General features: G+C 63.4%; 44 protein-coding genes, 2 tRNA genes and 1 pseudogene (2 of these 47 cut by a window edge). 8 read left to right on the forward strand and 39 right to left on the reverse strand.

Annotation, left to right across the window (positions count from 1 at the left end):
* From aroA to CRD60_RS00305, 14 genes are all read right to left on the reverse strand, one after another.
* Nucleotides 1–920, reverse strand: partial view of a 3-phosphoshikimate 1-carboxyvinyltransferase gene (gene aroA / locus CRD60_RS00240; protein ID WP_113859327.1) — the 5' portion only. 460 nt of this gene lie to the left of the window's left edge; 920 of the gene's 1,380 nt are visible here — the first part of the coding sequence; its start codon is at nucleotides 918–920; its stop codon lies beyond the left edge, outside the window.
* 123 nt (nucleotides 921–1,043) lie between these two features.
* A complete protein-coding gene (locus tag CRD60_RS00245) occupies nucleotides 1,044–2,450 on the reverse strand; it encodes a hypothetical protein (protein ID WP_113859328.1) in 1,407 nt (468 codons plus the stop codon).
* Nucleotides 2,451–2,758: 308 nt separating this feature from the next.
* Nucleotides 2,759–2,835 (reverse strand) — tRNA-Pro (locus CRD60_RS00250).
* 149 nt (nucleotides 2,836–2,984) lie between these two features.
* A complete protein-coding gene (locus CRD60_RS00255; RefSeq protein ID WP_113859329.1) occupies nucleotides 2,985–3,473 on the reverse strand; it encodes a hypothetical protein in 489 nt (162 codons plus the stop codon).
* 85 nt (nucleotides 3,474–3,558) lie between these two features.
* Nucleotides 3,559–4,449, reverse strand: a complete 891-nt coding sequence (locus CRD60_RS00260; RefSeq protein WP_113859330.1) for a Nif3-like dinuclear metal center hexameric protein — start codon at nucleotides 4,447–4,449, stop codon at nucleotides 3,559–3,561.
* A gap of 102 nt (nucleotides 4,450–4,551) precedes the next feature.
* Nucleotides 4,552–7,545 (reverse strand): DNA polymerase I, encoded by a 2,994-nt coding sequence (gene polA, locus CRD60_RS00265; protein WP_113859625.1) that lies wholly within the window; start codon nucleotides 7,543–7,545, stop codon nucleotides 4,552–4,554.
* Between the two features lie 7 nt (nucleotides 7,546–7,552).
* A complete protein-coding gene (locus CRD60_RS00270; RefSeq protein WP_113859331.1) occupies nucleotides 7,553–8,341 on the reverse strand; it encodes an ANTAR domain-containing response regulator in 789 nt (262 codons plus the stop codon).
* Nucleotides 8,342–8,442: 101 nt separating this feature from the next.
* A tRNA-Leu gene (locus CRD60_RS00275) sits at nucleotides 8,443–8,516 on the reverse strand.
* Nucleotides 8,517–8,768: 252 nt separating this feature from the next.
* A complete protein-coding gene (pyk, locus tag CRD60_RS00280; protein ID WP_113859332.1) occupies nucleotides 8,769–10,211 on the reverse strand; it encodes a pyruvate kinase in 1,443 nt (480 codons plus the stop codon).
* Nucleotides 10,212–10,383: 172 nt separating this feature from the next.
* Complete coding sequence (locus CRD60_RS00285; protein WP_113859626.1) at nucleotides 10,384–11,370, reverse strand: TerC family protein; 987 nt, start codon at nucleotides 11,368–11,370, stop codon at nucleotides 10,384–10,386.
* A gap of 57 nt (nucleotides 11,371–11,427) precedes the next feature.
* The gene (gene uvrB / locus CRD60_RS00290) at nucleotides 11,428–13,539 is read right to left on the reverse strand and encodes an excinuclease ABC subunit UvrB (protein WP_113859333.1); all 2,112 of its coding nucleotides are present in this window, start codon (nucleotides 13,537–13,539) and stop codon (nucleotides 11,428–11,430) included.
* A gap of 77 nt (nucleotides 13,540–13,616) precedes the next feature.
* A complete protein-coding gene (gene coaE, locus CRD60_RS00295) occupies nucleotides 13,617–14,276 on the reverse strand; it encodes a dephospho-CoA kinase (RefSeq protein WP_113859334.1) in 660 nt (219 codons plus the stop codon).
* 118 nt (nucleotides 14,277–14,394) lie between these two features.
* Nucleotides 14,395–15,900 carry a 30S ribosomal protein S1 gene (gene rpsA / locus CRD60_RS00300; protein ID WP_113859335.1) on the reverse strand — a complete coding sequence of 502 codons (1,506 nt, stop codon included), beginning with the start codon at nucleotides 15,898–15,900 and terminating at the stop codon, nucleotides 14,395–14,397.
* Between the two features lie 151 nt (nucleotides 15,901–16,051).
* Nucleotides 16,052–16,990: a bifunctional methylenetetrahydrofolate dehydrogenase/methenyltetrahydrofolate cyclohydrolase gene (locus CRD60_RS00305; protein ID WP_113859627.1), complete on the reverse strand. Its 939-nt coding sequence runs from the start codon at nucleotides 16,988–16,990 to the stop codon at nucleotides 16,052–16,054.
* A 144-nt stretch (nucleotides 16,991–17,134) separates the two neighbouring features.
* On the opposite strand from CRD60_RS00305, the gene CRD60_RS00310 reads away from it, so the two are divergent.
* The 3 genes from CRD60_RS00310 to CRD60_RS00320 all read left to right on the forward strand — a co-directional run bounded on the left by CRD60_RS00310 (nucleotide 17,135) and on the right by CRD60_RS00320 (nucleotide 20,164).
* Entirely contained in the window at nucleotides 17,135–18,208 is a 1,074-nt protein-coding gene (locus tag CRD60_RS00310; RefSeq protein ID WP_161522147.1) for a metal ABC transporter solute-binding protein, Zn/Mn family, read from the forward strand.
* 202 nt (nucleotides 18,209–18,410) lie between these two features.
* Nucleotides 18,411–19,334, forward strand: a complete 924-nt coding sequence (locus CRD60_RS00315) for an ABC transporter ATP-binding protein (RefSeq protein ID WP_113859337.1) — start codon at nucleotides 18,411–18,413, stop codon at nucleotides 19,332–19,334.
* Nucleotides 19,331–20,164 carry a metal ABC transporter permease gene (locus CRD60_RS00320; RefSeq protein ID WP_113859338.1) on the forward strand — a complete coding sequence of 278 codons (834 nt, stop codon included), beginning with the start codon at nucleotides 19,331–19,333 and terminating at the stop codon, nucleotides 20,162–20,164. The genes CRD60_RS00315 and CRD60_RS00320 overlap by 4 nt, the downstream gene beginning before the upstream one ends.
* Before the next feature lie 85 nt (nucleotides 20,165–20,249).
* On the opposite strand, the gene CRD60_RS00325 is transcribed toward CRD60_RS00320, so the two are convergent.
* The 23 genes and pseudogenes from CRD60_RS00325 to CRD60_RS00435 all read right to left on the reverse strand — a co-directional run bounded on the left by CRD60_RS00325 (nucleotide 20,250) and on the right by CRD60_RS00435 (nucleotide 50,316).
* Nucleotides 20,250–21,098, reverse strand: a complete 849-nt coding sequence (locus CRD60_RS00325; RefSeq protein ID WP_236630743.1) for a TlyA family RNA methyltransferase — start codon at nucleotides 21,096–21,098, stop codon at nucleotides 20,250–20,252.
* Nucleotides 21,082–21,438 carry a hypothetical protein gene (locus tag CRD60_RS00330; RefSeq protein WP_113859340.1) on the reverse strand — a complete coding sequence of 119 codons (357 nt, stop codon included), beginning with the start codon at nucleotides 21,436–21,438 and terminating at the stop codon, nucleotides 21,082–21,084. Before CRD60_RS00330 ends, CRD60_RS00325 begins: the two co-directional genes overlap by 17 nt.
* A gap of 88 nt (nucleotides 21,439–21,526) precedes the next feature.
* On the reverse strand, nucleotides 21,527–22,567 hold the full coding sequence (locus tag CRD60_RS00335; RefSeq protein ID WP_113859341.1) for an HAD-IIA family hydrolase: 1,041 nt from the start codon (nucleotides 22,565–22,567) through the stop codon (nucleotides 21,527–21,529).
* Between the two features lie 742 nt (nucleotides 22,568–23,309).
* Nucleotides 23,310–25,085 (reverse strand): annotated as a pseudogene (locus tag CRD60_RS08970) (helicase); the annotation flags it as partial.
* A gap of 481 nt (nucleotides 25,086–25,566) precedes the next feature.
* Nucleotides 25,567–26,892, reverse strand: a complete 1,326-nt coding sequence (gene tyrS / locus CRD60_RS00345; RefSeq protein WP_113859628.1) for a tyrosine--tRNA ligase — start codon at nucleotides 26,890–26,892, stop codon at nucleotides 25,567–25,569.
* A 116-nt stretch (nucleotides 26,893–27,008) separates the two neighbouring features.
* Nucleotides 27,009–27,788, reverse strand: coding sequence for a putative ABC transporter permease (locus tag CRD60_RS00350; RefSeq protein WP_113859342.1), 780 nt, complete (start codon nucleotides 27,786–27,788; stop codon nucleotides 27,009–27,011).
* Between the two features lie 13 nt (nucleotides 27,789–27,801).
* Nucleotides 27,802–28,329, reverse strand: coding sequence for an HD domain-containing protein (locus tag CRD60_RS00355; protein ID WP_113859343.1), 528 nt, complete (start codon nucleotides 28,327–28,329; stop codon nucleotides 27,802–27,804).
* A gap of 197 nt (nucleotides 28,330–28,526) precedes the next feature.
* Entirely contained in the window at nucleotides 28,527–29,300 is a 774-nt protein-coding gene (locus CRD60_RS00360; RefSeq protein ID WP_113859344.1) for an SGNH/GDSL hydrolase family protein, read from the reverse strand.
* A 169-nt stretch (nucleotides 29,301–29,469) separates the two neighbouring features.
* Nucleotides 29,470–30,975, reverse strand: a complete 1,506-nt coding sequence (argH, locus tag CRD60_RS00365) for an argininosuccinate lyase (protein WP_113859345.1) — start codon at nucleotides 30,973–30,975, stop codon at nucleotides 29,470–29,472.
* A 123-nt stretch (nucleotides 30,976–31,098) separates the two neighbouring features.
* On the reverse strand, nucleotides 31,099–32,337 hold the full coding sequence (locus CRD60_RS00370) for an argininosuccinate synthase (protein WP_113859346.1): 1,239 nt from the start codon (nucleotides 32,335–32,337) through the stop codon (nucleotides 31,099–31,101).
* Nucleotides 32,338–32,454: 117 nt separating this feature from the next.
* Nucleotides 32,455–33,063: an arginine repressor gene (gene argR / locus CRD60_RS00375; RefSeq protein ID WP_113859347.1), complete on the reverse strand. Its 609-nt coding sequence runs from the start codon at nucleotides 33,061–33,063 to the stop codon at nucleotides 32,455–32,457.
* Between the two features lie 203 nt (nucleotides 33,064–33,266).
* Nucleotides 33,267–34,232, reverse strand: a complete 966-nt coding sequence (gene argF / locus CRD60_RS00380; RefSeq protein WP_113859348.1) for an ornithine carbamoyltransferase — start codon at nucleotides 34,230–34,232, stop codon at nucleotides 33,267–33,269.
* A gap of 145 nt (nucleotides 34,233–34,377) precedes the next feature.
* Nucleotides 34,378–35,670, reverse strand: coding sequence for an acetylornithine transaminase (locus CRD60_RS00385; RefSeq protein WP_113859349.1), 1,293 nt, complete (start codon nucleotides 35,668–35,670; stop codon nucleotides 34,378–34,380).
* The gene (gene argB, locus CRD60_RS00390) at nucleotides 35,663–36,598 is read right to left on the reverse strand and encodes an acetylglutamate kinase (protein WP_236630745.1); all 936 of its coding nucleotides are present in this window, start codon (nucleotides 36,596–36,598) and stop codon (nucleotides 35,663–35,665) included. The genes CRD60_RS00385 and argB overlap by 8 nt, the downstream gene beginning before the upstream one ends.
* 79 nt (nucleotides 36,599–36,677) lie before the next feature.
* Nucleotides 36,678–37,847, reverse strand: a complete 1,170-nt coding sequence (argJ, locus tag CRD60_RS00395; RefSeq protein ID WP_113859351.1) for a bifunctional glutamate N-acetyltransferase/amino-acid acetyltransferase ArgJ — start codon at nucleotides 37,845–37,847, stop codon at nucleotides 36,678–36,680.
* Nucleotides 37,844–38,938, reverse strand: a complete 1,095-nt coding sequence (gene argC, locus CRD60_RS00400; protein WP_113859629.1) for an N-acetyl-gamma-glutamyl-phosphate reductase — start codon at nucleotides 38,936–38,938, stop codon at nucleotides 37,844–37,846. The genes argJ and argC overlap by 4 nt, the downstream gene beginning before the upstream one ends.
* Nucleotides 38,939–39,358: 420 nt before the next feature.
* Entirely contained in the window at nucleotides 39,359–40,195 is an 837-nt protein-coding gene (locus CRD60_RS00405) for a hypothetical protein (RefSeq protein WP_113859352.1), read from the reverse strand.
* A gap of 52 nt (nucleotides 40,196–40,247) precedes the next feature.
* On the reverse strand, nucleotides 40,248–42,842 hold the full coding sequence (pheT, locus tag CRD60_RS00410; RefSeq protein ID WP_113859353.1) for a phenylalanine--tRNA ligase subunit beta: 2,595 nt from the start codon (nucleotides 42,840–42,842) through the stop codon (nucleotides 40,248–40,250).
* Between the two features lie 6 nt (nucleotides 42,843–42,848).
* Entirely contained in the window at nucleotides 42,849–43,904 is a 1,056-nt protein-coding gene (gene pheS / locus CRD60_RS00415) for a phenylalanine--tRNA ligase subunit alpha (protein WP_407923152.1), read from the reverse strand.
* Between the two features lie 76 nt (nucleotides 43,905–43,980).
* Nucleotides 43,981–44,952 carry a TrmH family RNA methyltransferase gene (locus CRD60_RS00420; RefSeq protein ID WP_113859630.1) on the reverse strand — a complete coding sequence of 324 codons (972 nt, stop codon included), beginning with the start codon at nucleotides 44,950–44,952 and terminating at the stop codon, nucleotides 43,981–43,983.
* A gap of 71 nt (nucleotides 44,953–45,023) precedes the next feature.
* A complete protein-coding gene (locus CRD60_RS00425) occupies nucleotides 45,024–47,714 on the reverse strand; it encodes an ATP-binding cassette domain-containing protein (protein ID WP_236630746.1) in 2,691 nt (896 codons plus the stop codon).
* 304 nt (nucleotides 47,715–48,018) lie between these two features.
* Nucleotides 48,019–48,651, reverse strand: a complete 633-nt coding sequence (locus CRD60_RS00430; protein ID WP_113859355.1) for an ECF transporter S component — start codon at nucleotides 48,649–48,651, stop codon at nucleotides 48,019–48,021.
* A 300-nt stretch (nucleotides 48,652–48,951) separates the two neighbouring features.
* Nucleotides 48,952–50,316, reverse strand: a complete 1,365-nt coding sequence (locus tag CRD60_RS00435; protein WP_113859356.1) for a dipeptidase — start codon at nucleotides 50,314–50,316, stop codon at nucleotides 48,952–48,954.
* Nucleotides 50,317–50,519: 203 nt separating this feature from the next.
* Between CRD60_RS00435 and CRD60_RS00440 the strand changes: the two genes are divergently transcribed.
* From CRD60_RS00440 to CRD60_RS00460, 5 genes are all read left to right on the forward strand, one after another.
* Nucleotides 50,520–51,137 carry a DUF3043 domain-containing protein gene (locus CRD60_RS00440; RefSeq protein ID WP_113859357.1) on the forward strand — a complete coding sequence of 206 codons (618 nt, stop codon included), beginning with the start codon at nucleotides 50,520–50,522 and terminating at the stop codon, nucleotides 51,135–51,137.
* 131 nt (nucleotides 51,138–51,268) lie between these two features.
* On the forward strand, nucleotides 51,269–52,804 hold the full coding sequence (locus tag CRD60_RS00445; RefSeq protein ID WP_113859358.1) for an FAD-dependent oxidoreductase: 1,536 nt from the start codon (nucleotides 51,269–51,271) through the stop codon (nucleotides 52,802–52,804).
* A 124-nt stretch (nucleotides 52,805–52,928) separates the two neighbouring features.
* Nucleotides 52,929–53,714 (forward strand): DUF4191 domain-containing protein, encoded by a 786-nt coding sequence (locus CRD60_RS00450; RefSeq protein WP_113859359.1) that lies wholly within the window; start codon nucleotides 52,929–52,931, stop codon nucleotides 53,712–53,714.
* A 173-nt stretch (nucleotides 53,715–53,887) separates the two neighbouring features.
* The gene (glnA, locus tag CRD60_RS00455) at nucleotides 53,888–55,324 is read left to right on the forward strand and encodes a type I glutamate--ammonia ligase (RefSeq protein WP_113859360.1); all 1,437 of its coding nucleotides are present in this window, start codon (nucleotides 53,888–53,890) and stop codon (nucleotides 55,322–55,324) included.
* 159 nt (nucleotides 55,325–55,483) lie between these two features.
* Entirely contained in the window at nucleotides 55,484–55,951 is a 468-nt protein-coding gene (locus CRD60_RS00460) for a YbhB/YbcL family Raf kinase inhibitor-like protein (protein WP_201737178.1), read from the forward strand.
* Between the two features lie 90 nt (nucleotides 55,952–56,041).
* On the opposite strand, the gene CRD60_RS00465 is transcribed toward CRD60_RS00460, so the two are convergent.
* The gene (locus CRD60_RS00465) at nucleotides 56,042–57,220 is read right to left on the reverse strand and encodes an Mrp/NBP35 family ATP-binding protein (RefSeq protein ID WP_113859362.1); all 1,179 of its coding nucleotides are present in this window, start codon (nucleotides 57,218–57,220) and stop codon (nucleotides 56,042–56,044) included.
* 166 nt (nucleotides 57,221–57,386) lie between these two features.
* A protein-coding gene (gene ligA / locus CRD60_RS00470) for an NAD-dependent DNA ligase LigA (RefSeq protein WP_113859363.1) crosses the window boundary here: on the reverse strand, nucleotides 57,387–57,671 show its end. It continues 2,232 nt past the right edge of the window; 285 of the gene's 2,517 nt are visible here — the last part of the coding sequence; its start codon lies beyond the right edge, outside the window; its stop codon occupies nucleotides 57,387–57,389.

Raw genomic sequence — 57,671 nt, forward strand, 5'->3', positions numbered from 1 at the left:
ATGCCGGGCAGCAAGCCGCCTGGCTGGGTGGTCCGCTGGGGCCAGCGTGGCACCGAGACCGATCCCCCGGCGATCAGGGCCGCACCTAGGAAGGGCGCGGCATTCGACAAGTCGGGCTCCACCAGCACCCGGTCAGGCAGGTTGAGGGCGCTTGGTCGAACATCCCAGGAACCATGTTCACCCATGGTCACTAACCCTCCGGCAGCTTTGATGTCGGCCATGGTCATGCGGATGTGGGGCAGGGATGGCAGCCTGTCACCGCTATGGACCAGGTGAAGCCCACCGGGCAGACGGGACCCGATAAGGAGCAGGCCCGAGATGAACTGGGAGGAGCTTGAGGAGTCAATGCTGACCGATGCCGGCCCATCAGTCAGCCATGACCTGTCGTCTGGAGCCTCCAGGCGGAAGGGCAGGTGGCCTTCCCTCCCCTGGTAATCCACCCGAACCCCCAACTGGTCCAGCCCATCCAGCAGTGGCCGCATGGGGCGTTCATAGGCCTGGCGGTCACCGTCGAAGCTAACAGGCCCATCAGCGAACATGGCCAGACCTGGCAGGAAGCGCATGACCGTGCCGGCCAGCCCGCAGTCAATCGTGACCCCGCCAGTGAAGCGTCCACTCTTGGGCGGAAGGACCGTGACCAGGGTTGGGTCCTGCGGGTCCTCCTGAAATACCACACCCATGGTGCCCAGTGCGGCCATCATCAGCTCGGTATCCCTGGAGCGTAGGAGCCCCTCGAGCTGTACTGGCCTGGAACCCAGGGCGGCCAGCACCAGGTATCGGTTGGATAAGGACTTGCTCCCCGGTATCGCCACCCTGGCCTGAAGCGGCCCTGAGGCCAGAGGTGCAGGCCAGGGGTCACCCGTGGGGCTGGTGGCTTTCGGGGAAGATTGGGGGCAATCAGCAGGGCTTGTCTTGGTCATACCTGGTATGGTATCCGAAGATTCCTACATGAGTTGCCGGTCATCTGCTTCGCACCCTCCTCCCTGGGAGGGCAGGCTCACAGCCCAGGACTTACCACTCCAAGGATATGATGGGGCACATGCTCAATCCTGCAAGGACAGGTCGAGCAGATGATCGGAGAAGTCACTCAGCGACTTATAGGGATCAAGCTCGAATTGCCGGTCATCCAATGCGTTGAGAGGACTCGTGCTGACATCGAAGGGGCTGACCTTCGCCAGCTTGCTGGAGAGATCGCGCAGCTTGGTATAGGCCTCGCTCCCATAGCTGGTTGACTTAAAGGTCCCCAGGGCTTTCATCTGGTCGATCAAGCCATTCATCTTAGCGGTCACTTTACCCTGGTCCCTCACATATGCCTTGATTTCGGGAAGTTCAGAAGTTGACAGGGAATCAAGACCGGCCTGACAGGAGGACAGGTAGCTGTGGTAGTGGTCATAGTCCGAGGTCTCCTCAAAACTGGCCATCGGAGAGTCCAGACAGTTTCGCCTGATCTGGCCCAGGTTCAGTGGAATGTCAGCATATTGATCCATGAAGGTCATGTAGGCGTCCAGCTTGGACTCGACTGGTGCGAAGGCCTCGCTGATCATCTTGTTCCCATAGGCCTTCAGACCCTTGAAGGTCTGCACGGACTGACGGAGCTTGGCTACCGCGTCCTTGAGGTCGGCGGGGGTGGCCCTCTTGCCCTTCTTGGTGGTCTTGTTGCCGTATTGGATCTCCTGGAGGTCAGAGAAGGTGTTGCTGACATTGAATGACAGGTCAATCATATGGTTGACCTCCTTGTAGGCCTTGTTAACCTCGGGGATCCGCGATGGCTGCGAGCCGGTATGGGACTTGGCCGCCGACCGGCTGCTGGTCCCGAAAGGATGCCTGGCAGCGTCCTGAAAACTATCGTATAAGGGCATGACCACGGCAAGGACGAAGACCAGCACGGCAATCAGGAAGCCCCAGAGTAGACCCCTGCGATGCCCTGCGATGCCCCCTTGACCGGAGCTGGCGGCACCCTGCCTCGACCCTGGCGAATCCAAACTGCTTGAAACAGTGGTCTGACCTGCCACGTCGGCGGCATAAGCCCCCTGAGACCGCTCGATGTGGGCAGCCTTATCGTGCCATGGGTCGGGCTTTTGTTGAAGCTGCCCCGACTGCTGATTCCGGCTACCAAAGATGAGGTTCTCCTCCCCTGCCGCTGGATTGGCTCCAGCACACTGGGTTACCGAGGCTCCTTCATCATCAAAGTCGTCTTCGTCGTCGTCGAACTCATTGTCGCTGTCATAATCGCTGTTGTAGTCTCTGTCAGCAAACGCATCCGGGGTCTGCGCATGGACTGCATCATCATTATCCTTGTCGAAGCCACCCTGGGCGTCATTGCCATAGCCGAACCCATTGCTGGCATCATTGCCCATACCAAAGCCACCGATGCCACTATGGTCATCGTCTGACGGCCCATCCTGCGCACCAAGCTGGTCAGAGGATTCTACATCAAAGGGGACCTGCACCGGCCCTCCATTGAACCCATCTAGCTCTCCCCTACGCCGGAACAAACCCAATGTCCTACCCTCTCTTAGTGACACTGCCCACGAAATCCCAAGCCCTCACAGCACTGCTGGTCTCGGTTGCCTATTCCAAGCCCCCACCGCCAGGAACAAATGCCAGTCTACACTAGCCGCCACCCATGGCCGGAGCGTTTGGAAATGATCAAGGCCCTGAGTGTGCCAGAAGGTCTGCGGTAATCGTGTCCCTGGAGAGCACTCGTAGACCGACGCTGATTGATAACCGGCTAGAAATGGCTCGTTTCCTGAGCTTCTGGTCGGGATGACAGGATTTGAACCTGCGACATCCTGCTCCCAAAGCAGGCGCGCTACCAAGCTGCGCTACATCCCGAATGCCCTCGTCGTCTCTTCAAAGGCAGACCAGGCACAATATGTCATTATAACCTACGTATGGACTCAACCGACCCGATGCCACCTACCCCAACACCCAAACACCATCTGTTAAGAGAGCTGGCACGGCTAGAATACCAATCTATCGTCTTATGCCGGGTGACCGCTTTCAACCGTCGGCGCTGTCGGTTCCATATGAGAATTCCGCCATCGCTGAGATACGGCATTGAGGAGTGTATCAACAGCTCTGTTTACCGGCGCCACCACCAGCCCATGAAAGATGCAGCTGGCAACGAGCAGGAGCATGTACAGTGCTGCCAAAGTGGCCATGCACAGAACGTCCCTCGCCATAGGGCCGTCTGTTTGAGCACCCACGTAGAAGCTATTCCACAATACAGATTTGACCATGAGATTGTCATGAATCAGATAGATACCCAGGACCGAAGGCGACACGGCCAGTACCAGACGCTGTAGAAAGCTCCCGACCGCACCGCTTTCATGGGGCTTGGTCTGGACCACCCAGAGGAATATGCCGGTGGCCATGATCAGATCAGGAAAAGGAAGCGCACCTGGGCCACCTGTCAGCATATTGGGTGGATAACCGGTCAAGGTCCTCAGCCGGCTGTTGGAAAACAGCATGTATGTTCCACCTATGCAGAACAGGCAGGTCAACAGCAGCAGAAGCAGGGTTCTGACGACTTGCTCCCAAAGAAACCCTTACAGCCTATCCAATGCAGGGTATGGAGAGGTCCCAGGGATCAGTGTTCAGACCTAGGCGGATGACTTCGGGACCTTCTCCACAGGCCGCCGTAATCGCTTGGGGAACATCCTCCATGGCATAGGAGAGCCAAAGGCCTTCGATGGCGCTGTGGGGGGTGTTGATCAGGGCCGGGCGGGCCGGTGACCCTGCATCGTCTCCCCCTTCCCTGAGGCTGGCCTCATAGCGGGCCTGCTCGATGGCATCGGTGGCTGGATGATGGCGCAGGTCGCTGGTCACATACACATCGGCACCGCAGGACCTGACCTCATCGAAGAGGGAGTCTCCGGACCCTGGCAACACCACCACGGTGCTGACGGGGGCCTCCAGATCGCCGGCCACCTGCACACCCATATGATTGGCGGGAAGGGCCTGGGCAACCCTGGATGCGAAATCCGCAAGAGGCAAGGCCTGGGGCAACCGGCCCAGCCTGCCCAACCCGACAGGTTGGCCCTGCTGGCTAAGCCCCGGCAGGGGAACAAGGGGTCGTTGGTCCACCAGTCCAAAGGCGTCAGCGGCGGCCTGGCCCACACCACGATGGGATGCGTCGGCGTTGGTGTGACCCACCCATAGTCCGCAACCTCCACGATAGAGCTTGGAGACCATGGCTCCATGAACATCGAGACCTGACACGGCATGGACCGAACGGAAAAGCAGAGGGTGGTGGCAGATCAGCAGATCAGCCTGACAGGCCAGAGCCTGGTCGATGACCTCCATCGTGGGATCCACGGCAAAGGCGATGGTGGAGACCTGCCGGTCCAAGTCGCCGACAACCAAGCCTGGGTGGTCCCAGTCCTCGGCGTAGGACAAGGGATACAGCGTCTCCACCAGCTCGATGACCCTCTTCAATGCGGCCATGGTCTCTCCTTATCTGACTACATGGACTCACTGATTGCCTCAGAAGGAATCAGGCCCCTCTGACTTGCCCCACAGCATAATCAGATGGACCTGGCCAGGGCATCAGTGGGCTGCCGACTGCCAGTCCTTGCCGATGCCGATGGACACGTTCAGAGGCACCGCCAGATCCACGGCATGTTCCATGGCGTCCTTGACCAGCTTGCTGGCCTGCTCAGCCTCACCTGCCGCCACCTCTAGCACCAGTTCATCATGGATCTGGAGGATGATTCGGCTGTTGACCCCAGCATCCCGCAGGGCCTTGTCCGCCCTGATCATGGCCAGCTTCATGATGTCGGCGGCCGACCCCTGGATGGGTGCGTTTAGGGCGGCCCGTTCCGCAGCGTCCCTACGGTTGCGGTTCTGCGACCTGAGTTCTGGGAAGTAGCGGCGGCGGCCGAAGATGGTCTCCGTGTATCCGTCCTCCCTGGCCTTGGTGACCAAGGATTCCAGGTAGGTGTGGACCTTGCCGAAGGTGGCGAAATACTGGTCCTTGAGGACATCCGCCGCCGCCGGACTGATCTTCAGCTGCTGGGCCAGGCCGTATGTGCTCAACCCGTAGGCCAGGCCGTAGCTCATGGCCTTGACGTGGCTGCGCTGGTCGGAGCTGATCTCATCGATCGGGACCCCGTAGACCAGACTGGCCACGTACTTATGGAAGTCCGTACCCGACTTGAAGGCCTCAATCAGGGCCTCGTCACCGGACAGGTCGGCCATGATGCGCAATTCCACCTGAGAGTAGTCACAGGAGAGAAGGGCTTCATACCCATCTCCTGTGACGAAACCTGAGCGGATCTCCCTGCCGGCGGCATTGCGGTTGGGTATGTTCTGGAGGTTGGGGTCGACCGAGCTCAGACGCCCGGTGGCGGCCACCGTCTGCTCATAGGTGGTGTGGATCCGGCCATCGTCCTTATTGACCGTATCAATCAGAGATTGGACGATCTGCTTGAGCTTGTTTGTCTCCCGATGCCTCAGGAGGGCCCCCAGGAAGTTGCTGGCCTTCTCATTGTCGGTCGTCTTGAGATAGAGCTCTTGGAGAGCTGCGGAATTGGTCGTGTATGAGCCGGACTTGGTCTTCTTGGTCGGACGCAGCTGCATATCCTCGAAGAGCACCTTCTGCAGCTGCTTGGGGCTCTGCAGGTTGACCAGGTTCCCGGCGCTGTCCCAGGCGATCTGCTGGGCCTGGGCCGCCTCGGCGGCGAACTGGTCACGAAGGCCGGTCAACCGTTGCAGGTCCACGCAGGCGCCATGGTTCTCCATGGTGTACAGGATCCTAGACACCGGCAGCTCCATGTCATGTAGCAGGGAGAATTGGAACCGCTGGTCCAGGAGGGGTGCCAGCTTATGCGAGAGGGCCCGGACGATGACTGCGTGACGGATGGACTTGATCCGAATCTCAGTTTCGGGGTCCAGCTGCTCGTCACCGGTGCTGTCCAGGTCGAGCTGCCCCTGGGTGACGGCACCCTCCTCCTTCATGGCAATCTGCAGGAAGTGTTTGGCCGCCTGTTCCAGATTGTCAGCGTGGAAATCAGGGTGGACCAGGTAGCCTGCCAACTTGGTGTCGAAGAAGGGCTGGGACATCCTCAAACCGGCGGAGGCCATGAGGTGCAGATGTTCTTTGTAACCGTGGACCACCAGGGTCTCATGGTACTGGTCAAGGAGGGATTGCAGCTGTTCCAGGATGGTCTGGTCGAAGGGGGCTTCGAGGGTGACCACCTGGTCATTTGCCAGTAGGACCACGCGGTCCAGGTGGGCCTTGCCGGGTTTAGAGGAACCCTCGGCCTGTAGGACCCAGGAATGGTCCAGTGCCTTGCCACAGTACTTGCGGCGGTCGGCTGGGGCCTGCTGGTGGCCAGAGGATGCAGGATCGGCACCGTCCTTGCCCTTGTCCGCGTCTTTGTTGACCTGGTCGCCCTGGACTGGGGCTGCCTCAGCCCCGTCGGTTTCGGCTGATAGGCTGGCCTCCTCTTGGGCAGCGGCTTGGTCAGCCGCGTCGCGGGCCGCCTTGAGGGGCTTGATGGTCTGGTCGGCCCAGGATTGCATGGCCTTGACATCGGCTATGTCCACCTTGTCGGGATCGTTGAGGTAGACGGAGTTCTCCCCGCTCTCCTCCTCGTCATCCTCACCGGCCGGCAGGGAGCTCAGACCCAGGGTCTTGCCGAAGACGCGCATGATCCGCTGCTTGGTCCTGGTACCCAGTTCCAGCTGTTTGAAGAGGGTGGCCAGCTTGTCCTTGTGGAAGTCATGGAAGCTGAAGTCGTCGATGCCGCAACCCAGGTCCAGGTCCCTTACCAAGGCGTTGACCTTGCGGTTGAGCCTGACCTGGTCGATGTTGGCCCGTAGGGCCTCGCCCTTCTTGCCGGGGATCTCGTCGGCATGCTCAAGTATGGACTCAAGGGAGCCATACTGGTTGATCCACCGGGCGGCATAACCATCGCCCACACCCGGTACACCGGGAATGTTGTCGGAGGTCTCACCACGGATGGCAGCCAGGTCGGGGTACTGCCAGGGCTCCACCTTGTACTTGTCGATGATGGCCTGGGCATCCATGTGCTTGAGATCTTTGAAGTGGTGGCCGGGGTAGAGCACGGTCACATGGTCGTCAATGAGCTGGAAGGCGTCACGGTCGCCGGAGAGGACCAAGGTCTTGTAGCCGGCCTCCTGCCCCATGCTGGCCAGGGTGCCGATGATGTCGTCACCCTCGTAGCCGGGTTTCTCGATGTAGGTCACACCCATGGCTTCCAGGAGTTCCTGGATGATCGGCAGCTGGGCTAGAAGCTCCTCGGGTGCTGCGTCGCGGGTGCCCTTGTAGTCGGGCAGCATCTTGTTGCGGAAGGTGCCACCGGCCATGTCGAAGGCCACAGCCAGACGGTCCGGCTCCTCCTTCTCGACCACCTGGGCGAGCATGTTGGTGAAGCCCCAGATGGCATTGGTCGGCAGGCCCTTGGAGGTGGTGAAGTTGTCCACCGGCAGGGCGAAGAAGGCTCGGAAGGCCAGTGAGTGCCCATCTACGACAAGAAGCGTCCCTGGGGAACGCTTCTTGTCGGATACCGTGGCCATGAAATCCTCACTCACCGTCGACATCGCTACGCGATTCATCGTATTTGGCGATGATGGCCATAGCCAAGCGCTTCTTGGGAATCCTCTGGTCCATGGAGGTCTTCTGGATCCAACGGAAGGCTCCCTGTTCGGAGAAGTCGGCCTTGTCCATCAGCAGGCCCTTGGCCCGGTCGACCAGCTTGCGCTCCTCAAGGGTCTCCTCGGCCTTCTTGGCCTTCTCCTCGGCTTCCTTGAGCTTATCCTCGGTCACCTTGAGGCGGGTCTCGCCGGTCTCGACCGAATCGAGCAGGTCGTTGATCTCAGCGAAACGGCCCATGGCCACCTGGAGGGCGGGCAGCAGCTTGGATTCCTCATAGGGCTTGGTCACATAGGCCATGGCGCCGGCTCCGGTGGCCTGCTTGACCAGGTCCTCCTGGGAGTAGGCGGTCAGCATGACCACGGGGGCGATGTTCTCATCGCAGATGGTGCCGGCAGCGGTGATGCCATCCATACGGGGCATCTTGACATCCATGCAGACCACGTCGGGCTTGAGCTTGCGGGTCAGCTCCACAGCCTCCTCACCATTGGCGGCCTCACCGACCACCTCGTAGCCGTTGTCCTCCAGCATGGCCACCAGGTCCATGCGGTTGACCGACTCATCCTCTGCCACGACCACCGTGTGCTTGCGATCGGCCGCCGGTTCGGCCTGTCCCTTGGCAGCCTCATCCACTGCGGCGATGGCCTCATCAATCTTCTGCTCGCTCACTGCCGACTCCCCCAGTCCGTCCGGTTCCATGGTTTCCTTGTTAGCAACCATTTCATAGCCCTTTCACATTCATCAAGGTGTGCAACGTATAATAGTGACCACCCGTCAAGCCCAGAATAAACCAAGCGGTGGCCCATAGTCGATGGTTTAGGTGCCCTTGGTGGGACTCGAACCCACACTGCACAGATTTTGAGGCTGTTTCCTCTACCAATTGGGATACAAGGGCGTACATGTTCAATTATATCAGACGGCCCTTCTTACTCCTGGCCGCCTCAAGCAATCTACCATAATCCATACGGAGCGCAAGGCCGCCGGCCGTGTGTCGCAGGCCTCCACAGGTCCTCCCCCCCCCCCCCCGGGCAGGTATCGGACACACCTGAACAGGAGGAGGGCAGGATGCCAATGCTCGGCAAGCTGCCCTCCCTGCTGATCCACCTGGTCCGCCTTGAGCTGAATCAGAGGGTCATGCTCCTGTGGTTCAGTCGCAGGCACCCACGGTGTGAACGTAGATGGAGTCGGTGCGGCCGGGCTGGTGGTCTCCCTGGGCGGAGCTCAGGATGACGATCTTGTCGCCGTTGGAGACCTTGCCGGCGTCCCTGAGGGTCTTGTCGGTGAAGACCATCAGATCGTGGCGGTTCATGTCGTGGTAGTCGTTGGAGACCAGGAAGGCCTCGGTGCCCCAGCTCAGAGCCAGCCAGTGATAGGTGTGCTCGTTGGTGGTGAAGCCGTAGACGGGGGCGGAGGGACGCTCACGGGAGACGCGGTGGACGGTGCCGCCGGTCTGGGTGTATGCAATGATGGCCTTGGCGTTGACCTTGTCGGCCAGGTCCACGGCGGCCGAAGAGACCGCGCCGGTGGATGACATGTCCAGGTCCTCGAGCTCGGGGATGCGGCTGAAGCCATGCTCGGTGGCGTAGCCGGAGATACGTGCCATGGTGTCCACGGTCACTGCCGGGTAGTCGCCCACGGCGGTCTCGTTGGAGGTCATGGTGGCGTCGGCACCGTCAAGAACGGCGTTGGCGCAGTCGGAGGCCTCTGCACGGGAGGGAACCGGGGAGTGGACCATGGAACCCAGGACCTCGGTGGCCACGATGACGGGCTTGGCGTACTGACGGGCCAGCTCGATGCAGCGCTTGGTGACCAGGGGGACCTCTTCAAAGGGCATCTCCACAGCCATATCACCACGGGCGACCATGATGCCGTCGAAGGTCTTGACGATCTCCTCGAGGTTCTCGACAGCCTGGGGCTTCTCGATCTTGGCGACGACCGGGATGCGGCGGCCCTCCTCGTCCATAATCTCGTGGGCGCGGTCGATATCGGTGGCGAAACGCACGAAGGACATGGCGATGATGTCGGCGCCGGTCTGGATGCCCCAACGCAGGTCGGACTCATCCTTCTCAGTCAGGGCGGGCAGGCTCACGGCCACGCCGGGCAGGTTGATGCCCTTGTGGGAGGAGACCGGACCGGCCACGATGACCTTGGTATGGACGTTGTTGCCCTCAACCTTGGTGACCTCCAGGCGGACCTTGCCGTCGTCGATCAGGATGGGGTCGCCGGGGTGGCAATCGCCGGGCAGGCCCTTGAAGGTGGTGGAGGTGATGCGCTCGTCGCCCTCGACATCGTCGGTGGTGATGATGAACTCCTGGCCCTCGGTCAGCTGAACCTTGTCCTCGCCCTCGGCGTTCTTCTTGAACCAGCCGCAGCGGATCTTGGGGCCTTGCAGGTCGACCAGGACGGCGACATTGCGGCCAGTGGCCTTGGAGGCCTGGCGCACGTTGTTGTAGACCTTGAGATGGTCCTCAGGGGTGCCATGGGAACGGTTCAGGCGGGCCACATCCATGCCGGCCTCGACCAGCTTGGTCAGGTTCTCCAGGGACTCGGTTGCCGGCCCGATGGTATCTACAATCTTGGCTTTGCGCATATCTTATAGCCTCATTCTTCACTAGTTGTTGGGGATCAGTACAGACCCTCTTACCAACAGACAGTCTACTAGGGCAGCTTGACGGAAGGCCCGAAAATCGGGCGCGTGTTGTTAGCGCTCACATACCCTTCTGGAACCCGCTTAACCCAAGAGGCAAGCGGGATTGGAGTGACTAGGCCTGGGTTTCCTGCCCCTGCCGTCTTGCCAGCATGACAGAGACCAGGGCCGAGCCTCCGATCGCCACCACAATGACAGCCAGGGAGACCCAGGTGGGTATCTCAGGCACTTGCGCGAGGGGACTTCCGCCGTTGATGAAGGGCAGGCTGTTGGTGTGGAGGGCCTCCATGATGAGCTTGACGCCTATGAAGGCCAACACTATGGCCAGGCCATAGGAGAGATAGGCCAGCTTGTCCAGGAGGGAGCCCAGAAGGAAGTAGAGCTGCTGAAGACCCAGGAGGGCGAAGACGTTGGCCGTGAAGACGATGAAGGGGTCCTTGGTCAGGCCGAAGATGGCCGGTATCGAATCGAAGGCGAACATGAGGTCCGTGGTGCCCAGGGTCAGGAAAACGACCAGCATGGGTGTCCAGTAGCGCACCCCATCCTTGCTGGTCCGCAGGCTCTCCCCGTCATAGTCCTCGGTGATCCTGAGGAATTTACGCAGCAGGTGTATGAAGCCGTTCTCGTGGTATTGCTCGTCCCCGCTCTGCGGCCTTAGCAACTTGATGGCCGTGATGATCAGGAAGAGGCCGAAGATGAAGAAGACCCAGGTGAAACGCTCGATGATGGCCGAACCGATCAGGATGAAGATGCCGCGCAGGACCAGGGCTATGGTGATGCCGATGCTGAGGACGTACTTCTGCAGTTCCCTAGGGACGGCGAAGTTGCTCATGATGATGACGAACACGAAGAGGTTGTCGATGGACAGGGAGTATTCGGTCAACCAGCCGGAATAGAACTCGATGGCGGGCTGGGAACCGGCGAAAAACCAGACCAGAGCGCCGAATACCAGGGCCATGGCGACGAAGAAGATGATGCGCTCCAGGCATTCCTTGGTGGAAGGAACATGGGGGGTCTTGGCGTTGCTGTAGAGGTCCAAAACGAAGAAAGCAAGGAGCACAACAAGGGTGATGACCATAAATGCAGTGGGGGTTTCAGCCATAGCCATCACTATAGGGAAGGCCTGTGACCAGCCACCCTCATCTCCCCTGGAGACCCCCTATTTCTTGGCTTCGGTGATCTGCCGCAGCTCCTTCTTCAGATCCCGGATCTCGTCACGCAGGCGGGCCGCCAGCTCGAATTGGAGCTGCTCGGCGGCGGTGTGCATCTGGTCGCTGAGCTGCCGGATGAGGTCCGCCAGGTCCTGGGCCGGCAGGCCGGCCTTGAGGACCTCCTCGTGGCGCTTCTGCGATTCCTCCGGGTTGAAGGAGGGCAGGCCCAGGTGAGAGTTGCCCACCTTTCCGGCGTTCCGGTAGCCGCCCTCCAGGAGGGTCTGGGTATCCACGTCCTCCTTGGCCAGCATGTCGTTGACATCGGAGATCTTCTTGATGAGGGGCTGGGGGTCCACCCCATGCTCGGCGTTGTAGGCTATCTGCTTGTCCCGGCGGCGGTTGGTCTCGGAGATGGCCTTGTGCATGGCCTCCGTGACATGGTCGGCATACATGAGCACGGTGCCCGAGATGTTGCGGGCCGCACGACCGATGGTCTGGATCAGGGACCGGTAGGAGCGCAGGAAGCCCTCCTTGTCGGCGTCCAGGATGGCCACCAGGGAGACCTCAGGCAGGTCCAGGCCCTCACGCAGGAGGTTGATGCCGACGATCACGTCGATCCTGCCCTCCCGCAGCTCACGCAGGAGCTCGACCCGTCGCAGGGTGTCCACATCGGAATGCAGGTATTCGACCTTGATGCCCCGTTCCAGGAGGTAGTCGGTGAGGTCCTCGGCCATCTTCTTGGTCAGGGTGGTCACCAGGGCGCGCTCATGCTTGGCCACCCTGTCCTTGATCTCCGCCAGGAGGTCGTCGACCTGGCCCTCGACCGGTCGCACCTCGATCTTGGGGTCGACCAGACCGGTCGGGCGGATGATCTGCTCGACAACACCATCGGACAGATCCATCTCGTAATCGCCCGGTGTCGCCGACAGGTAGACGGTCTGCCCCACCTTGTCCAGGAACTCCGGCCATTTCAGGGGCCGGTTGTCCATGGCCGAAGGCAGGCGGAAGCCATAGTCCACCAGAGTGCGCTTACGGCTGGCATCCCCCTCATACATGGCGCCGATCTGGGGCACCGTGACGTGGGACTCATCAATGACCAGAAGGAAGTCATCCGGGAAGAAGTCGAGCAGGGTGTGGGGGGCGGTGCCGGGCGCACGGCCATCAAAGTGCCGAGAGTAGTTCTCAATGCCTGAGCAGGTGCCCACCTGGGTGATCATCTCCAGGTCGTAGGTGGTCCTCATGTTGAGCCGCTGGGCCTCCAGCTCCTTGCCTTGCTTGCGCAGTTCGGCCAAGCGCTCGTCCAGTTCGGCCTTGATGGAAGCGATGGCCCGTTCGGTCCGCTCCGGTCCGGCAATATAGTGGGAGGCCGGGAAGATATGGACCTGGGATTCATGGTCGATGACGTCACCGGTAAGGGGGTGGAGGGTGGATATGCGGTCGATCTGGTCGCCGAAGAACTCGATGCGGACGGCCAGTTCCTCATAGACGGGAATGATCTCGACCGTATCCCCCCTCACCCGGAAGGTGCCCCTGGTGAAGGCCAGATCGTTGCGCTTGTACTGCATCTGCACGAAAGTGCGCAGGAGCTCGTCGCGGCCTATCTCCTGGCCCTCCTTGAGCAGGAGCATCCGGCCCGCGTACTCCTCGGGGGTGCCCAGACCGTAGATGCAGGAGACCGTAGCCACCACGACGCAGTCCCGGCGGGTCAGCAGGTTGGCAGTGGCGGCATGGCGCAGGCGCTCCACGTCATCATTGATGTTGGAGTCCTTCTCGATGAAGGTGTCCGTCTGGGGAATGTAGGCCTCTGGCTGGTAGTAGTCATAGTAGGAGACGAAGTAGGAGACGGCGTTGTCCGGCATGAGCTCGCGGAACTCGGCACACAGCTGGGCGGCCAGGGTCTTGTTGGGTTCAATGATCAAGGTGGGCCGCTGGAGCTTCTCGATCATCCAGGCGGTGGTGGCCGTCTTGCCAGTGCCCGTCGCGCCCATAAGGACCACGTCGTTCTCACCGTTCTCGATGCGGGAGGCCAACTCGTCGATGGCCTGGGGCTGGTCGCCCGAAGGCTTGTAGGGGGACTTGACCACGAAGGGCTTGTCTGTTCGTTCGATGTTGTAACCCATGACTCTTCTCTGCTCCCTCTGTCCTCTCCAACTTGCTGCGATGCTCAACCACAGCTACAAGTCCACCGGCCCGTCCTTTATTCCCCGTTTTGCCAGCTGGCATACATGCTATCAAGACATTCGAACATCTGTTCTATTTTTTGGGTGGAATCCAGGGTCAGGTCGGCCAGGGCAAGTCGCTTCATATCAGCGGGCTGACTGGAGATCCGGGACAGGGCCTGCTCCCTGGTCATCCCCCGGTCCTCGACCATCCGCTGGACCCGCAGGTCCTCTGGAGCCTCAACCGTGAGGATATGGTCGAAGGAGAAGGGCAGGTCGTCGACCACTTCCGCCAGGAGCGGAACATCATGGACCAGCACCAGCCTTTGCCGGCCTTCGGCTGGCCCCGGCTGCGCTCCGGCTGCGGCGGCAGAGGCCAGATACTGGGCCTCCATGGCTTGTGCCAGGGCGTATATCCTTGGATGTTCGATGGCGTCCAGACGTTCCCTGGCCCCCGGCATCGCAAGGGAGCCAAACACATGGTCCGCCAGCCAGGACCGGTCCAGGCTTCCCTGGGCATCCAGGCACTGGGGGCCGAAGCTGCGCACGATCTCGCGCAGCCCCTCGCTTCCGGGTTCCACCACCTTGCGGGCCAGGACATCGTAGTCGACCAGCTTCGCTCCCAGTCCGACCAGATGGGCCGCGACGGTGCTCTTGCCCGCCGCTATGCCGCCGGTCAGCCCTATTCGTTCGATCACCAGTCCATGCTACGTCCAACCAGCCCCGAAGACGGGAAAACCCCGACCACAAAGGTCGGGGTTTCCGGCATGTGCTTTAGGCACACTCAGTCAGATGTCGACCATGGTCGACAGGGACTCAGTTCTTCTCCTTCAAGAGCTGCTCACGTAGGGCTGCCAGCTGGTCGGAATCGGCCAGGGTGCCCTCGGAAGCGGCCTGGGAGCTGTAGTTGGTGGAGTCACCAGCACCCTCGGACCGGGAAGCGGACTCGGTGCTTGCCTCGGCGGACTCGCGACGGTCCTCCGCAGCGGAAGCCGCGGCGTTCTCGTTCTCCTTGGCGACGAAGGCCTTGTGCTCCTCCCAGAGCTCGTGGGCCTTGGCGTACTGCTCCTCCCACTCCTCGCGCTGCTGCTCGTAGCCGGCAATCCACTCGTTGGTCTCGGGGTCGAAGCCCTCGGGGTACTTGTAGTTGCCTTCCTCGTCGTACTCAGCGGGCATGCCGTAAAGCGCCGGATCGAAGTCCTCGGAGGAGGGATCGACGGAGTCATTGGCCTGCTTGAGGGACAGGGAGATGCGGCGGCGGTCCAGATCGACGTCGATGACCTTGACGAAGACCTCTTCGCCGGACTTGACGACGGTCTCGGGGTTGTCGACGTGACGGTTGGCCAGCTCGGAGATGTGGACCAGGCCCTCGATGCCGTCCTCGACGGACACGAAGACACCGAACTGCACGATCTTGGTGATCTTGCCCTTGACGATCTGCCCCGGCACGTGGGTGCGGGCGAAGCGCTGCCAGGGATCCTCCTGGGTGGCCTTCAGGGACAGGGAGATGCGCTCACGGTCCAGATCGACGTCAAGGACCTCGACGGTGACCTTCTGACCGACCTTGACGACCTCGGAGGGGTGGTCGATGTGCTTCCAGGACAGCTCTGAGACGTGAATCAGGCCGTCAACACCACCCAGGTCGACGAAGGCGCCGAAGTTGACGATGGAGGAGACGGTGCCCTCACGGATCTGACCCTTCTTGAGCTGGGCCAGGAAGGTCTCACGGACCTCTGACTGGGTCTCCTCGAGGTACTGGCGGCGGGAGAGGACCACGTTGTTGCGGTTCTTATCCAGCTCCAGGACCTTGGCCTTGATGGTCTGGCCAATGTAGGGAGAAAGGTCGCGCACGCGACGCATCTCGACCAGGGAGGCAGGCAGGAAGCCACGCAGACCGATGTCGACGATGAGTCCACCCTTGACGGCCTCGATGACGGTGCCCTCGACGATGCCATCGGCATCCTTGATCTTCTCGATGTCTCCCCAGGCACGCTCGTACTGTGCGCGCTTCTTAGAGAGAATCAGACGGCCTTCCTTGTCCTCCTTGGTGACGACAAGGGCCTCAACCTGATCGCCGACCTCGACGACCTCGTCAGGATGGACATCCTTCTTGATGGAAAGTTCGCGGGAAGGAATGACACCTTCGGTCTTATAGCCAATGTCCAGCAAGACCTCATCGTGATCGACCTTGACGACGGTGCCCTCGACCAAATCACCATCATCGAAATTCTTGATGGTCGAATCGACTGCCTTCAGGAAGTCCTCTTCGCTGCCGATGTCGTTGATCGCGACCTTGCTGACTGCTGTGTTGTTCTCTGCCATTAATTAAGTGGTTTCTTATTGTGTGTAGGTGGATAATACCAATATTCAGTTATGGTGTGCCCACAAAGCCGGCACATACGGTTACATAGAATACCGGAGACCATGCCCAAAATGACTGGTCTCCCCCGGCGTGTCGTATGCCACTCCCCCCTCAGTGGCCTTCCGCCGCGGTAGCCGCCCGCTCGGCCATCGCCACGACATTGCTCAGAAGCATGGCCCGGGTCATGGGTCCCACTCCCCCGGGGTTGGGTGTATAGGCTCCGGCCTTCTGATGGGCGGCCTTGTCGACGTCCCCTACGACCCGCCAGCGCTGGGCCTCCTGGTCGAAAACCCGGCTGACACCGACGTCTACCAGCACGGCGCCTTCCCTGACATCCTCAGGGCGCACGAACCCGGCCTGGCCCATGGCTGCGATGATGACATCGGCCTGACGCATGTGCCTGCGCACGTCAACCGTGCCCGTATGGCACAGGGTCACGGTGGCGTTCACCGCCCTGGAGGTCAGCAGGAGCCCGATGGACCGGCCCACGGTGATCCCCCGTCCCAGCAGGCAGATCTCCTTGCTCTGCAGGTCTATTTGGTAGGCCTCCAGGAGGGCCAGGATGCCCTGGGGGGTACAGGGTAGGGGGAAGGATGCGGCAGCGGCTGCGGCACCAGGCCCAGCTTGTGCCGCAGCCAGGTTCTTCCCACTGGTGTCCAGGACCAATTGACCCAGATTGTAGGGGTGCATGCCGTCCGCGTCCTTGGCCGGGTCGACGGCCTCGATGACGGCTTGCTGGTCGATGCCGGCCGGCAGGGGAAGTTGGACGATAAATCCGGTGCAGTCTGGGTCCTCGTTGAGCTGGTTGACCGCCTGGAGGACCTGCTCCTGGCTGGCATCGGCCGGCAGCCGCAGTTGGACGGAGTGAATGCCCACCTCGGCGCAGTCGGCATGCTTGCCGGCCACGTACTTGACCGATCCAGGGTCATCGCCCACCAGAATCGTTCCCAGACCGGGTTGCCCGCCCCGGGCCGTAAGGTCGGCGACACGCTTGGCCAGGTCCGCCTTGACTGCGGCGGCGACCGCCTTGCCATCGAGCTTGATAGTCATGATGCTTTTGTGACCCTTCTCCCCAGCCCCAGCGTCCATGGGCTTTGCCTTGTAGGCTAGCCTATGGTGAACCCAACGGCATGGGGAGTCCACATTCTGCCCTTGGAACGGCAGGGGCGGAAGCGAGCGAGCAAGGAGTACAGCATGAGACGATTGACACGACATCTGGCGGCGGGGGCCGCCCTGGTCCTCCTGCTCTCCTGTGGCGCCTGCGCCGCCGTCGACAAGACCCAGCCCACAGATGGCCCCAAGAGTTCACAGCAGCAGCCTTCCGGCCCCATCAGCGTGGTCGCCTCGACCAACAGCTGGGGTTCCTTGGCCCAGCAGATAGGCGGCAAGCACGTATCCGTCACGTCGATTATGGATTCGCCCACGACCTCGGCGCATGGGTACCAGCCCAGCCAGGCCGATCAAACCAGTCTCTCCAAGGCCGAAGTCGTCGTCATCAACGGGAGTGGCTATGACGACTGGGCCGGCCAGGGCCTGGCCAAGGGTGCTCTGACCATCAGGGCCGACGAACTGGCCCAGGCCAACCAGGGCGGGGACCCCCACCTCTGGTTCTCCGCCCAGGCCCGCACAGCCATGGCCGACACACTGGCCTCCAGCTTCTCCCGGATCCGCCCGGACTGGAAGGACGACTTCGCCGGGGCTCTGAAGTCTTGGAATACCAAGGAGAAGGCCCTGGAAGACTCCATGCGGACCTTCGCCTCCCAGCAGCAGGGACGGACCTATGCGGCGACGGAATCCGTGGCGGACTATCTGATGCAGGAACTGGGTTTCACCGACAAGACCCCCCAGTCATACTCCCAGCTGGTCAAGGCCGGGCAGCCGGTGACCAGTGAGGCCCTGGGGGACTTCCAGATGCTCATGGACAGCCAGGAGTTGGAACTGCTGGTCGTCAACAGCCAGGAGACCGGCGATGCGGCCAATGTCATCAGCGGCAAGGCCGGACGGCATGGGATTGCCCTGGTCTCCGTAAGCGAGCAGATGCCCGGCGGTATCAACAGCCTGAATCAGTGGATCAGCACGCTGATGAAGAGCATTCAGGACGCGGCCAAGCAGGAGCCCCAAACCAACGGCGGCCCCTCCAACCAGGGCCAGCAGGACCCGCTGGCCCCATCAAACCAAGGCCAGCAGGACCCGCTGGCACCCTCAGGGCAACCGGGGCCGAATCCGACCGATGGGTCCAACCAGGGACAGCAGGATCCGGGGCGATGAACCCCGAGGTCGGCCATAAGCCAGAGAGCTCCGGGAGGCTGCCGGATCGGCTTGCCCACCAGCCCAGTCAGGCCTGACGACTCCCCTGCTGTGCCCTTCGCCATATTATTGAGAATCATTGTCAATACTAACGCCCATACTGGAAACAGGACCCGTCGGGGTCCAGCAAGAGACCACAGCTTGTGGAAATGAGGCAGCAGCAATGGCAGTCAACAAGGGCGGGGAACCGCAAGCAGCCATCGTCTTCCGTGACGCCTGCGTCAAGCGCGGGAGCACCATCATCTGGCGCCATGGCTCATTCAGCATCCCCCAAGGCTCGGTGACGGCCATAGTCGGCACCAATGGAGCCGGCAAAACCACCATGATGATGACCGAACTGGGGCTGCAACCCCTGGAGGAGGGGTCAATCGAGGTGCTGGGCCGACCGGCGGGGCAGAGCAATGCCGACATCGGCTACGTCCCCCAGAGCTACACCTCCGACATCGACTCAAACCTCACCGCGGAAGAGTCGATCCTCCTGGGCCTGACCGGCAGCAGGTTCGGCTTCCATCCCATCTCCCAGAAGGAGCGGGCCCGGACCCGCCAGGCCATGGAGTTCATGAACCTGACCGACAAGGCCCACTACCGGCTCTCCGAGCTCTCCGGCGGCCTGCGCCAACGGGTCGCCATAGCCCAGGCCCTGGTCTGCGATCCCAAGCTGCTCATGTTGGACGAGCCCCTGGCCAACCTGGACCTGGCCAACCAGCGCGATACCGTCCATGTGCTGGCCCGGCTCAAACGGGAGTTGGGCATGACCGTGCAGGTCGTAGCCCATGATCTGAACATGCTCCTGCCCATCCTCTCCGGCGCCGTCTACCTCCTGGACGGCCACCCCCACTACGCGGCCATGAACGAGGTGCTGGACGCCGGACTCCTCACCCATCTGTACGGCACCAGCGTCCAAGTGGTGACCACACCCCAGGGCGACATGTTCGTCACCCCCAGTACCGATGAAACCCAGGGAGCGCAGATCGACAGGCATGATCCGACCTACCTGGCCGAACTCCATCACCACCAGCACAGGCAGGACCAAACCGACCCAGAGCTTGGGCAGCGGACCGGCACCAACAAGGGAGGCCAGGCATGAGCACCGTCAACTTCTTCTACGATCCGGACTGGATGCGGACCCTATCGGCACCCTTCATGGCCAACGCCTTCCTCGCCGGCCTGTGCATAGCCCTGGCTGCAGGGGTCATGGGCTACTTCACCATCGCCCGTCATTCCACCTTCGCCGCCCACGCCCTGGCCCACATTGGCCTGCCTGGTGCAACCGGCGCAGTGCTGCTGGGCTTGCCGGTATCCCTGGGCCTGGGGGTCTTCGCCCTGGGAGGGGCTTTGGTGATCGGCGCCCTTGGCAAGAAGGCCTCGCAGCGGGAGATAGCCACGGGCACCGTCCTGGCCTTCGCCACCGGCTTGGGGCTCTTCTTCGCCCGGCTTTCCTCCTCGGCTTCACAGCAGATGCAATCCATACTCTTCGGCTCCATCCTGACCATCACCCGGGGCCAGGTCATCGGTTTCGCTGTCTTTGATGTCCTGCTGATCCTGGTCCTCATGGTGATCTACCGCCCCCTGCTCTTCAGTTCCCTGGACGAGCAGGTCGCCCAGGCCAAGGGCGTGCCCATCGGCTTCATGAACCTGGCCTTCATGGCCATCATGGCCGGTGTCATCACCATCGCCGTACCCGCGGTCGGCACCCTGCTCATCTTCGCCCTGGTCATCACCCCGGCCGCCACGGCCAATGTCATGACTGCCTCCCCCCTCAAGGCCATGGTCTTGGCCAGCCTGTTCTGCCTGCTGGCGGTATGGGGAGGATTGGTCCTCTCAGCCATGTTCCCGGCTCCCCCGAGCTTCATCATCGTGACCATCTCGACCCTCTTCTGGGCCCTGTCCAAGGCCATCGAGGCCCTGCGCAAGTAGGCTCCGGCAGTGCCATAGTGCATGGCTGAGGCGCACTGGGCCCCTGGCTATCAGTCCATCCTGACGGCCAGGGCCCCGCCCTTGCTCAGGCGGTCTGCAGATAGAGCAGGTATTCCTCGTTGCCGTGGGTCCCTGCTATGGGAGAAGGCACCTGCCCTTTAACCTCCATACCCTGTGCCCGGGCGCAGGACTTGACTTGCTCCAGGGCTTCAAGGCGCAGCTGTGGATCGCTCACGATGCCATGCCGGCCCAAGCGGTCCTTGCCCACCTCGAACTGGGGCTTGACCAGCAGCACAATCTGGGCCCGGACCGCCGCGATACGGGCGATGACGGGAATCACATAGGTCAGGGAGATGAAGGAGACATCGGAGACGATGAAAGCCGGCCGGAAGGGCAGGTCCTGCGGACCGATATCCCTGATGTTGACCCCGCTCATCTCTATGGTCGCCGGATGCCGGGCCACCAGCGGGTCCAGCTGCCCATGGCCCACGTCCAGTGCCAGGACCCGGCCCGCGCCGGCCTCCAGCAGGACTTGGCTGAAGCCGCCGGTCGAAGCGCCGATATCCAAACAGTCCAGACCTTTGGGACTGGGCAAGCCCAGAGGGCAGAAGGCCTCGAAGGCCCCCAGGAGTTTGTAGGCGCCACGGGAGACGTAGGTCTTGCTCTCCTCAAGACTGATGGAATCCTGGCTTCCCGACTTGGCTGAGGGTTTGACCACGGGTCGACCATTCACGCTGACCCTACCGGCCGTAATGAGTTTCTGGGCCTTGGCCCTACTGCCGGCAAGGCCACGGGAGACCAGTTCCAAGTCAAGCCTCCTCAGGCCACTGCCACCAGCGAGCTGTCTGACGGACTGCGCTTGACTACCCTGGCGCTGGTTGGCCAAGCTTGGAATCGTGCTTGTAGCGGCCATAAGACTATTGGCGACTTTCATTCAACCGCTTTTGCAGGTCATCAAGCACCGATTGGAATATGGGGACCTGCTCGACCACCTCCTTGCCCTTCAGCTGTGCCAGAAGGGGGAAACGCCCCAGGAGCTCGGCCTGGGCTGCGGGGCCCTCATGAGGGTCAGCGTCCGAAGTCATCTCGGGGGCCTTCTGCTGGGAGTCGTCCACAGGGGAGGCATGCTGCGGCTGGCTGCCTGTTTGCCCCAGGGCGCTTGTGCCGCCCAGCCCATCGGTGTCGGTCCGGTACCTGGCGGCATCCGCCAAGCCTGCCTGACCGGCCCCCTTGCCCGCGCCCATGGCCGCCGGTGTCGCTGCTGTCTCGCTCATGCTTCCCCTAGCTCTTCTCTCAGCCTATTCCTTGGACTGAACCTGTAGTTCACTCTCTTGACTATCCCCGACCATCCTGCGCCCAGCACTACAGGGCAAAGTCCGGCAGGACCAAGCCCTCCAAGCCATGCCCGGAGTCCCGCAGGCTCCAGGTCAGGCTGACGGCTGCCCGCAAGGCGTTGATGTCGCTGGCATCGCTGACGGTCACCCGGTCACCCTCCAGCCGGGCCCAGGCTCCAGCAGCAGTCCATTCCAGCTGAGGGTCACTGCCTGCTTGGGCTTGGGGCTGGGACTCGTTGAGACCACGGAGGTCCTTGACGATGTAGCTGGGGCGTTGCTTGGGGCTGGCCTCCATGAGCTGCCGGGAATCGCATACGCCGGTCAGGACCACGAGGGAGTCGTAGCCGCCCCGGTTGCCGGCCTCGATGTCGGTGTCCAGCCGGTCACCGACGGCCAGGCAGCGGCTCTTGGCAACCGGCTCGTCGCCTCCCTCGGCGGCCAGCAGCCGGGCCTCATCGTACATGGCGGACTCTGGTTTGCCCGCTGAGGCGACCGGTTCCTGGCCGGTGGCGTTGACCACGGCCTGGATCATGGACCCGCAGCCAGGAGCGATGCCCAGCTCCCGGGGGATGGTCAGGTCCTGGTTGGTCACCAGATAGACCGCCCCGGCCTCCACGGCATAGGAGACCTGGGCCAGCTCCTGCCAGCTCATGCCGGGGTACCAGCCCTGGATCACCGCGTCCGGCTTGCTGTCGGCCATGTCAACGACTTGGAATCCCTGTCCGCTTACCTCCTGGCGCAGGTGGTCGGCCCCCAGGACTAGAACCTTGCTCCCCGCAGGCAGCCTGTGGGCCACCATGCGGGCGGCCACCACGGAGGAGGTGATGACCTGCCAGGCCTCAACGTCCAGACCGAAGCCCTTGAGCTGGTCGGCCACCTGCTGTTGGAAGCGGGAGGAGTTGTTGGTGGTGTACTCCACCAACATGCCGGCCCGCTGGGCTTCGATGATGCTGGCCGCCGCGTGGTCCACCGGGTTCTTGCCCCGGTAGACCACGCCGTCCAGATCCAGCAGGGCCAGGCCGTAGGCCTTGCTGATGGCTTCACTGCTGCCTTTGAGACCAGTCGTCATGCCTCTTCCTCCGTCTGTTCGGTGTTCACTTGGCTCCAGTTGTAAGGGTGCTCCCTGTGCATCATAGGGAACCCCGACCCCAAACTCCCCACCTGCGCCAAAAGCCAGTGGGGCCCTGCCTGGTGGTCGTCACCACAGACCGGGCCCCACTCCCAAACTTCATCCTCAATGGTGGCTGTACGCCACTGCCCTAGGCCAGGCAGCAGGCACTGCCGGGACGCTAGGCAATCGAGGATTCCTCGCCATCAGCCGCAGCTGTGGCATCGAGCCGCTCCTGGACCTGGGCAGGGTCATTGCTCTCGTCCAAACCACCTTCGACCTCGGCAGCGGGCAGTTCGTTCTCGTCCTCAGCGCTGGCAACCGCGGTCGTTCCCAGGCCCTGTGCAGGCAAGGGCTGCGTCGTATCGGAGACCGTGTCAACGGCCTGATAGCCGTCGGCATCCTGCTCGACCGAGGCCTGGGCGGACTCGGCGGTTAGAAGGTCGCTGGGGTCCTGGCCGGAAGCCAGATCTGGGGTGTGGGGCAGGATGTCCTCGTTCTGATCGTCATGTTCGTTCATCTGACTCTCCTTCTGTGCCACAGTAGCTCCGCTGGACTCAAGCGGATCAGCCTCATTTGAAACCTGCATGGCGGATTCCTCGGCGACCCTGTCCTCGCCCAGGCCCTCACCAGGGCCAGCGGCTTCATCAGGCTCTGGGGAATCCGTGGCATCACCGGCCTCATCATCGGCAGCGCCACTGGTATCATCATGCCCATCTTCAGACTCGGGTGCGTAGGCTGCGTCCTCCTCGCTGACGCCGATTCGCTCCATCAACTCGTCGGGAAGCTCCTCCAGGTCATAGTCAATGACAATGTTGGCTGCTTCCTCATCGTCCTCGTCAATCTCGGCGTACTTGGCCTCCAGCTTGTCCAGCACGGGGTCCAGGTCTGCCGCCTCGGTGCCACGACCAGCCTCGTCCAGGAAGTTCTGCTCGGCCTGGAGGGCACGCATCCGGTAGGCTCCAGGCAGTCCCTTGGAGGTTCCCAGCTGATGGACGACCTCAATGGCCTTGTCCCATAGCCCCAGGTCACCCAAGGCACCGGCGTATACCAGGAACATCTCAGCCTTGGATTCACCGTCCAGGTACTTGGACTCCTCGGAGCTGGCGATCTCTATGGCCTTCTTGGGGTTGCCCAGGCCACGCTCGCAGTCGGCGATGAAGGGCATGTAGTCCTGGTAGCCGTTCATGCGTTGGGCCGTGCGGAACTCACGCAGGGCCAGCTTGTAGTCGCCCTGGCGGTAGGCCATGAAGGCCAGGGTCTCACGGCTGAAGTCGATGCGGGAGGCCTGCTTGGCCACCCACTTGGCATGGGCCAGGGCAGCCTCGGGGTCGCTCTCCTCCAGGTAGTAGGCGGCCAGGATATGCAGGCCGGTGTTCTCGGCATGTTCCTTGGACAGGCCCCGGAGACGTTCCTTCTCCTCCTTGGAGAGCATGGACCATTCCATGCCCTTGGGCATCTTGGGCTCACCGGGGCGCCGGTCCGTGTAGGGGTTCTGCGAGGGGAAGGACATGGTGCCGTCCGAGTTGAGACGTGGCTCATGCAGACGCTCGTGCGGCTGGTCCTCACGGCCTTGGCTGCGGCGGTCATCACGGTGGAAGTCACGACGTTCCCCACCACGGCCCTGGTAGCCGGAAGACTCGCCATCCCTGTGGTAGTCACGACGGGAGCCATCATGGCCCTGGTAGCCGCCTGAACGCTCACCATCACGACGGTCGTCCCTATGGAAGTCACGCCGGTCGCCGCCACGGCGATTATCGCGGCGGAAGTCTCCGCGGTCTCCATCACGGTGGAAGTCACGACGTTCCCCACCACGGCCCTGGTAGCCGGAAGACTCGCCATCCTTATGGAAGTCACGACGGGGACCGCCATGGCCCTGGTAGCCGCCTGAACGCTCACCATCACGACGGTCATCGCGGCGGAAGTAACGACGATCACCATCACGCCTGTCGTCCCTGTGGAAGTCACGGCGCTCACCGCCACGGTGGAAGCCACCACGCCCACCATCACGGCCCTGGTAGCCGCCTTCTCTGTGGTCGCCACGACCCTGGTAGCCGGAACGCTCGCCATCCTTATGGAAGTCATGGCGGGGGCCACGCCCCTGGTAGCCCGAACGCTGACCGTCCTTGTGGTATCCGCCATGCTCTCCGTCCTTGTGAAAGTCACGACGGGGACCGCCATGGCCCTGGTAACCGCCACGGCCGCCATCACGACGGTCATCACTGCGGAAGTCTCGACGTTCACCATCACGGTGGAAACCGCCGCCCTGACCCTCACGGCGCTGGTAGCCACCGCGACGATCGTCATGCCGGTCGGTACGCCCCTGGTAACCGGAAGACTCACCATCCCTGTGGAAGTCACGACGGGGGCCGCCATGGCCCTGGTAACCGCCACGCTCGCCGCCTTCACGACGGTCGGCACGGCCCTGGTAGCCGCCACGACGATCGTCATGCCGGTAACGGGGGTTGTCGCCGTGCACGCTATGGCCATCATGACCGTAGGAGGAACGCCTACCCTCGGCGGAGCCGCCGTCACGCGAGGACCCATGTCCCTCGCCGTCACGCCAGGAACCGCCCTTATGGTAGCCACCGCTACGGCCGCCGCCAAAGCTTGCGCCCGACTTGCCGCCGTATCCATGTCCGCCGCCATGACCGTATGACTTACCACCGCCTGATCGGGGCTTGAAACCCTTGCCCGAGCGAGACCCAGGTCCGTGGGAGCCGTAAGATTTGCCGCCTCGGGAGCCCTGCTGTTCGTCTGCCATCTACTACTGTCTTTCTCTTGTATTGCATCCAACCGTCAGCCTCTATGGCCGCCGTCGATCCAATGAATCATATGGGGTCCGCCACAACGGGCCCGCACAGGTAAATCTGTACCTTTGCATGCTTATTCTGTCTGCTCTGCGCCCTGCGCGTTCGTCCAGGCCGCAGTACCGATCGCAGGTCCGGGAGCCGGCGGGCTTACTGGCCTAGTTCGACCACTCCCAGGGCCTTTTTGCCACGCCGAATGATCGCGAAGCGTCCTTGAAGGAAGTCATCGGCACCCAGGGTCTGCTCCAGGTCCTCCACCCGCTGGTTATTGAGGCATACGCCGCCGGAGCTGATGGTCTTGCGAGCCTCGGAGAGGGACTTGAAGAGCCCGGCCCGGGCTGCGGCCTCAACCAGCCGAGTACCGCTTTGCGCCTTGGCGTAGGTCCACTCACCATTCTCACCGATGACCTTGAGGCCGTCAAGAGCAGCGTCAAGGGTATCGGCGCCGATGGAGGCCAGGTCGCCGCCACGCCCGAAGAGGGCCGCCGCCGCGTCGATGGCCTGCTGGGTAGCCTCCTCACCATGGACAAAGGAGGTGACCTCCCAGGCCAGGGTCTTTTGGGCCTGGCGGGCGCCGGGGTTGGTCTCGACCTCGGCGGCCAGGCGCTCGATCTCGGCCTTGGGCAGGAAGCTGAAGACCTTCAGGAGCTTGACGACCTCGCCGTCGGGCTGGTTGAACCAGAACTGGTAGAACTTGTAGGGGCTGAGCATGGCGGGGTCCAGCCACATGGCATTGCCCTCGGACTTGCCGAACTTCTTGCCCTGGTTGTCGGTGATGATGGGGCTGGTGAAGACGTTGACAGAGGCGCCACGAACCTTGCGGATCAGATCCAGGCCGGAGGTCAGGTTCCCCCACTGGTCGGAGCCGCCGATCTGCAGGCTGCAGCCGTACTCGTCATAGAGGTGAAGGAAGTCGTTGCCCTGGAGGACCTGGTAGCTGAACTCGGTGAAGGAGATGCCCTCCTCGGAGTTGAGCCGGCGGGCCACCACGTCCTTGGAGAGCATGGTGCCCAGGCGGAAGTTCTTGCCGACATCACGCAGGAAGTCGATGACGGACATCTTGGCGGTCCAGTCATAGTTGGAGACGAAACGGACAGGATTGGTGCCCTCGGTCTCCAGAATGCCGGCGATCTGGCCTTTCAGTCGGTCGGCCCAGGCAGCCACTGTCTCGGCCGGATTCAGGGTCCGCTCACCGCTCTGGCGAGGGTCACCAATAAGGCCGGTCGCACCGCCGACCAGGGCGATCGGGTGGTGGCCCGCCGCCTGCAGGTGCCGCATGGAGATGAGTTGGACCAGGTTGCCGATATGCAGGGAGGCGGCGGTGGGGTCGAAGCCGCAGTAATACGTGATGGGGCTTCCACTCAGGGCCTCGGCCAGCTGCTGCTCGTCGGTGGACTTGGAAATCAGCCCCCGCCATGTCAGCTCGTCGAAGAGGGAATCAAACCCGGCTTCCTTGAAATCATTGACCTGAGTCATATGACCACGCATCTCCCTATGTACTTGTGTTTCAACCGCCTGCATAGCCGCAGATCCACGTCTGCCTGCCCGCAGGTACTCTGCCCCTCAGTTTCTCAGGAGATGACGACAGACGACTAGTCACCCTTGAGCAGATTCCTGATCACCTCGAGAGCGCTGTCATAGCTCTTGCCACGCAGGCGAAAACGCGGGAAGGAGCGTAGTATACGTCGCTGTTGCGCGTTCAAACCACTACCTGTGGACTCCTTGAGCCGCAACAGGACATCCTGGGGAAACTGGGAGAGGGCCTTGACCGTATCCGAGACGGTTTCGCGCCCTGTCTGCATGGATTCGTCGGCCTTGAGGGCATAGGTCTGATAGAGTTCGGCCAACTTGGAGATGGTCTCCTCCAGATTGCCCAGGCCCACCAGGGTGACCGTCATATCAAGGACCAGGAGGAGCAGCAGCACCAGGGCCAGCCCCAGTAGCACAGGGACCGGCAGCAACGCCGTCCAGGTCCGCGCGAATGGCTGGAGGACCTCGTTGATCAGCAGACCGGCCAGGCCGAAGACCGTGGCACCCAAGAGACAGATGCGACCGTTGAGGTTGAAGCGTCGCTGTGAGTAATCCCACCAGCGGGCATGAAAAATCTGCTCCATGGCCCAGGAGGTCACATATTCGAGCAGGCTGGCCCCCAGGGCACTGGCCAGAAAGACCAGCAGAGGGTTGTGGACCCGATCAAGCAGGACCACGCATAGCACGGCACCCACCCCGTAGATGGGGCAAAGTGGCCCGTTGAGAAAGCCCCGGTTGACCAGCTGCCTCTGGCCGATGGACACGATGATGGACTCGTATGCCCAGCCCAGGCATGCGTAGAACATGAACCAGAGGAACAAGATGGCAGTACACAAGAGCATGGCAGGCTCCGTTCTAGGAGAGGTGACGGCGGCGGCCAGGGTTGCCCTCGGCAACACCCGCTCCGCCCCATCCGAAGCGCTGCGGCGACAGGGTCTCAGCGGTGGCCGAGATCTTATCGGCCATATTGACCAGATACCCCTCCATATACTTGGGCGGCACCGGTGTCAAGGGGAACATGTGGTGATGGATGCTGTCACGCTCAATAGGGTTGAGGCCAAAGTCCCGTTCCGCCTGCAGCATGGCCCGGCGACCATGGGTGAGGCCGTGGAGTCGGTGACTGCCATCGTCCCTGTCATGCCAGTCATAGAGAAAATAGTCATGGAGCAAGCCGGCACGTATCAAGGAGGGCAGGTCGACCCGGCCCATCAGATGCAGGCGGTCCGCCAGCCACACCGCCAGGCAGGCCACTCGAAGGGAATGGGCGAAGGTGCTCACCCTGCCGTGCTGGAGATGACCGCGCTCAATATACATGCCGGGTGACTCGATGATATCCGAACCATACTGCTGAACCAGCCCGCGTATGTCGTCCCGTGACAGCACTGACCACTCTCCCAACACTTGCGCCCGCCGTGCCATACAGCGACAACACCGGCCTGGGTATTAATCCCAACAGATTTCCTATCGTCAATGCACCAGCATAGCCGAGGACTCCGATAGTCAGCCAGCAACCCCTCCTGATGGTGAGGCCTTCGGCCCCTGGAACGCCCCGCCGCCTGAGATGATGAAGAATTCCGGGGCTAGTGCTCCTGGGCCAGCCAGGAGCGGTCTTGGGAGAGCTGGGCCAGGACGGCGTCGGCCATGCGCTGGTAGCCTGCCTTGCTGGGGTGGAAGTGGTCGGAGGCGTAAAAGTCGGGTTGATCGGCGCCCACGTATTCGTGCGTCAGGTCCAGATAGGGAACGCCGAGATGGGCGCAGACCTCCTTGCTGACGGCGGCCTGTTGGTTCATGGCTTGTTCAATCAGCCGTTTGAGGGCCGGGCCCAGCTTGGGCTCGTTCTGCATCTGGCCTGGGCTCAGTACGATGACCGAGGCGGCCAGGTCCAGGGCCTGCTGGATGGAGGCGGTCAAGTCCCCACGCCATTCATCCAGGCCCCGCTGGGCCATGATGTCGTTGGAGCCGGCGCAGAGAATCAGTAGGTCAGCGGACTCCTTGGCCTCGGCTGGCCCACTGGCCTCAAGCGCTTGCCTGGCTTCGGGCAGCAGCCGGTAGCGGACCCGTTTCATGGTGGCGCCCAGTCTGCCGTAGGCATGCCAGTCAACGGGTCGGTTGGTCAGCCTGCTGATACCCAGGGCCAGGTCGGGCACGAAACCGTCGGCCTGCCTGTCCACGCCGCAGCCGGCCACCATGGAGTCACCCACGGCCAGGACCAGCATGGTCTTGGCTCCCTCAGCTGCCTGGTCCGGCCTGAGACTGCCGAAACGGTCGCCCTCCGGCTCGGCGGCCAGGTGTATGTGACGCTTGGCCCACAGGGCCTCTATGGTCGCTAAAGGCTTGTCCAACACAGCAGGCATAATCCACCCCTTCTCAGGCCGGTGTGCTCCCAGAGGGACCACGGCTACGACTGTTCCCTTCATTCAATCTACAAAGCATGAGGACATTGTCTTCCAGTCTGGCGGCCAATACGAAGGTCTGCCTACCCAGAATAGAGGGTAGGCAGACCTGTGCTATGAGGCGTTCTGCTTAGTTGAGACTGCCGGTGGCCTTGTAGGCCGGACCATCGCTGGACGAACCGGCGAAGGAGGTCAGGCTCCTGACTTCATCAAGAGCCTGGGCGATCTGCTCTGTGACGCGCTCGGGGGCCGTGCCTCCCTGACCCTGACGGGCTTGGATGGAACCCTGGGTGGAGAGGACCTGACGAACCTGGGGTGCCAGGTCAGCAGCTAGGAAATCCTTAAAGGCCTCTTGGAAGTCCTGGTCGCTCAGGTCCCAGAGCTCGACACCTCGACCCTCGGCAATCTGGACGCAGGCTCCTGACAGCTCATGGGCGTGACGGAAGGGGACCCCCTGCTTGACCAGCCATTCAGCGATATCGGTGGCCAGAGCGAAGCCGGTGGGAGCCTGGGCCTCCAAACGGTCCTGGTCGAAGGTCAGGGTGCGGACCATGCCAGTGAAGGCAGGCAGGACGGTCAGCAGGGTGTCTACCTGGTCGAAGACGGCCTCCTTGTCCTCCTGGAGGTCACGGGCATAGGCGGTGGGCAGGCCTTTAAGGGTGGTGAGCAGGCCGGTCAGGTCTCCGATCAGTCGGCCGGACTTGCCACGGGCCAGCTCAGCGATGTCCGGGTTCTTCTTCTGGGGCATAATGGAGGAGCCGGTGGAGTAGGCGTCATCCAGGCGCACGAAGGCGAACTCCTGGGTGTTCCAGATGATGATCTCCTCGCTCAGGCGGCTCAGGTCCACGCCGGCCATGGCGGCGACGAAGGCGAACTCGGCGGCGGTGTCTCGGCTTGCGGTGCCGTCTATGGAGTTCTCGGTCACCCGGGAGAAGCCCAGCTCCTTGGCCACGGCGACAGGGTCCAGGCCCAGGGTGTTGCCGGCCAGGGCACCCGATCCATAGGGGCTGGAGTCGGCCCGCCTGTCCCAGTCCCACAGGCGTTCCACATCACGCAGGAGGGGCCAGACGTGGGCCATGAGCTGGTGGGCCAGGAGGACCGGCTGGGCATGCTGCATGTGGGTGCGGCCGGGCATGACCGTGTTGCCGGCGTCCTTGGCCTGGGTGATCAGGGCCTGGACCAGGCCCAGGAGCTCTGTGGCCAGGGTCCGGCTCTTCCGGCGCAGCCAGATGCGAATCAGGGCCGCTATCTGGTCGTTGCGGGAACGGCCGGCCCGAAGCTTGCCGCCCAGATCATCACCAGCGATGGCGATGAGGCCGCGTTCCAGGGCCGTGGCCTCGTCCTCGTCGGCGGCATCTGGGGTAAAGGCTCCCGAATCCACCTGGGCCTGGAGCTGGTCCAGGGCGTCCTCCATGCCCTGCAGTTCCTCAGGGCTCAGGAGTCCGGCCCGGCCCAGGGCGCGGGCGTGGGCGCGGGAGCCGGCGATGTCGTCGTCGGCCAGCCGCCAGTCGAACTGGGTGGACTTCGACAGGGCCTCCAGTTCCGGGGAGGGGCCGGACTTGAACCGTCCTCCCCAGAGGGCCAGGCGCCCCTCCTCACCCAGGTCACTCCCCTGCTGTTCCTGCCCTGTGCTCATTGCTGCTCCCTCGCGCTTTCACTTGCTGCCGCGTTCGCTTGTTCAGCGACTCGACTATCGGCTGCTCGCTTACTTGCCTATTGGTCTGTTCGATCAACTATCGCCATCTGCCGGTGGCCATGGTCACTTGACCATCTCGTCCGGTTCCTCGATCCCGTTGCCGAAGCGGACATCGCGAGCTGCGGCTACACGGGAGGGCAGGCCGTAGATGTCGATGAAGCCGTTGGATGACCCCTGGTCGAAGGAGTCGCCCGAATCGTAGGTGGCCAGGTTGTAGTCGTAGAGGGAGGAGTCGGACCGGCGGCCGGTCACCACGGCCCTGCCGCCGTGTAGGACCATGCGGATCTGCCCGGAGACGTACTGCTGGGTGTCCTCAATGAAGGCGTTGAGGGACTTGACGGCCGGCGAGAACCACTGGGCGTCGTAGACCAGCTCGCCCCAGCGCTTGTCGATGTCGCGCTTGATCCGGTGCTGTTCACGCTCCAGGCAGCAGTTCTCCAACTCCTGGTGGGCGGTGATCAGGGACATGGCGCCGGGTGCCTCGTAGAGCTCACGGGACTTGATGCCCACCAGCCGGTCCTCAATTATGTCGATGCGGCCGATGCCTTGGGCCCCGGCCCTGCGGTTCATCTCCTCGATGGCCTGGAGGGGGGTAACATCGCGGCCGTCGATCTTGACGGGGACGCCCTGCTTGAAGTCGATGACCACCTCGTCCTCGACCGGCGGGAAGGACGGGTCGTCGGTGTAGGTGTAACAATCCTTGGTGGGCCCATTCCAGGGATCCTCCAGGAAGCCGGTCTCGATGGCCCGGCCCCAGACGTTCTGGTCAATGGAGTAGGGGCTCTTCTCGGTCTGGGTGATGGGGAGCTTGTGGTCCTTGGCGAAGGCGATCTCGACATCACGGGTCAGGGAGAGATCGCGGATGGGGCTGATGGCCTTGAGTTCGGGGTCCATGGACTGGATGGAGACCTCGAAGCGAACCTGGTCGTTGCCCTTGCCGGTGCAGCCGTGGGAGATGGTGTCGGCACCGAACTGGTGGGCGGCCCGGACCAGGTGCTTGGAGATCAGGGGCCTGGAGATGGCGGAGACCAGCGGGTAGACACCCTCATAGAGGGCATTGGCCTTGAGGGCCAACATGCAGTATTCACTGGCGAACTCCTCGCGGGCGTCGACCACATAGGCCTCTACGGCTCCGCAGGCCAGGGCCCGCTCCTTGATGGTATCCAGGCTCTCGCCGCCCTGGCCGACATCAAGGGAGACGGCCACAACGTCCTTGCCGGTCCTCTCCTTGAGGTAAGGAATGGCCACCGAGGTGTCCAGTCCGCCGGAATACGCCAGAACAATTCGATTCTTCTCGCTCATCTCAACCCTTTCATGGAAAGCTGTACCAGTATAATATACAACATACTGAATACTTATGCGTTAAGAAACGCCGCAGTCACTCCGGGCGGCTTGCCCATAGGCCCGCCGCCAGACCCATCAGGAGGACTGACCCTTGGAGGCTATATCCAGCAACCATTGGGCCCTCACCTGAGCCTGCCCGTCATCAACACAGATCATCATCACCGTGTCGTCACCCGCTATGGTGCCCAGAATGCCCTCAAGGGGCTGCCGGTCGATCACTGACGCCACATATTGGGCGGCCCCGGCCGGCGTATGGATGACGACCAGATTACGGGCCGCCGCCGCGGACACCAACAGGCCGGTGAGGACCTTGCCCATCTGCTGCTCTACCCTCTTCGAGGACAGATCCTCCCCCAGGTCCGATTGGGGGTCGTCAGCCAGCCGGTAGGCGATGCTGCCGTCCTTGAGGCGGGTCTTGACCGCATGGATCTCATCCAGGTCCCGGCTCAGGGTGGCCTGGGTCACGGCGAAGCCCTCATCGTCCAGCAAGTCGGAAAGCTGGGACTGGGAGCCGATGATGTGGTCCATGAGTATGCGCTCGATGGTACTGAGCCGGGCCGCCCTGGTTGCCGGACGCTGGAGACTGGGCTGCGATGCCTGCCGATCGGACTTCCGCTCGTGCGATCCTTCAGCGGCCTGCCTGCCTGGGGCCTGTGGACTCTTGGCCTTCTTGCTGCTATCCATATCTGTCATTTCTGTAGACGTCGCGTTCCTATCGTTATCATCGTGCGTTCCACCGGCCTGCCGGGCGGAACCACCACCAGCTTAACCTGTCCTCTTCCACAAGTAACCATCGACAGCCGCCAGCGGTCCGTCCATGTCTGCCCCCTTGTCCAGGCCGGACCTGCTTGACCGGGCCCGGCTGAATCAGGGCAGGTCAGAGCGAGTCAGGCCAGGAGGGTCTGGTCATCGCTTTGCTGTCCAATCAGCCAGGTCAGGAGGGCCTTTTGGGCATGGAGTCGGTTCTCCGCCTCGTCCCAGACCACGGACTGGGGGCCGTCAATCACCGAGGCCGTGACCTCCTTGCCCCGGTAGGCGGGCAGGCAGTGCTGGAAGAGGGCGTCGTCCTTGGCCGCGGCCATGACCCGCTCATTGACCTGATAGTCCCAGAAGGGCTTGGAACGAATGGCGTACTCGGCCTCCTCGCCCATGGACACCCAGGTGTCCGTGAAGATGCAGTCGGCTCCACTGGCGGCCTCAAGCGGGTCGGTGGTGACCAGGATGGAGCCATCGTTGCGGTCGGCCAGGGCCTGGGCCTCCTCCACTATGCGGGCGTCAGGCAGGAAGCCTTGGGGTCCGGCCAGGCGCACATGCATGCCTGCCGTGGCCCCACCCATGAGGTAGGAGTTGGCCATGTTGTTGGCGCTGTCTCCCAGGTAGGCGATGGTCTTACCCGGCAGGGCGTCCACTCCCCCACGGAACTGGGCTATGGTCAGGAAGTCGGCCAGGATCTGGCAGGGGTGGAAGAGGTCGGTCAGGGCGTTGACCACGGGCACGCTGGCATTGGCGGCCATGGCCTCGATCCTGTCCTGGCCGAAGGTGCGCCAGACGATGGCTGAGGCCATACGGGTCAGGACGCGCGCCGTGTCGTCGACAGGCTCCCCACGGCCCAGCTGTGAGCCGGCCTGGTCGATGACCAGGGGGTAGCCGCCCAGCTCGGCCACACCTATCGAGAAGCTGGACCGGGTGCGGGTGCTGGGTTTGTCGAAGAGGACGGCCACGGCCTGTGGGCCCGCGAAGGGCGTGTGGTAGTGCCGGTCCTGGCGGAATTTCATGCCCAATTCCAGGACCTGCCGCTGCTCCTCATGGTTGAGGTCGTCGTCACGGAGAAAATGCCGTAGCTGTCCACTCATGTTGGCTCCTTGCCTGGGGCGGCGACCGCCCCCCCCCTATGCTGCCCTGGGCAGCTCTGTGTATCTTGATGGTGCACTGTCCGCGAGGAAAATGCAATGCTGTGGCCGCTCTTGGCTGGTCGCTTGGGCCAGGGGCCGGCCCGACCTAATCGTCAGGCAAATCGGTCGGCAGGTCAGCCAGGATCGCCAGACCCTGTTCAATGTCCTGAGCCGTGACGATGAGAGGAGGCGCGAACCTCAAGGCGTCCGGGGCCACCGCGTTGACTATGAGCCCACGGTCCAGGCACCATTCCATGGCCGCATGGGCGCAGGGATGGGCCAGTTGGACGGCATCCAGGAGGCCGCGGCCCCGGCTGCCGACGAAGAGGCGGTTCCCGCAAGCCTCCAGGCCCTGACGCAACTGCTGGCCCCGCTCCTCGGCATTGGCCAGCAGGCCCTCGGCCTCAATCGCATCAAGGGTGGCCAAGGCCGCCGCAGCGCCCAAGGGGTTGCCAGCGAAGGTGGACCCGTGGGAGCCCGGTGTGAAGAGGTCTGACAGCTCCTGGCCGAAGGCGATGATGCCTCCCATGGGGAAGCCACCGGCCACCCCCTTGGCGAAAGAGACAATGTCCGGCCTCACCCCGCCCGCCAGGTCCTCGCGCTGGAAGGCGAACCATTGGCCGGTGCGGCCGATGCCGGTCTGGACCTCGTCGATGATCAGCAGGGCCCGGTGGCGGTCGCACAGGTCCCTGACCTGCCGCACATAGTCGGCCCCCAGGGGCCTGACACCCGCCTCGCCTTGGATGAGCTCCAGGATCACAGCGGCCACCGGCCCCCGACGGTCTCCAGCGGCGAAGGCCTGCTCCATGGCTGCCGGGTCGCCGGCCGGTACGAAGTCGACGGCGGGCAGGAGAGGCTCGAAGGGCTCGCGTATGGCGGGTTTCCAGGTGGCGCTCAGGGCCCCCATGGTCCGGCCATGGAAACCCTGGGTCAGGGCCAGGATTCGCGCCGGCTCGCCCTCGGTGCCGTCGGCATCCGCCCCGGGTAGGGTCCGACCGTAGAGACGGGCCAGTTTGAGGGCTGCCTCGTTGGCCTCTGCCCCGGAATTGCCGAAGTAGACACGGGAGCCCGCCGGCGCACCGGACAGGTGGATGAGCCGGTCAGCCAGTTCGATCTGTGGCCTGCTGGCAAAGTAGTTGCTGGTGTGGGCGAGCCTGGCCGCCTGCTGGCTCACGGCCTTCACCCAGGCGGGGTGGGCGTAGCCTAGGGAGTTGACGGCTATGCCTGCCAGGAAGTCCATGTATTCCCTGCCGTCCACATCCCAGACGCGCGTGCCCTGACCATGGTCCATGACCCGCAGTGGCTTGCCGAAGACATGCATGTGCACGTCCTGGTAGCGGTCGATCAGCTGTGCGTCCTGGGGGCCCAAAGATTCCTTGGTAGCTGTCTGCTCAGTCATCGCTTCCCCTCATCTCCAGGCCGTCCTCTGACACGACCATGGTTCCTATGCCCTCGCGGGTGAATATCTCGTTGAGTATGGAATGGGGCTTGCGGCCGTCGATGATATGGGCCTGGCGCACACCACCATCCAGGGCCCGTACACAGGCCTCCATCTTGGGCCTCATGCCCGTCTCCAGATCAGGCAGCAGCTGCCGGAGGTTCTCCACACCGATATGGCTGATCAGGGACCCACGGTCCGGCCAGTTGGCATAGAGGCCGTCCACGTCGGTCAGGATCACCAGCTTGCGAGCGCCCAGGGCCGTGGCCAGGGCAGCGGCGGCCGAGTCAGCGTTGACGTTGAGGACCTGCAGGGCATCGTCCTCGTCCGGGGCCACGGAGGAGACCACAGGGATGCGTCCGGCCCCTATCAGGTCCTCAACGGCCGAGGCGTCGACGGCCACCACGTCTCCTACCTGGCCCACGTCGGTCTTCACCCCGTCGATCACGGGCATGCGCTTGCAGGCGGAGAAGAGGCCACCGTCCTCACCGGAGAGTCCCACCGCGTAGGGGCCATGGGCGTTGATCAGGCCCACCAGCTCCCTGGAGACCTTGCCGGTAAGCACCATACGGACCACGTCCATGGCTTCGGGCGTGGTGACCCTCAGGCCTCCTTTGAATTCGGACTTGATGCCCAAAGCCTTGAGCATGGTTGAGATCTGCGGACCGCCCCCATGGACCACGACCGGGTGGATGCCGACCTGGCGTAGGAAGACCATGTCCTGGGCGAAGCATGCCTGGAGCCGACGGTCCACCATGGCATTGCCGCCGTATTTGATGACGATGCATTGGCCGGCGAATTCCTCCAGCCAGGGCAGGGCCTCGATGAGGACCTCCGCCTTCCGGGCGTCCGCCAGATCGCTGAGCCCCGGCTGCCGCCTCTTGGGCATGGTCTCCTCCATGACGTATGTCCCTTCCTTTATCGCTTGTTTACCATTCCGGCCTGGGTTACCGTGGTTGCCGGACCGTTCAGCTCTCGTAGTCGGCGTTGATGTGCACGTAGTCCAGGGTCAGGTCGTCGGTCCAGATGGTGGCCTGGGATTGGCCGGCACACAGGTCGATGTCGATGCTGACCTGGCGCGGGCCCATGTCGACCTGTGACCGGTCGACCCCTGGCTTGCCGCCGTCGCAGACCCTGAGCCCGTTGATGTCCACCGTCACCTGCCCGGGGTCGTAGGGGGCCACCGAGGCGGGCACGGTGCCCAGGGAGGAGACCACACGCCCCCAGTTGGGGTCATTGCCGCTGATGGCGCATTTGAGCAGGTTTGAGGCCGCGACCGCCCGGGCACAGGCCAGGGCCGCCTCCTCGCTGCTGGCCCCGGTGACGGTAATGGCCACGTCGTGGCTGGAGCCTTCCCCATCGCCGATGATCTGCTGGCTCAGGCACTGACAGGCTTGGGCGACCAGGGCCTTGAACTCGGCCGGGTCGGGCGTCACACCACTGGCACCAGATGCCAGAAGCAGGACCGTATCGTTGGTGGACATGCAACCGTCCACGTCGATTCGGTTGAAGGTCTTGCCCACAGCGGCGGTCAGGGCCTCCTGGAGGTCAGCCGAGGTCACCACCGCGTCCGTGGTGATCAGGCAGATCATGGTGGCCAGCTGGGGGGCGATCATGCCGGAGCCCTTGACCATGCCGCCGACCCGGTAGCCGGTCCCGTCCAGGGTCACGGTCTTGGGCTTGCTGTCGGTGGTCATGATGGCCCATGCCGCGTCGATGCCGGCCTGGTCGCTCTCGGACACCTGCCCGACGGCCTGACGGGTGCCCTCCAGGACCTTGCCCAGGGGCAGCAGTTCACCTATCAATCCGGTTGAGCACACGGCGATGTCCTCGACCTGGCTTCCCAGCAGCCCAGCCAGCTCCTGGGCCGTCCGCTCGGTCTGCCTGTAGCCCTCGGCGCCGGTGCAGGCATTGGCTCCCCCGGAGTTGATGATGACGGCGTGGGCCTGGCCGTCGGCCAGTATCCGGCGGCTCCATTGGACAGGGGCCGCGCAGAAACGATTGGGGGTGAAGACCCCGGCGGCGGTTTGGAGGGGACCCTGGTTGACCACCAGGGCCAGGTCCTTCTTGCCCTCCACCGGGGAGATGCCGGCCCGCAGACCGCAGGCCGCGAATCCTTTGGCATAGGTGACGCTCATGGTGCTACTCCGATCTTGGTCAGGCCAGCCTCCTCGGGCAGGCCCAGGGCGATGTTCATGGATTGGACTGCCTGGCCGGCTGTTCCTCTACTGAGATTGTCGATGGCGGCGAAGGCCGAGATTCTGCCGGCGGAACGGTCCACCACCACTTGGATGTGGGCTGTATTGGACCCGAGCACGTTGGCGGTGGCCGGCAGCTGACCCTGGGGCAGCAGGACCATGAACGGCTCATCGGCGTAGGCCTGCTCCCAGGCGGCGCGAATCTCCCCGTCGCTCATGGCCATGGCCTGTGCTGTCAGTTTGGCGCTGACCGAGGCCAGGATGCCCCGGGCCATGGGCACCAGCATCGGCGTGAAGGAGATGCTGAAGGCGCAGGCAGCGCAGGCCTCCTGCCCGCTGGCATGGGCCAGGTTCTGCAGAATCTCAGGAATATGCCGGTGCACCCCGCCCACCGAGTAGGGGGTCGCTGACCCCAGGGCCTCGGCCGCCAGCAGGTTGGTCCCCTTCAGGGCCTTGCCAGCCCCGGAATAGCCCACAACCAGGTCGGCGACAATGTCCGTGGGCTCCACCAGCCCTTGGGCCAGGCCCGGCTGCAAGGCCAGGGTGGTGGCCGTGACATTGCAGCCCGGCCCCGCTATGCGCCTAGCCCCCCGCAGATGCTCCCTTTGCTTGCCCGACACTCCTCCAGGACCAGCCCCCAGCAGCAGTTCCGGCATGCCGTAGGTCCATGAGGGGTAGAAATCACCGGAGTAGAAGCGGCCCCAGGCCTCCTGTTCCTCCAGGCGGTGGTCGGCGCCCAGGTCGATGACCAGGGCCGTGGGGTCCAAGTCCTGGGCCAGGCGCCCCGATGCCCCGTGGGGCAGGGCCAGGATGATGATGTCATGCCCGGCCAGGGTCCGCGCATTGGTCTCCTGAATCTTCAGGTCCGCCAGTTGGGGAATATGCGGCATGTGCTGGCCCAAGCGCTCCCCGACCGACGCATGGCCGGTGACCGTAGTCACCTGGCAGTTGGGGTGGTCGGCCAGCAGCCGCAACGCCTCGCCACCGGCATATCCTGTGGCTCCCGCCACCGCTACCGTGTATTGCCTCATGGGAATCAGCTTTCCTCGGAACCGCATCAGTGATTACATAATATTCATTAAGCCGTATAAATACATTACAGCATGTCGGAAGTGTCCGCATACTGGACACCGGCACGCAGGCCCGGACCGCAGCCCAACCAACACCATCGCCCGACATAGCTGCTGGGCCCCATGGGGTAGTTGGCCACCCCTCCCTGACCCACACCCCTCCACAGCCTATGAAGCAAGCAGACGGTTGCCATGCATGACCTAGACGTGGCGATTGCCTGACGCTCCGTCCATGCAAGGACCGGCGCTTAAGGCCCTCAGGCGGGCATCGTGCCCGGCTCAGGCACATAGCCATCAGGCTTGCGTATACCAAAGGACGGATGCTGGTTCCCGCAGGAACACAAACATCCGCCGCATTACAAAGCAAAAGCACGCACCGTCTCAGACCGAGGTCGACCCATCCGTGCCACCGCCGCCCAATCCACCGCCGCCGAACATGTCGTCACCGCCTGGAAGGGACTGGATCATGTCGAGCGGAGAGATTCCCTTGATCATCATCCAGGCCAGGATGGCTGTGACCAGCAGGTTGATGATGACCGCGGCCAGGGCCAGCCCGTAGCCCTTCATGTGCATCTTCTTGGTCCGCCACATGGATGCCAGGCCCATGAGGGCCGGGAGTATGGGTATGGAGAAGAGGATGGAGAAGACGAAGGCGATGATGGCGTTGACATCCCAATGGCCGTACCAGGGGTTCTGGTTGGGGTCGTCCAGGTTGATGTTGTTGAGGTCCTGGATATTGGCCAGGCGACGGGGATCCGGAGCCTGCTGGCCCTGGCCGCCAGGATATTGACCGGTGGCCGCCTGCCCCTGCCACTGACCGTAGCCAGCCTGCTGGTTTCCGGCCGGACCTTGCGCGGACTGCTGCTGCCCCTGGGCCTGGGCAGGCGATGCATCCGGGGCACCGAAGACGTATGGATTATAGCCGGCCGGCATCTGGTTGGTCATGGCTCCATAGTCCAGGGGCTTGACCTGACCATATTCTGGCTGACCACCCTGGGGCTCGGCCAGGTTGTCGGGCTGCGGCTGGGCCGCTGCCCCGTATTGGGGACCCGACTGCATGTAGTCCGAGGCCTGGGGCTGGCCCAAGCCCGGCTGCCCCTGGGCAGGAGCAGGAGCTGGGGCGGGGGTACCCTGCCCCGAGGCCGGAGCCGAAGTCCCCTCTGGCAAGTGACTCTGGAGCCCCTGCGCATCTGACTGAAAGCCCTGCTGGTCGCTCATGCTTCCTCTTTCCTCGCCTATGTACTGCCCTGATTGTAGTGGGTCGGACCGCTTATGCTCGCAGCTGGGCGCCCAGGCCGGCAACCTTGTCGACGATGGCCTGGCGAATGCTTTCGCTGTCCTGCGAGGTCAGGGTCCGGTCCGGAGCCCGGAAGACCACCGAGTAGGCCAGGGACTTCATACCCTCACCCACCTGGTCGCCGGTGAAGACATCGAAGAGCTCGATGGATTCCAGGTTGTCTCCGGCCGCTTCGACGATGGCCTGCCGCAGCTGGTCGGCCGTGACCGAGTCCCTGACCGTGAAGGCCAGGTCCTGCTTGACCGGCGGGAAGGTGGAGATGGGCTTGGCCTGGACCGGCTTGTCGCTCAGCTGGGCGAAGAGGTCGGTCAGGTTCAACTCAAATGCCGCGGAGTGCTGGGGGAAGTCCAGGGCCTCGTTGACATGGGGGTGAAGTTCACCCACATAGCCCACGCAGGCCTGGCCCGCCATGACCTTGGCCGCCCGGCCGGGGTGCCACTGGGCCGGCACATCTACGCCCTGGGGCTGCTCCAGACGAAGGCCGGCGCCCAAACGATCGGAGAGGCGATTGACGGCCTCAACGGCATCGGTCCAATCCACGGGGCGGCGCTCACCCAGCCAGCCGGTCTCCAGGGCGGAGCCGGTCAGGATGGCCGCGGCGTGCAGGGGCTGGTCGGGCAGGCCTGCATCCAGGGCCGCCAGATCCTCGTCGCTGGGCCGTTGGCCGCCAGGCAGGGCTGGAATGGCCGGAGCCTTGGGATCCTGCAGGTAGACATGGCCAAGCTCATAGAGGGCCACATTCTCCACACCACGGTGGAGGTTGCGCTGAACGGTGTGGGCCAAGGTGGGAAGGATGGTACGGCGCAGGTAGGGCCGGTCGCCGGCCAGGGGGTTGGCCACCTCTACGGAAAGGGGCCTGATGGCCTCGGCATCGTAGGAGAAGTCCTTGAAGTCCTCCTCGCCCACGAAGGGGTAGGACAGGGTCTCGACCAGCCCGTACTCGGCCAGCTCGTTGGCAACCTGCCGACTGTGGACCTGGTCAGGGGTCAGCCCCACGGCACCCTCGACCGGGGCCGGAGGCACGGTGACCGGGATTTGGTCGTAGCCGACCAGTCGGGCGACCTCCTCGACCAGGTCGCAAGGGTCCTTGAGGTCAGGCCGCCATGTGGGCACCTGGACGCAGAGGAGACCATCACCCTGGTCACTGACCTTACAGCCGATGTCGGTGAGTATATCGACGATCTCCTGGGCTGGGGCCTCCAAGGCGGTCAGCCGCTTGACCTCACTGGTCTTGAAGCTGATGGGGGCCACCGGGGCCGTCTGCCGGTAGTCCACAGGGGTCTGCGAGGCCTGGCCATGGCCATACTCGCTCAGGAGCTGGGCGGCCATCTGGGCGGCGGCGGGCTGCAGGTCGACATCCACGCCACGTTCGAAGCGCCGGGAGGCCTCCGAGGGAATCTTGTGGCGGCGGGCCGACCTGGCCACCGACACCGTGTCGAAGTGGGCTGCCTCCAGGAGGATGTTCTTGGTCTCGGCGGTCACCTCGCCGTAGAGGCCACCCATGACACCGGCGATGCCCAGCACGCGCGAGCCCTGCTGGCCATTGGGTGAATCGGTGATGAGCAGGTCCTCGGGATGGAGCTCATGGTCCTTGCTGTCCAGGGTCGTCAGCCGCTCCCCCTGGCGGGCCCGACGGACCACGATGGGGCCTTCGATCTTGTCCAGGTCGTAGGCGTGCATGGGCTGGCCCAGGTCGAGCATGACGTAGTTGGTCACGTCAACGGCCAGGGAGAGGGAGCGCATGCCGGCACGGATCAGGCGGCGACGCATCCAGTTGGGGGTGCGGGCCGAGGGGTCGAAATCGCGGACGGCGCGGGCATAGTAGCGGTCGCAGCCGAGCACCCCATGAATGGGGTTGTCGTCCTCCACGATGACCTGGATGTCACCCTCGGCGCCCGCATCCGGCAGGTCGGCCTTGAGCTTGACCACCGGATCGGTGTAGGCGGCCCCGGTGGAATGGTGGTACTCACGGGCCACACCCCGGTAGGAGAAGGCATAGCCCCGGTCCGGGGTGATGTTGATCTCCAGGATGGGCTGATCCAGGTGGAGCAGATGCATGGCATCGTCACCGGGCTTGAGGGCCTCGTATTCCTCTGGGGTGAAGCCGTAGTGCCGCAGGAGGATGATGCCGTTGTGGTCATCGCCCAGGCCCAGCTCACGCTCGGAGGCGCACATGCCATCGGAGACGTGGCCGTAGGTCTTGCGCGGCTCGATGCGGAAGTCGCCGGGCAGAACGGCGCCGGGCAGGGTCACGACGACCTTCTCGCCGGCCGCCATGTTGGGGGCTCCGCACACGATGCCACGGGGGACCTTCCTACCTGCCTCGTCGGTGGCGTTGTGCTGGTCGCCCACATCGACCTGGCACCAGTTGATGACCTTGCCGTTCTTCTGCGGCTCAGGCTCGGCCGAGACCACGTAGCCGACCACGATGGGGCCGGTCAGCTGGGAGGAGTGGATCTCCTCCTCCTCAAGACCAACCTTGACCAGGTCCTTGGCCAGTTGTTCGTATGACAGGTCGGACGGAACCTGCACGTGCTCCTTGAGCCAGTCAATATCAATCATCGGCACAGGTAATCACTCCCCCATCACAAACTGTTCGCTGAAGCGCACGTCACCCTCGACCAGGTCGTGCATGTCGTTGATGTCGTGGCGCAGGAGCAAGGTGCGCTCCATGCCCACGCCGAAGGCGAAGCCGGTGTAGACCTCCGGGTCCAGACCGGCGGATTCGAGGACATGGGGGTTGACCATGCCGCAGCCGCCCCATTCAATCCAGCCCGGGCCACCCTTCTTGTCGGGGAACCAAAGGTCCAATTCCGCGCTGGGCTCGGTGAAGGGGAAATACGAGGGACGCAGCCGGCTCTTGGCCTCGGGGCCGAACATGGCCACGGCCAGCTTGTCCAGCACGCCCTTGAGGTCGGCCATGGTCAGGCCCTTGTCGACGGCGATGGCCTCACACTGGTGAAAGACCGGGGTGTGGGTGGCATCCAGCTCATCAGTGCGGAAGACCCGGCCGGGGCTGGCTATGTACAAGGGCACGCCCCTGGTCAGGAGGGCACGGACCTGGTCCGAGGAGGTCTGCGTGCGCAGGACCATGTTGGAACCCACGAAGCCGGCCGCGTCCTTGGCCTGGGAGCCCTTGACGTAGAAGGTGTCCTGCATCTGGCGGGCAGGGTGGTCGGGGCCGAAGTTGAGGGCGTCGAAGTCGTACCATTCGCTTTCGACCTCGGGGCCGGTGGAGATCTGCCAGCCCATGGAGATGAAGAGGTCCTCGATGTCCTCCATGATCTTGGGCAGGGGGTGGCGGGCACCAAGGGGCTTGCGCTTGACCGGCTGGGTCATGTCGACCGTCTCGGCGGCCAGGGCTGCGGCCTCCTCCTGGGCCTTGACCTGGGCCTCCTTGGCTCCGAAGGCCCGCCCGAAGTCGGCCCGGAGCTTGCCCATGAGCCGCCCCGCCTCCTTCTTCTGGTCACCGGGCAGGGAGCCGATGGCCTTGGAGGCCTGGGTCATGAGTGATTGGCCACCGATATACTCGGTCTTGATGGCCTTGAGCTCGTCCAGGCTGGAGGCCTGCCCGATTTTCCCGATGGCCTCGGTCACCGCATCGGTCACCGCTTGTGCATCGAATGTCACGTCCTGCGCCACAAGTTCCCTTTCCTCTGTATGCCGCCAACCCGTGTAATTCCTCGGATTTCAAGCTTTTACGCCTTCACATTCTTTCAATATGACTCGACATAGCCAGACTGAAGAGCATGACCGCCGCCGAGGCAGCCAAGTTGAGCGATTCGGCCCTGCCGTAGATGGGAATGGAGACAATATCCTGAACCTGGTCGAGCACTTCTTGCGGCAGACCCCGGGCCTCATTGCCGAAGAGTAGGGCCCGCGGGACCTGCTGGCCATCTCCCGGCCCACTGTAGAGCAGATCGGTCAGGGACAGGGGTCTCTTGCCTGCCGTCCCGTAGACATCGGCAGCCGTGGTGACCAGGCCCTGAGCGGATGACCAGGAGAGGAAGTCCTCAGTGGTCATTGTCAGGAGGGGCAGATGAAACAGCGACCCGGCCGTTGACCGGATGACCTTGGGATTCAAGGGGTCCACGCAATCATCCACGAAGACCACGGCGCGGCAGCCCGCAGCGTCTGCGGCCCGGATGACGGTCCCGGCATTGCCTGGATCCCTCACCTGCCAGAAGGCGGCCACGCTGGGGCCCGCGAGGGTATCTTCGGTCCCGCCGGCTGGATTCCGGCTCGGTTCCAGCAGATCAGCCTGCGGCTGGTGCGACTCCTGCCCGGCAGCGGAGCCAAGATCCACATCATCAACGAACGCCATAATCCCAGCCGCATCCCCTACGGCAACAATGCCCTGGGAATCGGTGCTGATCTTGTCCATAACCTGATCAGTGACCATGTGCACATACAGGTTGCTGCCCTCGCCAAGCTCCAAGGCCTGGTCCATGATGGCCGCCAGGGTCTTCGAGGCCGGCCGAAGATCGTCGGGGCCCGCTGACCTTACGTACAGATCACTGACCAGATCAGGCCGGTAGGCTATCGCTTCCCTCACCGATTGCGGCCCTTCAATCAGGAAACAGCCGCTCTTCCTGCGACCTCGGCTGCTGGTCAAGGATGCCAGACGACGCACCCGGTCGGATTTGGGATTGCTGATGATGTCGGAATTCATGGGCATGTCCATCACTCTACCTGGGCGGCCCCACCGCCGCACCCAAGGAGCACAGCCACAGATACCTCCCTGGCCCGTCAGTTGCCGAAGAAGGCGAAGTGGCCGGTCAGGTAGGCGGTCAGGAGGGCGACCAGGGGCAGGGCCAGACAGATGGCCAGGAAGACCCAGTCCCGTGGGTGGACCTGGCTGATCCGGGCGCTGGAACGGGGGTGGTCGCCTCCGAAGCCCCGGGCCTCCATGGCCGTGGCCAGCATGGTGGACCGGCGGATGGAGAGGACCAGGAGGGCGAAGGCCTGGGGGAAGAAGGATTTGATCTTGCTGTCATCGCCGAGTCCACGGGACCGGCGGGAGGCGGTCAGGGCCGTCCAGTCGTCACGGAGGACCGAGAAGAGACGCATGCCGGCCAGCCCCCCATAGACGAAGCGGTCTGGCAGGTGGAGGACCTGACTGAAGGAGTCGGCTAGGTCGGTCGCGTCAATGCCCAGGACGGCGATGATGGCGGGTATGCCGATGGCCAGGATCCGTAGGGCCGTGGCCAGGGCCAGGATGAGTGACTTGTCCGAGACCTGGATCAGTCCCCACTGCCACCAGACATGACCGCCGGACTTGCCATAGAGAATGACCGCCAGGGCCGAGCCGGGGGCGCCGATGAAGACCGGCCAGGTGAATTTGACCACCCTCCAGGGACTGAAGCCTATGCCCATGAGCAACACGAATTCCAGCCCCAAGGCCACGGAAGCCGACACCCAATCAAGGCTGAAGAGCAGGATCAGGGCGGTCAGAAAGCCGCCGATGAGCCGGAAGGAAGGGTTGAGGGATGCCAGATAGGGCGACCGGCTGGACTGGCGGGGGTCCTCGGTCCGGGCTTGGGTCGGGCTGACCTGGATCAGCTGTGGCTGGCCATCGGCGGGCAACTCATCGGCGCAAGGGCTGCCACCAGGGCGATCAGCGGCAGAACCGCCCGGCTTCCGATCCGCTTGCGCCAACCCCACATGGCCGGTCTGCCCCGCCGGGTCTGGCCCATCGCCGGGCTTGCCGCCACCGTCTTCCTCGCTGTCGTGCTGCCAGCTGCGGTCCAGCTGTCCATCAGTGCCCAATTCAACGATTCTGGCACCCAGGGCCCTGACCAGTTCCCGGTCATGGGTCACCACGATGATGCTGACCCCGTCCCCACGAAGGTCATGGATGAGTCGGACCATGGCCAGCCAGGTGGACCTGTCCTGACCGAAGGTGGGCTCATCCAGAATCAGCACCTGGGGGGCCGCCGCCAAGGCCGAGGCCACGGTCAGCCGCCGCTTCTCGCCGCCGGAGAGGGTGTAGGGATTCATATGGGCATACTGGCGCAGACTGAAGCGTTTGAGGAGGGTCAGGGCCCGGCTCTTGGCCTCTTCGGGGCTGGCGCCCGTCCGCAGGGGGCCCAGCATGACCTCTTCCAGAACGCTGGCCCGGGCGAACTGGTGCTCAGGATTCTGGAAGACGTAGGAGATACGTGAGGCCAGCTGGGTCGACTTCCAGCCGAAGGGCGACGAACCCTGTGCCCCGCCCTGCAGGCGTTCAGAGGCCAGGACCTGGCCTGCCACAGGCTCCAGCAGCCCGGCCAGGGTCATGGACAGGGTCGATTTGCCGGCCCCGTTGGCCCCCACCAGGGCACTGATCTGACCGGAGTGGAAGTCGAGATTGATATGGTCGGCAATGGACTGGCCCTGGCGACCGATGGCCAGGTCTTTCGTTGACAGGAGAACCTCGCCGGTGCCGGTCCTGGCCGGGTAGGAGGGCTCACCGGAGGTATGGATGCGGCCGATACGGTCCTGGGGGCGGGCATAGCGCTCCGGCAGCCAGATGCCCAGGGAGGCAAAGTCTATGTCGGGATTGCCGAAAACCTGCGCGGGGCTGCCATCTGCCAGAATCACGGTGTCTTTGAAGGCCTGCTGGCCGCTTGGCCCTCCCTCCCCTCCAGGGGCGGTGTCTGCCAGGCCCAGCACGATGACCCGGTCAATCATGTCTATCCATGGACCGGCCCGGTGCTCGACCAACAGCATGGTCGAATGGTCGGCCTCCAGGACCGAGGAGACGGCCCCGACGATCTGCCTGACCCCCTCCGGGTCCAGATTGGCGGTCGGCTCATCCAGCAGCAGGACCCCAGGCCGCATGGCGAGCGCCCCAGCCAGGGCCAGCCGCTGGAGCTGGCCGCCGGACAGGTGCATGGTGGACCGGTGGAGCTGCAGGTCGGCCAAGCCAACCGCGGCCATGCTCTGCCTGACCCGTTCCCAGATCTGTGGGCGGTCCAGGGCCATGTTCTCGGGGCCGAAGGCCACATTGTCGCCCAGGCGCTCGAAGATGACCTGGGCATCCGGGTCCTGCAAGACCAGGCCGACCCTGCCCCTGGCCTCCTGCACCGGTGTGCCGTCGACCAGGACCCGCCCCTGGCTGATGCCACCGTCCGCATCCTCAACACCTTCGGATGACTGCCCGCTTTCTACCTCCTCCCCGCTGCTGCCCAGCAACCCTGCGGCACCGGCCAGGATCGTGGATTTGCCGATGCCTGAGGCTCCCAGCAGGAGGACCCGCTGACCGGCTGGAATGGACAGGTTCAAACCCTGAACGGCGAAATGGGAACGCGAGGCGTGACGGTAGCCCCAGTGGTCAAAGACCAGACTGGCACTGGCGGACAGGGGCTTGCTGGAACCAGAGCTCCCTGCCGACGACTGACCGCCGTCCGGCCGGCCTCTCTTGGGTGACTCGCTCATATCCATGTTCCTAGTTTCCATCTATCCACCATCATCATTGCCGGCTGGTCTCAACTCCGCGCGCGGGTCCATGCCAGCCATCAGCGTCATCCTGACTCAATGGCAGCTATCGAATGCCATCAATTCAGCGTGGTCATCAAGCGCCCACGGCCCTGCGCCATCAATCAAGCGCCATCATCCAGCTCATCACCGCCTGGCCCCATATCCTGGAGACGGCGGCACCCGGCAGTAAGGGTTACAGACTACCTGCACTGCCTCGCATATGCCAGGGTTCAGACGACACTCACCAGCCCAGAGCCATGGAGCGGTTGCAACTAGCCCTTGCCTAGACCCTGACCTGCCGTCCTGAGGCAAAGGCCCCCAGTACGCCGGTCTTGGCGATGGCCAGGTAGAGGTACCACATGAGGAGTCCAGCCACCAGGGCGCCTGAGATGATCGAGCCGCCAACGTAGAGGATGCCATACTTGCCGCCCAGGTCAATGGCCTGGAGGTGGGAGAAGAAGGAGTAGAGGCCGCAGCCCAGTCCGGCGCAGGCCCCGGAGACCAGGGTCCTGGGCATGGACCAGCGCCGGTAGCCCCCGACCAGGAATGGGAGCTCCGCCATGGCCCCTTGGATGAGGGCGATCAGCAGGGTCTCAGCCCCTCCCCACATGTTGCCCAGCAGGGCCTCAAGGATTCCCGCCACCAGTTCGGCAAAGAGCCCGGCTCCCGGCTTGCACACGATGACCAGGGCAAGGGGGGCGGCAAAGAGCCAGAGCCCGTTGAGCAGGCCAGGCAAGCCTGGAACGATGGCGTTGAGGAGGGGCCAGGGGCCGGCGGTGGCGATGGCTGCCACCCAGTAGATCAGCGCGCTGGCCACCCCGACCACCGAGGCCACGGCGATGTCGACCACGCGCCAGCGCATACTGCCCGCGGCTGCCGGTCGTTTTGAAGTGTGAGTTTCAGAATACTCTGACATGATGTGCCTTTCCCTTGATGAGCACCGACCTTCGGTGCCGCACCACAAGGCACGGGTAGATAGACGTCCGTGCGCCGGTATTGTCCGGATTCACGTTCAATCGGTCGAGGGATGGCCCTCTTCTCAGCCGCTCCAGCCCATGAGTCATGGTCAAGGAGCAGCACCCGTGTCAGCCCCCAAGTATATGCCAAGCACCGGCCAACAGAAGCAGGCCAGGTCCGCCGAGTCATAGGACGGGCGGTCCGGGCCTGCTTATAAGCGCATGCCGGAGCTCGGCGCAGGCTAGGCTCCTAGGCCATGTCAGTCAGCAAGCTTGCTGAGGATCAAGGCCTCGGTGACGATGTTCTTCTTGAGGCTGGAGAGACTGATGGATTCGTTGGGGCTGTGGGCGTTGCCCTTGGGGTCCTCGGGGCCGGTGACCAGGACCTGGGCCGAGGGGAAGAGCCGCTGGAGTTCGGGGATGAAGGGGATGGAACCGCCCTCTCCCTTGTTGATGGGGTCCACCCCATAGGCCTCACGCATGGCGGCGAGCGCGTCCTGGGTGGCGGTGGCCTCCGGGTCCATGGCCCAGCCCATGCCGTTGTCGATGGGCTCAACGCTGACCTGGGCCCCGAAGGGTGCATGGCTGACCAGGAAGTCCGCCAGGGCCTGATGGGCCTCTTCGGGGCGCTGGTGGGGGGCGGTGCGCAGGGAGAGCCGGAAGCGGGCCTGGTCGGCGATGACGTTGAAGGAGCCCTCCACCGGGTGGGCGTCGAAGCCGATGACGGTGAGGCTGGGCTTGGTCCATAGCCTTGCGGCCAGGGAGCCGGAACCGGCCAGACGGTAGGAATCGACCAGGGCGGCGTCACGTCGGAAATCGGCCTCGTCCATATCACGCTGGAGGCCTCCGACCGGCTCCTCGGCCTTAATGCCGGGAACGGCCAGGTTCCCCTGCTCGTCGTAGAGGGAGGAGATCAGCATGGCGGCCAGGGTGTTGGCATCCAGGATGGGCCCACCGAACTGGCCGGAGTGGACGGGGTGGCCGGAGACCTTGACCGTCACATCCAGGTCGGTGTTGCCCCGCAGGCTGGTGGTCAGGCTGGGAATCTGCGCCGACCAATTGCCTGAGTCGGCCACAATGATCACGTCGGAGGCAAACTCCTCCTGGTGGGACTCCACGAAGGGGATGAAGCTGGGCGAACCCATCTCCTCCTCGCCCTCGATGAAGACCTTGATATTGACCTTCAAGTCATCGGCCAAGGCATGGAGGGCTCCCGAGTGGATGGCAATGCCGCCGCCGTCATCGGTGGCACCGCGCCCATAGAGCCTGCCCTCAACCTCGGTGGCCACGAAGGGGTCGGTGTCCCAGGCGGAGGCATCCGGCACGGGCTGGACGTCATGGTGGGCGTAGAGGAGCACGGTGGGGGCATCCGGGTCCACGAGCTTGGAGCCAATGACCTCCCAGGCTCCTGGGGTCCCATCGCTGGTACGGGCCTGGACCACCTTGGTCTCGATGCCGACCTTGGCCAGCTCCTCGGCCACGAATTGCGCCGAAGCCCTCATATGCTCACCGGTGATGCCCTGGGCCGAGACGGCTTTGAGGGCCACCTTACGGCTCAGCAGATCCACCACACGGTCGAAATCGGCCTCGACCCGCGGACCTATCTCCTTGACATTCAGACTCATGACTTGCTCCTTGTCGCTTGTACTCCCTTGGGTCTTACCTCTGCCGAATCCCAAGGCGGCCGCCTGGCCAGACATCCTACCCGCAGGCCGGGCCCGACCAGGGTCCGCCCCTGGCTCGGATGGGCCCGAAGCCTAGAGAACACAGCCTAGCGGGCATGGTGAGGCCTGCCGCCAGCGTCTAGACGTCACCGTAATCTGCAAACATGACATGGAACCCCTTCAAGAAGCAGAGTGACGAGGAGCAGGCCCCCATCGAGTCCGGCCAGCAGGCACCGATGGAAGGCATGGGCAAGGGCCGCCCGACCCCCAAGCGCAAGCAGGCCCAGGAGCAGAAGCTGCGCCCCCTGGTCCCCAAGGACCGCAAGGCCAGCGCCAAGGCCGCCAAAGCCCGGATTCGAGCCAGGGAGGATGCCCAGTATGAGGCCATGCGCACCGGTGACACGGCCCACATGCCCAAGGCGGAACGCCTGCCTTGGCGCGTCTACATCCGCGATTATGTGGATGCCCGCTTCAACCTGGGAGAGTTCTTCGTCCCGGTCTTCATCGTCGTTTTTGTTCTGGTCATAGTCCTGTCGGCCTTCAACTACCAGAGCCTGAGCATGCCGCTGATGGCTGCCCTCTACCTGTACGTCATCATTGCCGTGATCGACCTCTTCCTCATGTGGCGCAAGCTCAAGAAGCAGCTGATCGCCAAGTTCGGCGAACGCTCCGTGGCCAAGGGTTCGCGTTCAGCCTCATACGCCTGCAACCGTGCCATTCAGCTGCGCCGCTGGCGGCTACCCAAGCCCCGGTCCAAGAAGCGTGGTCAGTGGCCGCAGTGAGCCGCCAAGATCTGCATGGGTCAGCTGAGAGCCAAGAGCGCCAGCTGGCCCATACTTATATGGTGGGCGTATGCTGAGCAGCCCGCAGGAATCACCTGTCAGCCTATGAATCACAGACGAATCGAGGGACCATGCCAGCGGATGTGGACATCGCCATCATCGGAGGAGGCCCAGGTGGGTATTCCACGGCCTTGCGAGCGGCCGAACTGGGCAAGTCGGTGGCTCTGATCGAGCGGGACCCAAGCCTGGGCGGCACCTGCCTGAACCGGGGCTGTGTCCCCTCCAAGGCCCTGATTACCGCCAGCAGAACCCTGCAATCCGTCCAGGATGCCAGCCGCATGGGCATTCAGGCCTCCGTCTCCTCCATTGACTTCGATGCCCTACGCGATTACAAGCTGGGCGTCGTCGAGACCATGACCAGCGGCCTGGCCGGACTCCTGGCCCGCAGGGGTGTGGTGGTTTACCGAGGTCAGGCGGAACTGGCCGACCAGCGGACGGTGGTCATCCGTCCCAGCGGGGGCTCGGATGGGTCAGGCCAGCAAGGTGGCAACTCCGGCCCCGACCAAGTACAACGATTCAACAAAGCTGATGTCGCTGAGGATGCCGGCAACGAGGTAAGGCTGACAGCCAAGGACATCGTGCTGTCCATTGGTTCGGCTCCCCGCCCCTTGCCGACCAACCCCTTCGGCGGGGCCATCATCGACTCCACCCAGGCCCTGAATCTGGATAAGTTCCCAGCCTCGGCCGTCATCATCGGCGCCGGGGCCGTGGCCATCGAGTTCGCCACCATGTGGAGACAGGCCGGTACGGACGTCAGCTTGCTCATCCGCAAGGATCGGGTCCTCTCCGCCTGGGACCGCAGGGTGGGCAGCAGCCTGACCCGGGAGCTCAAGCGCCAGGGCATCAAGGTCATCAGCCGCAGTCGGGTGACCGGAGTGGATACCAGAGCCGATGGAGACGCCAGCGTCCACTACCAGGTCGAGGGACAGGGCGCTTCCAGCAAGGACGGACAAGAAACTGAGGACCCCACGGTCTTCGGCCAGGTCGTGCTGGTGGCCATCGGTCGCGATCCCCAGACCAAGGCCGACTGGTTCGGCAGCCTGGGCATCGAGCTTGATGAGCATGGCCTGGTCCGCACCGACCCCCTGGGCCGCACTTCGGTCGAGCACGTATGGGCCCTGGGGGACATCACCGCCGGCCCAGCCCTGGCCCACCGGGCCTTCGCCCAGGGCATCGCCATAGCCGAGGCCATCGCCGGGCTCAACCCCCGGCCTGTTGATCCGGCTACGGTGCCGACCGTCGTCTTCTCCACCCCTGAGGCAGCCTCTGTGGGCCTGACCGCCCAGGAGGCCAAGGACCGGGAGGACATTCGCGATGTCAAGGAGACCCCCTACCCCATGATGGGCAACGCCCGCATGCTCATGAGCGGGTCGGCTGGGTCCCTCACCATCGTCACCGGCAGCTATGGGGACCAGGAGCCGGTGATCCTGGGTGTCCACATGCTGGCCCCCGACGCCAGCGACCTGATCGCCGAAGCCCAGGAACTGGTGGGCAACCGGGTCCCCCTGTCCGCCGCGGCCCGACTGATCCACCCCCACCCCACCCTCTCCGAGACCTTGGGTGAGGCTCTGCTCAAGGCGGACGGCCGGCCCCTGCACACCCTCTGACGCAGGTATGAAAGCGACGGTGCTAGCTTCGTCGACCAGCAAAAACGGTGAAAACCCCGGACCTACGGTGCTGATAGACTGTTGGACCAGTATGTTCGTTGTCAAGACACAAGCGAGGAAGTAGATGGCAGCCAAGGACAAGAAGCCGGCAAAAAAACAGAATATCGTCAAGCAGATCATTCAGATCTACAAGTACACCTATGCCGAAGACAAGGCCCTACCCTGGCTCCTGGCTGGCGCCTTCCTCCTGCCGGTGATTGCCGCCGTCGTGCTGGGACTGGTCTTCAAGTGGGGTTGGCTTAGCTGGATCCTGCTCATGATCACGGCCATCATGCTGGGCTTCCTCCTCTTCACCATGCTCCTGACCCGCCGGGCCGACCGGGTGGGCTACCAGAAGATCGAAGGCCGCCCAGGGGCCGCCATCTCCGTGCTCAGCAACATCAACAAGGCCGGATACAGCTTCCCCCAGGAGCCCGTGTGGGTGGATGCCAGGACCAAGGACGCCATCTGGCGGGGTACCGGCTACAGCGGCGTCTTCCTGCTGGGTGAGGGTGAGTACGGCCGCATCATGCGGGCCATGGACAATCAGGAGCAGCGAATCAAGGGCGTTACCACCGGTTCCAACATTCCGATCTTCCGCATCGTCGTGGGCTCGGGCGACAAACAGGTCAGGCTCAGGGACCTACGCCAGGTCGTCCTCAAGTCCAAGAGCTATGAACCCACCAACCATAGGAACAAGCTCATGGCCAAGATTCACCCCCGCCGTCGCTTCCTGCTGACCAAGCAGGAGCTGACAACCCTCCAGGAGCGCCTGCGGACCCTGCAACTCAAACAGGGCATGGGCATTCCCAAGGGCATGGACCCCACCCGCCCACAGCGTATGAGCCGCAGGGCCATGCGTGGCCGCTGACCATCAATCCCGCCGTCCCTTGGACAGGCGGGATTATTCATAGCGGGTGGCTTGCCCACCAAACAGCCACAAGCCCGCCGAAAAACCGAAACATACTCGTAACCCAGACGGCGCGTGAAATACATGAGCCCCCATAGACTTGTTAGCAGCACTCTGATGAAAGGAACGGTCCATTGACTCCATTGGTAACCAAGGAAGATGCTGAGGCACTCATCAACCAGGAGGGGATTGAATACGTTTCAGTCCGTTTCACCGATCTGATCGGGGTCCAGCAGAATTTCACCGTACCGGCCAGCGAGTTCCTCAAGGATGCCTTCACAGATGGCATGCCCTTCGACGGGTCCTCCATGCAGGGCTTCCAGGCCATCAATGAGTCCGACATGAACCTGGTGCCGGACGTGTCCACCGCCTTCATCGACCCCTTCCGCAAGCACAAGACCCTGGATGTGGCCTTCTCCATCGTCGAGCCGGTCACCGGTGAGCCCTATTCCCGCGACCCCCGCCAGGTGGCCGCCAAGGCCGAGGCCTACCTGCAGTCCACCGGCATCGCCGACACAGCCTCCTTCGCCCCAGAGGCCGAGTTCTTCATCTTCGACAAGGTCCGCTATGAGAACACCATGCAGCGCTCCTTCTATGAGGTCGACTCCACCGAGGCCCCCTGGAACACGGGTACCGAATACGAGGAGGACGGAAGCCCCAACATCGGCTTCAAAAACCCGGTCAAGGGTGGCTACTTCCCCGTTGCCCCACGTGACCACAACCAGGACCTGCGCGACGACATGGTCGCCAACCTCCAGCAGGTGGGCCTAATCCTGGAACGCGCCCACCACGAGGTCGGTGGCGCCGGTCAGCAGGAGATCAACTACCGGTTCAACTCCCTGCAGCACGCGGGTGACGACCTGATGAAGTACAAGTATGTGGTCCATGAGACCGCTGCCCTGGCCGGCAAGGCCGCGACCTTCATGCCCAAGCCCATCGCCGGCGACAACGGCACCGGCATGCACTGCCACCAATCGCTGTGGAAGGACGGCAAGCCCCTCTTCTACGATGAGACCGGCTATGCAGGCCTCTCTGACATAGCCCGCTGGTACATCGGCGGCTTGATCAGGCACGCCTCGGCGGTCCTGGCCTTCACCAACCCCTCACTCAACTCCTACCACCGCCTGGTGCCCGGATACGAGGCCCCCATCAACCTGGTCTACTCGGCCCGCAACCGCTCCGCCGCTATTCGCATCCCGCTGGCAGGCACCAGCCCTGCGGCCAAGCGCATCGAGTTCCGCGCCCCGGACCCCTCCTCCAACCCATTCCTGGCCTTCTCCGCCCAGCTCATGGCAGGCCTGGACGGCATCCTCAACCACATCGAGCCACCGGCCCCGGTCGACAAGGACCTCTACGAGCTGCCCCCGGAGGAGTACGACGGCATTCAGCGTGTGCCCGCCAGCCTGGACGAGGCCCTGAAGGCCCTGGAATCCGACAATGACTTCCTGACCGCCGGCGACGTCTTCACCGACGACCTCATCTCCACCTGGCTGGACTTGAAGCGTGGCGAGATCGAGCAGGCCCGTCTGGCCCCCACCCCTCTGGAATACCAGCTTTACTTCCACATCTGAGTCGGGGGGCCTGCGCCTCTAACCCATCCATCGGCGGTGGGGTTCAATTCTTGAGCACACTCACGGTTGAACCCCACCGCCCTTGCTGTATACTGCCTGGCCAGGCCGGGGTATAATCAAGCCAAGCGAGCGATGGGGCTGTGGTAAAAGGGTGGCAAGGTGACCAGGAAAGTGTTGGAAATCAGCAGTGAGGCCATAGATTCTCATGGCCGGTTCAAGCCGGAGTTCACAGGACGAGGAGAGAACCGGTCCCCAGCCTTCCATCTGCAGGGATTGGTGCCTGAAGCCAGGACCTTGGCCATTGTTCTGGAGGATCTCACGCATCCGATCTTTGGCAGCATGACCCATTGGCTGGCTTGGAACATACCCGCCCATCAGGAAGTCAAAGGGGGCATCGAACCAGGTAGCCGCAATGTTGGCAGTGGTATCGTACAAGGGCTAGGCTATGGATGGCACCGCTATAGGGGTCCCAAACCTCCCAGGGGTTCAAGTCACAACTACCGATTCACCATCTATGCCCTTGATGCAGAACTCACGCTCTCCCCCTGGCATCGCGCCAAGGGCCTGCTTACGGCCGCAGCCCCCCATATCCTCCAAGAGGCCAGCATAGACGCTCGTTTTGAATAAGTGCCACCCCCCGCCCGCAGTCAGCAGCCCAGGGGATGAGACTGGTCGGGAAGGCTCGCTGACTTGGGGAACATGCTGCTGGCCTTACAGCTATCGGATGAGGGATTGGGCCAAGGACTTAAAGGATTGGGCGATGGGGGTGGAGTCCAGGTTGCCGTCGGGCTTGAGGACCACGGGGCGGCCGGACTCGCCGGTCTCGCGCAGGTCGGTTTCCAGGGGCAGCTGGGCCAGGAGGGGGACCTGGTGGCCCAGAGCTCGGGTCAATTCCTCGCTGACACGCTGGCCACCCCCGTGGCCGAAGATCTCCAGGCGTTCGCCTTGATGATCGTAGTAGCTCATGTTCTCGACCACGCCACGTACCTTGGTGGGCACCTGCAAAGCCACCAGGCCTGAGCGCACGGCCACATCCGAGGCCGAGGGCTGGGGGGTGGTGACAATCACCAGTTCTGCGTTGGGCAGGGCCTGGGCCACGGAGATGGCCATGTCTCCGGTGCCGGGAGCCAGGTCTAGCAGGAGCACATCAGGCTCGCCCCACCAGACGTCCGAGAGGAACTGTTGCAGGGAGCGTTGCAGGCGCGGCCCCCTCCAGAGGATGGCCTGCTCGGAGCCGGCGAACATGCCAATGGAAATGAGCTTGACCCCCCAGGCGGTCACAGGCATGAGCATGCCGTTCAAGTTGGTGGGCTGGCTGTGCACACCGAAGAGGCCAGGCAGGGAGAAGCCGTATATATCCGCATCAATGGCGGCGGTGTCATAGCCCAGGGCGGCGAAGCTGGCGGCCAGGTTGGCGCATACCGAGGACTTGCCCACTCCCCCCTTTCCTGAGGCGATGGCGAAGATCCGGGTCTTGATGCCGGGCCTGGAGAAGGGGTTCTGCTTGCGTTCCGCCTTGAGTTCGGAGACCAGGTTCGAGAGCTTCTCCTGACTCATGGAGGCCAGCTCGATGTGGGGGGTGATGCTGGCACCCGGGTAGGTGGATACAGCCCCATTGATCTGGTTGGTGATAGTCTGCGAGAGGGGGCAGCCCTTGACGGTCAACTCGACGCTGATGTTGGCATCATAGGAGTTCCCGTCGGTGGCCGGGACCACGTGGAGTTCGGGAATCATACCCAGGTCGGTGATGGAACGGCCCAACTCCGGGTCGATCACCTTGCTGAGTCTGCCATAGATCTCGGCCTCAATCCTGCTGATCTGGGGCTGCAGTTGGCAATGGTGACGACTTTCGTCGCTGCCCAACTGGTCTTCCACACCCTGGCTGTCCTGACTCATTCTCTCTCCTCCTTCGACCCTTCGACCCTTCGACCTTCAACACCCTAGCCGTTGGAGAGTCGCCATGCCAGAGATACAAATCAAATTCCTGTAACAGGGAACCGAGGCGGCCACAGCCGGCATACTCTGGAAGTCGAGTCAGCAACAGATCAGCCCCATCCCCGGCCTACTTGACCTCCCCAGTCTCCAGGAGCTGATGGAACTGGGCCTCATTGAGGATGGGCACTCCCAGCTCCTCGGCCTTGCTGGCCTTGGAGCCCGGGTTGGTTCCGACAACCACATAGTCGGTCTTCTTGCTGACCGAGCTGGCCGCCCTGCCACCGCGCTCCATGATGGCCTCCTGGGCCTCCTCCCGCCCGAAGTCCTCCAGACTGCCGGTCACCACCACGGTGACACCGGCCAGGACCTGCGGCTTGCTGACGACCTCCACACTCTGCCCGACACCTGCGGC

The sequence above is a fragment of the Bifidobacterium aemilianum genome (genome assembly GCF_003315635.1).
In the GTDB taxonomy this organism is placed as follows: domain Bacteria; phylum Actinomycetota; class Actinomycetes; order Actinomycetales; family Bifidobacteriaceae; genus Bifidobacterium; species Bifidobacterium aemilianum.

What these genes read in the sequence shown, in the direction of transcription:
- CRD60_RS00255 (WP_113859329.1), bottom strand. Translation starts at nt 3,473, where the DNA reads ATGCTGTTTTCCAACAGCCGGCTGAGGACCTTGACCGGTTATCCACCC.
- CRD60_RS00260 (WP_113859330.1), bottom strand. Translation starts at nt 4,449, where the DNA reads ATGGCCGCATTGAAGAGGGTCATCGAGCTGGTGGAGACGCTGTATCCC.
- polA (WP_113859625.1), bottom strand. Translation starts at nt 7,545, where the DNA reads ATGGCCACGGTATCCGACAAGAAGCGTTCCCCAGGGACGCTTCTTGTC.
- CRD60_RS00270 (WP_113859331.1), bottom strand. Translation starts at nt 8,341, where the DNA reads ATGGTTGCTAACAAGGAAACCATGGAACCGGACGGACTGGGGGAGTCG.
- pyk (WP_113859332.1), bottom strand. Translation starts at nt 10,211, where the DNA reads ATGCGCAAAGCCAAGATTGTAGATACCATCGGGCCGGCAACCGAGTCC.
- CRD60_RS00285 (WP_113859626.1), bottom strand. Translation starts at nt 11,370, where the DNA reads ATGGCTGAAACCCCCACTGCATTTATGGTCATCACCCTTGTTGTGCTC.
- uvrB (WP_113859333.1), bottom strand. Translation starts at nt 13,539, where the DNA reads ATGGGTTACAACATCGAACGAACAGACAAGCCCTTCGTGGTCAAGTCC.
- rpsA (WP_113859335.1), bottom strand. Translation starts at nt 15,900, where the DNA reads ATGGCAGAGAACAACACAGCAGTCAGCAAGGTCGCGATCAACGACATC.
- CRD60_RS00305 (WP_113859627.1), bottom strand. Translation starts at nt 16,990, where the DNA reads ATGACTATCAAGCTCGATGGCAAGGCGGTCGCCGCCGCAGTCAAGGCG.
- CRD60_RS00310 (WP_161522147.1), top strand. Translation starts at nt 17,135, where the DNA reads ATGAGACGATTGACACGACATCTGGCGGCGGGGGCCGCCCTGGTCCTC.
- CRD60_RS00315 (WP_113859337.1), top strand. Translation starts at nt 18,411, where the DNA reads ATGGCAGTCAACAAGGGCGGGGAACCGCAAGCAGCCATCGTCTTCCGT.
- CRD60_RS00320 (WP_113859338.1), top strand. Translation starts at nt 19,331, where the DNA reads ATGAGCACCGTCAACTTCTTCTACGATCCGGACTGGATGCGGACCCTA.
- CRD60_RS00325 (WP_236630743.1), bottom strand. Translation starts at nt 21,098, where the DNA reads ATGAAAGTCGCCAATAGTCTTATGGCCGCTACAAGCACGATTCCAAGC.
- CRD60_RS00330 (WP_113859340.1), bottom strand. Translation starts at nt 21,438, where the DNA reads ATGAGCGAGACAGCAGCGACACCGGCGGCCATGGGCGCGGGCAAGGGG.
- CRD60_RS00335 (WP_113859341.1), bottom strand. Translation starts at nt 22,567, where the DNA reads ATGACGACTGGTCTCAAAGGCAGCAGTGAAGCCATCAGCAAGGCCTAC.
- tyrS (WP_113859628.1), bottom strand. Translation starts at nt 26,892, where the DNA reads ATGACTCAGGTCAATGATTTCAAGGAAGCCGGGTTTGATTCCCTCTTC.
- CRD60_RS00350 (WP_113859342.1), bottom strand. Translation starts at nt 27,788, where the DNA reads ATGCTCTTGTGTACTGCCATCTTGTTCCTCTGGTTCATGTTCTACGCA.
- CRD60_RS00360 (WP_113859344.1), bottom strand. Translation starts at nt 29,300, where the DNA reads ATGCCTGCTGTGTTGGACAAGCCTTTAGCGACCATAGAGGCCCTGTGG.
- argH (WP_113859345.1), bottom strand. Translation starts at nt 30,975, where the DNA reads ATGAGCACAGGGCAGGAACAGCAGGGGAGTGACCTGGGTGAGGAGGGG.
- CRD60_RS00370 (WP_113859346.1), bottom strand. Translation starts at nt 32,337, where the DNA reads ATGAGCGAGAAGAATCGAATTGTTCTGGCGTATTCCGGCGGACTGGAC.
- argR (WP_113859347.1), bottom strand. Translation starts at nt 33,063, where the DNA reads ATGGATAGCAGCAAGAAGGCCAAGAGTCCACAGGCCCCAGGCAGGCAG.
- argF (WP_113859348.1), bottom strand. Translation starts at nt 34,232, where the DNA reads ATGAGTGGACAGCTACGGCATTTTCTCCGTGACGACGACCTCAACCAT.
- CRD60_RS00385 (WP_113859349.1), bottom strand. Translation starts at nt 35,670, where the DNA reads ATGACTGAGCAGACAGCTACCAAGGAATCTTTGGGCCCCCAGGACGCA.
- argB (WP_236630745.1), bottom strand. Translation starts at nt 36,598, where the DNA reads ATGCCCAAGAGGCGGCAGCCGGGGCTCAGCGATCTGGCGGACGCCCGG.
- argJ (WP_113859351.1), bottom strand. Translation starts at nt 37,847, where the DNA reads ATGAGCGTCACCTATGCCAAAGGATTCGCGGCCTGCGGTCTGCGGGCC.
- argC (WP_113859629.1), bottom strand. Translation starts at nt 38,938, where the DNA reads ATGAGGCAATACACGGTAGCGGTGGCGGGAGCCACAGGATATGCCGGT.
- CRD60_RS00405 (WP_113859352.1), bottom strand. Translation starts at nt 40,195, where the DNA reads ATGAGCGACCAGCAGGGCTTTCAGTCAGATGCGCAGGGGCTCCAGAGT.
- CRD60_RS00420 (WP_113859630.1), bottom strand. Translation starts at nt 44,952, where the DNA reads ATGCCCATGAATTCCGACATCATCAGCAATCCCAAATCCGACCGGGTG.
- CRD60_RS00425 (WP_236630746.1), bottom strand. Translation starts at nt 47,714, where the DNA reads ATGGAAACTAGGAACATGGATATGAGCGAGTCACCCAAGAGAGGCCGG.
- CRD60_RS00430 (WP_113859355.1), bottom strand. Translation starts at nt 48,651, where the DNA reads ATGTCAGAGTATTCTGAAACTCACACTTCAAAACGACCGGCAGCCGCG.
- CRD60_RS00435 (WP_113859356.1), bottom strand. Translation starts at nt 50,316, where the DNA reads ATGAGTCTGAATGTCAAGGAGATAGGTCCGCGGGTCGAGGCCGATTTC.
- CRD60_RS00440 (WP_113859357.1), top strand. Translation starts at nt 50,520, where the DNA reads ATGACATGGAACCCCTTCAAGAAGCAGAGTGACGAGGAGCAGGCCCCC.
- CRD60_RS00445 (WP_113859358.1), top strand. Translation starts at nt 51,269, where the DNA reads ATGCCAGCGGATGTGGACATCGCCATCATCGGAGGAGGCCCAGGTGGG.
- CRD60_RS00450 (WP_113859359.1), top strand. Translation starts at nt 52,929, where the DNA reads ATGGCAGCCAAGGACAAGAAGCCGGCAAAAAAACAGAATATCGTCAAG.
- CRD60_RS00465 (WP_113859362.1), bottom strand. Translation starts at nt 57,220, where the DNA reads ATGAGTCAGGACAGCCAGGGTGTGGAAGACCAGTTGGGCAGCGACGAA.